The following is a 57,671-nucleotide window of genomic DNA, read 5'->3' on the forward strand; positions in this document are numbered from 1 at the left end:
GACAGCAGCAGCTGATAGCCGCGTTCCCGGAGCTTGCCCTCTGCGCCGCGGACGATATGCGGAAAAATATAGCCCGAAATATAAGTCGTCAGCATCCCTACGGCCCGAATCGACTTCTCTTCGGGAGATGACGGATGCGCTACGAATGTTCCTTTGCCCTGAATGCGGTACAGTACACCTTCCGTCTCCAATTCTCCCAGCGCCTGCCTGACCGTCTGACGGCTCATCTGGAACAATTGGGTGATTTCATGCTCGGACGGCATTTGCTCATCGGGACGAAGCTTCCCCGTCTGCACCCATTGAAGCAATTCCTTTTTCAACTGCACATATTTCGGCAATCGCTTAGTCATCTTACACCCCGTACTCCTCTAGTCTTTCATTTATTATAGCAGTTTCGGTTGGCGCGGCAACCGGGTAAGCGGGGAGGTGGGGGACCATCCCCCGTCTAGGCCCTCACGGTGCGCATGGAGGAACAAAATGTAAAAGTGCAGTTTAAGGAGGCACAAAAGCTCCAAAATCGCGTTCAAAATGTAAAAGTGCATTTGGAATCACGGATTTCGCTCTTTTGAGGCTTTTTAGGCCAATCAAACGGCACATTTGCATTTTGATGCAAAAAATCGACTAAAAAGTGGATATCAACATGCAGTTTTACATTTTGATTTTTCGCAGCCAATTGTAACCTTCGCGTGGGAGTGAATGTAGCAAAAAAATCCGATGTGTGCGCAGAGATAAGGCCCTCCGAGAGCCTTAAATCTTGAAAAAAGCACTTGAGCGAGCGCCATAAGACCCTGCCAGGGTCTTAAAGTTGTCTAGCAGGCATAAAAATGCCCGCTTGGTGTGCTCGTGGGAGGGATAAGACCCTCCGAGGGTTTTAACTCTTGAAAAAGCGCTGGTGCGAGCGCCATAAGACCCTGCCAGGGTCTTAAAGTCTTCTGCGATGCCGAAAAATGCCTGCTTGGTGTGCTAATTGGAGGGGATAAGACCCCGAGAGGGTCTTAACCCGTGAAAAAAGCGCAGCGGCGAGCACCATAAGACCCTGCCAGGGTCTTAAAGCCGTCTAGCATGCCGAAAAATGTCGCTGGGCATGCTTGTGGGAGGGGCTAAGACCCCGAGAGGGTCTTAGCTCATGAAAAAAGCGCTGGTGCGAGTGTGATAAGACCCCGACAGGGTCTTAAACCGTCCCCGGGCATGCTCGAAGATACTAGTCTGTAAGTTACACGTGAGAACCAGAGCCTGGAGGGGATGAGGACTTAACGCACAAAATCCAAGCTCCTACTGTCGGAGTGTCTCACCACCTTGTCCCCATATCGCCCCAGCTTGGTCTCGAAGCTTGTCCGGTTCGCTTCAAAATCGCGGGTCCACCTGTACATCATTCGCAGCATGGTGAAGTCCGGCTTGTAATGGCAGGCTTCAATGCAGAGCTTCTGCTTCACGAATCTGACGAAAATGCGAATGCGGCGCCTCCATAAGGGAGGATCGAGAAAGACGATCGTATCAGCCATCTCAAATAAACATTGATACGACTCGCGATCGGTTCCTTCGAAAATCCACGATCCATCGCCGCTCTGGTCAATCTCCTTAATAACTGCCACTTGCTCGTCCGCCGTCCGTTTATGCCGTCCCGTCGCGGTCTGATGATGAACGATGGTGTCGAGCTCATACCAGGGAATGTTCAGCGTATCGGACAAACGTCTAGCCAATGTCGTCTTGCCGCTGGCGACGATTCCGATGATTAGAATTTTCTTCATGGACTCTCCTTCGCAGGCCGCTCAACAATTTGGAATGGATAATAGATATCCAGATAGGTCGCCGCATACCCGCAGATGAATGAACTCACGCTGTGTTTACCTCTAAGCAGCGCACTGTATATATTCGTTTCCTCTACTATGAGGCTATCAAATGATAGGCTTCTGCACAATATTTTTAGTCCCTAATTTCCCTGTCTCCCTGTCTCCCGGTGTCCAAATTCCCAGCAAAACAGCAACAGTAGCTCATTTAAAAAAGCGCCTGAAAACTTTTTTAATGCTGCGACATTTTATGTCGTACTACCTCTTCTATAATGGGGACTGTAAGACAATGTAAATTGAAAACGAAAAATAAAGGAGCATCAGCCAATGGCTAAAACAAAAAGGGGACGGGCATTGTGGAATCTGCCTTCGCGGGGGCGGGGCACATGCCCGGTATGCAATATGACAAGAATCAAACTGCTGTATTCCCGTTCGAAAACGGACGGAACCGTTCTAAAAGTGTGCAAAAGATGCCAAAACGCGGTTCAAAGCAGAATCGACGCCGTTACGGGATCATAGTCCGAGCATACGCAAAATCCGTTCCCAGGAACGGATTTTTTAATGGGAAGGTTGCACAATTTTCCATTCAGATGGTGTAATAAGGAAAAGTAATATTTTTCCGGAGGGGAATGCAGATGAGCAATATGCACCGGATTCAGTGGTTCGATCAGCAAATAAGGGAAAGCCGCTATCCGAACAGCAGCCAGCTTGCGGAGAAGTTTGAAATATCGAAGCGTCAGGCGCAGCGCGATATTGAATATATGAACATTACGCTGAGGGCGCCGCTCGCTTATATCGCCAAGCACCGGGGCTATGTGTACGAGGAGCAGACCTATATTCTTCCACATCTCTATATGACGGAGGATGAAAAAAGAATACTGCGGTTTCTTATTCACCGTTACCGGCAATACGACTATGACAATGCGGATGCGGCGAATCGAGTCGCTTATTTGCTGGAACGCTTCACGGATGCCGAGGACGATTCCATCCATAACCGGCTGCCAGTATTTGAATTTAATCCAAAGCTGATGCAGACCGTTGTGCTCCTATCAGATGCGATAAAGAAAGAGTGCGCGGTCGATCTCCTGTACGAGGGCGAGCGGCTGCGCGTCTATCCGGTCAAATTCGAATCCCGTTACAACATCGATTACGTCCTCTCCCATTGCGAACATAATCAGAAGCAGCGGATGCTCCGCCTTGGCGCTATTGATCAGATCGAAATCAATGAGCAGTCCAAACGCAATAGCGGAGCCATCCTACCGGTAAAAGCCTATCCCAGCGATGAACCTTGGCGGCCGGTCCAACAGCCCTTTACGGCGAAAATACAGCTTACACAGCAGCCCGGTCCGTCCTGGGGCGGCTTTGCAGCAAAGCCGTCAACGGATTCGTCCGATCTATACGAAATCGAATTTTACGATACGGAGGCGTTCCTCCGGCATTTGATGACAAGCGCTTGGAGCGCGCTGCTTGCTCCGAAATGGCTTCGCGAGAAGCTCCGAGCGAGATGCGGCAGCGTGCTGAATCGATTAAACGAGGAGGTAGAAGGATGACGCGCGTTTATTTGGAATATATGCCGATGAAGCGGGAATCGAAAGCCTTCACGGACAGTCTTTATGCTGTGCTGACCGGGGCGGGAATGTTCAACGGCTCCAAGACGTGGCTGTCGGGCTTGAGCGGACTGGCGTTCAAATTTAGCGTTCATAAAAAGCTGCTTCCGATGTCGGTGTCGGCCTACGGGCAATTTGGAACCGAGCATCATCGCGCGATTGACAACTTGGCTATTTTCACCCAATCTGACGGCGGACGTACCAGACATGAGACGTTCCGCAGGTACCAGCTTGATGCTGTGCAAGGTGTGAAGGAAACCCTAGATAGAGGCATCGGCGTTATTTACTGGATTCCTGAGTTTGGCGTCATTCGCGGTTATGATGATGAGGATGGCATTTTTTATGTACAGGATGGCTGGAATGCCGAGGATCAGATTGTGCTGTATGACAATTTTGGGCTTAATTTCACTCCATTCTGGAGCGTTCACTGGATCGGGGACAAGGTTGAAGTGCCTGTAGAGACGATGGTGCTGGGGTCACTGCGGCTAGCGCTTGAGGATTGGGACACACCGTTCAAAACGCTGCCCGACCGGGAGATTGCTTCCGGCAAGCTTGCTTATACGTATTTGCTGGACGGGTTAAAAAGCGGAGATTTTGATGAGGGCGGAGCCAGGTACATTATCGATACCTTCTGGTACGCAAGAAGAGAAATTAGAGATTATTTGGCTGCTGCTATGGAGCTGTTCCCCGAACTAAAGAAGGCCTATGCGAAATATGCGGAGCTGACAGAGCTGGCACCTGCGGAGAACGGCAGTCGCAGCTTTGCTGTGGAAGCGGAATATTTGGCGGCGGCAGAGCCGCTTGAGCATGCAGCGATGGAACAAATTCGCAAAATATGCGCCGGCAATGACACGCCAGAGCAGCACATTTTACCGAGATGGGGCGCTCATGCTCCAAGATAAAGGGGGAGAGAGTTTATGTCAGATCGGCTTTTGAGCCCTATTCATATGAAAGTAGAATCACAATCATATATCGATGCTTTCCACGCGGTGCTGCAGCATCAAGGGTGGTTTACGCGGAGCAGAGCGATGCTATCGGGCATGACGGCCTTCGGCTTCCGGCAGTCGGTTCACCGGCAGTTAAAGCCCGAATCATCGACCGCTTACAATTGGATGGCGGAAAATTTTCTCGCGGCAGACTTGATCGGTGTAACTTCATCGCAATATGCCGGGTTTACGTTTTTGCCGACCTTCCCGCTCTACCGTGAATATGTAATCGGACAAATCAAAGCTTCCATTGACCGCGGTACTCCGGCTATCTTTTGGCGAGACAGATTTGTCGTTGCCTGCGGCTATAACGATGAGACGAAGCGTCTTTATTACAAAGACGGTATCCATGATGATGTACAGGAGCTTCCATACGCTGATTATGGTTCTCCCCCTTACTATCATTTGCAAGTGCTGGAGGAAGGAATGAAGCTCGATCCGGCAGCGGTGTATAAGGAGTCCTTTCTTCAGGCCGTCTACAAATGGGAGGAGCATGAATTGATGCTGCCTCGTGAGGAATACGCTTGCGGCGGTGAAATCTACCAAGCGATCATTGATGCGCTGGCAAGCGGTGATTACGATGCTGACGGAGCTGTAATGACGCTGGAATGGCTGGCTGCGACGAAGCGGGATTTAGCCGATTATATGGCTGAAGTACAGCAGGAGTGGGCAGAAGCGGGAAAGGCGGCGGCACATTACCGGACGCTTGCTGGTCTTATGGAGCGTGTGTCCGCAAGTGAATCCACGGCGCTGCAAATAAGACTGCTTCAGAATGCTTATCAAGCAGAGTCGTTAGCGATTCGCGAGTTAAGCCTGCTTGTAAGAGAAGCGGCCGGCAATCGATTCGATTATGTCGGTTTAAGATAAAACGAGTTCAGCCACCCAGCAGGTCAATGAAACCGGAAGGCTGAACTCGTTTTTAGTTCTGGGGCATCGCTTCCCGCAGTACCTCAATTACCTTCGAGAGATGGTCATCGACCAACTGCTCGGCCAATTGCTTATCGCCGCTGGCAATCGCCGCGCAGATTTGCCGGTGCTCTTGAAGAAGACGCGAAGCGGTCGCCTTTTCCTTGTAAAACCACAGCTCGCGCGTTTGCCGGATGGAGCCTGCAAATCGTTCCGACAGCGACTCCATCATATGGATTAGCAAGGAGTTGCCCGAAGCGGCCACGATTGCCATATGGAACTGGGTATCGGCGCTTTCACTGCCGGAGATATCCTGTTGTTCCAGGCTGCGCTCCATCTCATGAAGAAGCGCCTCAAGCCGCTCCAAGTGCTGTGCGCTGCGGCGGTCGGCAGCTAGCGATACCGCGCCGATCTCCAGCACTTTGCGGACTTCGAGCAATTCGATAAGGGAGTCGGCGTTCTGAAATAAACCGTCTGCGCTATCCACAGGAAGGGTTGTTTTGACGAAGGTGCCGCCGCCATGGCGCACATCCAGCCAGCCTGTCGCTTTGAGCGCGCTGACCGCTTCCCGGATGGTGGAGCGGCCGACGCCATACAATTCCGCAAGCTCGACGACCGACGGGAGACGTTGACCCGGCTGCCACGCACCTCCGCGAATTTGTGTAAGAAGATGCTCCGCCACAAGCTCATGGCCTTTTGCGGTAGTAATTTTCAATGGAAAGCCTCCCGGGTGAAAATGTAATTCGGTATCTATACAATAGCCAAAGTATAGCATATAATGATTTCAAAAGTCATCAGATGACCTGACTACTATTCGACTACTATCGGAGCGAGGGATTACATATGATGGATGCGGCTTTAACGAAACGGTTGCGGCAAATTGTAGGGGAGAACAATTATCGAGATGATCAGGAGGCGCGGGTGGCCCATTCCTATGACGGCACGCCTATGCTGCAATCGCTGCCCGACGGCGTGATTTATCCGAGCAGCACGGAGCAAGTTTCAGAAATTATGAAAGCGCTCGCGGCTTACCGGGTACCGGTCGTTTCCCGAGGCTCAGGCTCCAACCTGTGCGGCGGAACCGTCCCAGTGGCCGGAGGCGTTGTGATGGTCATGCACCGGATGAACCGGATTTTGGAGATTGATATGGAAAATTTGACGGCTACGGTGCAGCCGGGAATCATTACGGGAGAGTTTATTGCTCATGTCGAATCGCTTGGCCTTTTCTATCCGCCTGATCCCAGCAGTATGAAAATATCGACGATCGGCGGCAATATAGCGGAATGCTCCGGCGGGCTGCGCGGCTTGAAGTATGGTACGACGAAGGACTACGTTATCGGGCTGGAAGCGGTGCTTGCCAGCGGTGACATTATCCGCACAGGCGGCAAGCTGATGAAGGACGTCGCAGGCTATGATTTGACGAAGCTGCTCGTTGGTTCTGAAGGCACGCTTGCGATCATTACCGAGGCGACCTTGAAGCTTGTTCCGCCTCCGGCGGTCAAGAAGACGATGCTGGCGATGTATAAGGATCTTTATGGTGCGGCTAGAACGGTCTCGCGCATTATTGAACAGAAGATCATTCCGGCTACACTGGAATTTATGGACAATCCGACGATCCGCGTCGTTGACGATTTCGCCAAGCTGGGACTTCCGCGGGATATGGAAGCCATTCTGCTAATTGAGCAGGATGGCGATTCCGAGACGGTGGAGCGGGACATTGCGAAGATCCGGGAAATATGCGAGCTGGAGCAAGCCGACCGGATTGATGTAGCCGAAAATCGGGAGCAGGCGGAGAAGCTGCTTACGGCAAGAAGAAGCGCATTTACTGCGCTGGCACGTCTTCGCCCGACGACGATGCTGGAGGATGCCACCGTCCCCCGTTCTCGCATTGCCGATATGGTGCTGCGAATTAATGAGATCGCCCGTAAATATGACGTTGCCATTGCGACCTTCGGTCATGCGGGGGACGGGAATCTGCATCCGACGGCGACAACGGACGCCAGAGACAAGGAAGAGGTTCACCGGGTCGAGCAGGCGTTTGAGGAAATATTCCAAGCAGCTATTGAACTCGGAGGGACGATTACAGGCGAGCACGGCGTTGGCCTTGTGAAGGCTCCTTTTCTGGAATGGAAGGTTGGGGCGGCGGGGCTTGAAGTGATGAAGGGAATCAAAAATGCGTTCGATCCTCATCATCTGCTGAACCCGGGCAAAATTTTCGCAAAAGAATCAAGGAAAAGAGTGGTGATCGAACGTGGCTGATTCTCATGCAAATGCAATGGCGACGTTAACGCCAATGGGCAAGCCTAATATCGAGCATGCCAATCCGCTCGCCAGAACGATGCTGGCTAAGCTGGATTACGACCAGTTGACCAACTGCATGCGCTGCGGCTTTTGCTTACCCGCTTGTCCGACTTTCCGGGAAACCGGCTTGGAGCCGGAGTCCCCGCGCGGACGGATTGCGCTTATGAAAGCCGTTGCGGACGGGCTGATGGACCCGGATCAGGTTTTTCAGGATCAGATGAATCATTGTCTGGGCTGCAGAGCGTGCGAGCCTGCTTGTCCGGCCGATGTCAAATACGGTCAGTTGATCGAGCAAGCGCGGGATGCGATAGAGGATCATGCGGAGCATCCGGCAGCCGTCAAAGGTCTTCGTAAGCTGGCATTCAAGGGCGTATTCCCTCATCAGAGCCGGATGAAATGGGTAGGAAGATCGCTTGCCGCCTATCAGAAATCCGGGCTGCAAACCATCGTAAGAGGAAGCGGCCTGATGAAGCTGTTTCCTGCACATATGCGGGAGATGGAACGGATTTTGCCCGATGCATCCGGCAAGGGCGTCGTGGAACGAGTGGGTACACTGTACCCGGCTAAAGGCGAGAAGATCGCTACGGTCGCATTGTTCCGCGGCTGTATTATGGATGTAATGTTCGCTGAGACAAACGTGAACACGGTGAAACTGTTGGCTGAAGCAGGCTTTGAAGTCGTTATTCCAAGCGAGCAGGGCTGCTGCGGAGCACTTCATGCACACAGCGGCGAGATGGAGCAGGCGCGAGCGCTGGCGCGGGCCAATCTGGACGCGTTTAAAGCAGCGGACGTTTCCTATATCGTCTCCAATGCCGGAGGCTGCGGCGCTTTACTGGTGGAGTACGATCACCTTCTGAGCGAAGATCCGGAATACCGCGAGCTTGCTGCATGGTTCGCCTCCCGTGTGATTGACGTAAGCCGTCTGCTCGTGGAACAGGGGCGTCTTCCGTCGTTCGAACAGACTGTTCCCGAGCCGAATGCATCAACAGGACCAATCCGCATCACCTACCAGGATTCCTGCCATCTTCGCAATGTAATGAAGAGCGGCGACTCGCCAAGGAAGCTGATGCGGCAGGTAGCGAATGTGTCTTTCATTGAAATGAAGGAAGCCGACCGCTGCTGCGGCTCAGCCGGTATTTACAACTTGACGCATCCTGAGATGGCGGGACAGATTTTGGAGCATAAAATGGAGCATGCCAACGATACCGGCGCGCGCTATTTGCTGACCAGCAATCCCGGCTGCCTGCTGCAAATGAAAGCAGGTGTTGAGAAACACGGTGCAGGGGAGCGGATGGAAGTGAAGCATGTCGTCGACTTCCTGTACGAGCGGATCGCAGAGCGACAAGAATAGATTTGCCTGAATTATTGAGGTGAGGTGCTTCTGCCCGACGTTTAAGCAGCACAGTTTTTGAACAAAACTAGTGCAAAGGCGGGAATAATAGGCCGCTCGTTTGAACGGAACGGAGAGGAAGCAAAGAAATGGAGCCGAGAACGGAAAAAGAAAAGATGAGGAGCGGCGAGCTCTATCACGCCACTGATTCGCAGCTTGTGCTGGATCGGCAAAATGCCCGCAGACTGCTGAGGCTCTACAATCAATCGCTGGAGTCCGAGAATGACCGTCGAACAGCGCTGCTCAAAGAGCTGTTTGGCTCAACCGGGGCTAGGTTGTACGTACAGCCGACCTTTCGCTGTGATTACGGCTACAATATTCATGTTGGCGACGGCTTTTACGCCAATTTTGATTGTGTGATTATCGACGTATGCGAGGTTCGGATCGGCAATAATTGCTTGATCTCGCCGGGCGTGCATATTTATACCGCAACGCTGCCGTTGGACCCTGTTGTACGGGCTTCTGGAGCGGAGCTGGGCAGGCCGGTTACAATCGGGAATGATGTGTGGATTGGCGGGAGAGCCATTATTAATCCCGGTGTTACGATTGGCAACAATGCCGTTATCGCCTCCGGCGCGGTTGTGACCAAGGATGTGCCTGACAATGTCATTGTTGGGGGAAATCCTGCAAAAATTATGAATACTTAATTGACAGGCATTATGCAATAAAGAAAAAGCCGTTCCGGCAACGGGTCTTGGAATCTGACCTGCCGGAACGGCTTCTTTTATTAGGCTTACAGGTATACGGCTTTGCCTGTTTTCGCCGATTCGTAGATCGCTTCAAGAATTTGGGAGACGACGAAAGCTTGTTGCGGTGTAACGACTGGCTCTGTATCTTCTTCAATTGCTTTGATCCACAATTTCATTTCCAGATCAGCCGGGTTCTCCGAGCTGCCCTCGTAGAAGGCAACGCCGCCAGCGCTCAGATCGACGTCAGTTGTGAAGAGACGGCTATGCTTCTCGCCGTTGATGCGCAGGCCGTTTTTCATGTCCGCGCCGCCTTCGGTACCGGACAGGGAACATTTCGCCTCGTCCACTTCAAGCGTATTCAGCGCCCAGCTGGATTCCAGCGAGATTGTTGCTCCGTCTTCCATTACGATCATGCCGAAAGCGGAGTCTTCTACCGTGAATTTCGCAGGATCCCAAGGGCCCCAAGCATTAGCGGCATTCTCACGCTGCGAAAGCTTGTGATAGGCAGTGCCCAGTACAACTTTCGGCTTGTAGTTGTCCATCATCCACAACGTCAGGTCAAGCGCATGCGTACCGATATCGATCAGCGGGCCTCCGCCTTGTTTTTCTTCGTCGAGGAATACACCCCAAGTCGGTACGGCGCGGCGGCGGATCGCATGTGCTTTCGCGAAATAAATGTCGCCCAGCTCGCCGGATTCGCACAGAGCTTTCAGATGCAGGCTGTCAGAGCGGAAACGGTTGTTGTAGCCAACGGTCAGCTTTTTGCCCGTACGTTCTGCAGCTTCTACCATCCGTTTCGCATCATGGGCTGTTTTGGCCATCGGCTTCTCGCTCATGACATGCTTGCCTGCTTCAAGAGCGGCGATGGAGATGTCAGCATGCGAGTCGTTTGGCGTACATACATGCACGACTTCAATGGAAGCATCTTTCAGCAGCTCGGTGTAATCGGTATAGACGCGAGCGCCTTCTGCACCGTATTTAGCAGCAGCTTCTGTTGCACGCTCTTCTACGATGTCGCAGAATGCGACGATTTCAACGTTGTTCAATTTGCTCAGGCTTGGCAGATGTTTGCCGTTGGCGATGCCGCCGCAACCGATAATAGCAAGCTTGTGAACTTTAGACATAGTCAAAGACCTCCTAGTAGTTATAGTGATGTGGACTTATTTCACAGACAGCGGCTGCTGTTCATGCTGCTTCCGGTATTCCGTCGGGGTAAGCCCGAACTTCTTGCGGAACACGGCATGAAGATAGTTGCCGCCGGTGAAGCCGGTTCCCTTGGCGATTTGTTCAACGGACTGATTCGTCTCGAGCAGCGCCCTGCAAACCGCTTCCAGCCTTATATCTTCAAGTATCCGGCTGAAGGTTTGCCCGTCGTGCAGCTCCTTGAACAACCGCTGGATATGGCGGGTGCTCAAGTTAAGCCGGTCCGCTACATCCTCAAGCGTAATCGCACCGTCATAGTTGGCGTGAATATGCTCCATCGCCAGCCGGAAGCGGTACGCCTTCATATCCCGCATCGGAAAATGCTTATGCTCCTTCGAGGCATCATAGGCCCGTACGGAGCGCAGCAAAATCTGAATGACCGACTGCTTGATCGTCGTATAGCTTCCGGTAAAATTATCGCTGCAGGCTTGATACGCCTGCAAAAAGTAAGGCATCGCCTGATGGATGTCTTTGGCCGGATAAAGGGGCAGCGCTTTCAGCTTGGCGATGCAATCACGAGCCTCTGCCGCTTCCCAATCATCGTAGGAGGAGGGATCGTCGATGCCTCCCTCGGTACGGTCGATAATATCGACATGGAGGCAGAGCTCTTCCATCGCTTCGGCAGCGTCCGCTTCCTGATAGTGCATAATATCGGGGCCAGTCAGGTAGAACATGCCGGATTTCAACGGGTATTCCTGGTCGACAAGAATAACCTTTCCTTTGCCCTGCGGGATGTAATGCAGCTCGAATTCCGCATGCTTATGAAAGCTGATGACCCGTCCGGGCTGGAAGGTCGTCAGATGAAAGCGAAGCACATGGATGTCGTAGGGACCCCATTTGATCCGCAAATCCAGACGCTCCAGCGCATCCGGCCTCTCCCGCATATCCTCATAAGGAAAGCTTGCCATGTCTATCCCTCCTGTCCGTTAAGCTATCCATCATGTGCGCTGCCGGTTATATTAACCTTCCAGCTCGTCGAGCCGAACGTTGCGTTGTTCCTTGGCTGCCAGATTCGCAGCTTCCATCAGCTTCGTCAGATCAACGGCCAGAGCGATGTTCTCATCCGCCGTCGTGCCTTCTTGAATATGGCGGACCCACTGGTCAAAGGCGCTTTCCCGGCGGGCAGGAAGCGGGATCTCCGTCCATTGCTGGGCAGCATCTCCAGTTGCAACAGAAGAACGAAGCAGCAGCTTGTCTTGCGGAGTTCCGTAAAGCAGCGAGCCTTTGGTACCGTGCACTTCAAGCGTGAATGGCGAATGGTCGTTGACGAAGCCCGCCTCGACGATGCCAACCGCTCCGGAAGCCGTTTTCAGCAGCACAGCAGCGTTATCCTCAACATCTTTGCCGGTTACATAGCTGAATTGAGCCGATACTTGCTCAGGAAGCTCATTCAGAAACAGTCTGGCCAAATACATCGGGTGGCAACCGAGGTCGATAAGCGCTCCGCCTCCGCATTGCTCCAAATTATAGAAATGCTCAGGCAGCCAGTTGGCCGTTGCGCCGTTATGCGAAAGACGGGCGCGAACGAGCGTAACTTGTCCAAGCAGCCCTTGCGTCAGCACATCGCGGATCGCGAGCGTGTAGCTGTCATTCAAGCGCGGAAGCGACACGGTCAGCTTCACTTGATTAGCCTTTACTTCCTCTAAGACAGCGTTTACTTCTTTAAGCGTAGGTGCGACTACTTTTTCAGTGAAAATATGTTTACCGGCTTTTGCCGCGGCTTTCATTACCTCTTCATGCATCGAGGTTGGCGCGTCTACGATGACTGCGTCAATATCGTCGCGTCCGAGCATTTCATTCAGGTCTGCATAGAAGGGAACGTCCAGTTTGGCAGCAGCCTCTTCTCCGCGGGCAGGGATCTCATCCCACACGGCAACGATTTCAGTGTCCGGGTGCTCTTGGGCTTGTTTCGTATAATCCCAGGCATGGACATGCCAATAGCTTATTTTTCCAATGCGAAGCATAACTTGCTCACTCCTCGTAGGTTCGATTGTTAAATGGTTATGATCACTATAAAAATATGACAACATGTTTAATCTAACATATTTAAATCTTTATTTTTAGTGCGAATTCATGACTTTGATACTATGATATTACGACATTGAGTGAAAAGAAAGGAGCGTAATGGACATAATAGCTTTGCGTGGTGTGAGATCCAGCCACCTGCAAATAAAGCCGCAACGCGTGCTGGGGCTAAGTTGTGTTGTTGAAAATTGCACAGCATCGGTCAATGTGAATGATAAGGCTGATCTCATTCGGCTTGACGAAGCGGTATGGAGGCCGTATACTGTTGTTAAACGTAATAATTACGATTAACGAAATGGCGTTATATATCTGGCCTGACTGGTCGGATTTTTTTACGATACATAATCGTAATGATTACGCTTTGTTGATCGGTGAAGAACAATAATAAGAAGATTGAGGTGGCATTGTGATGACAACGAAGAAAATTCCGGTAACGGTATTAAGCGGCTATTTGGGAGCCGGTAAAACGACGATTTTAAACCATGTGCTTCATAATCGGGACGGCCTGAAGGTGGCGGTCATCGTCAATGATTTGAGCGAGGTTAACATTGATGCTGAGCTTGTGAGAAACGGCGGCGGATTGTCGCGTACCGATGAGAAGCTGGTGGAGATGTCGAACGGCTGCATCTGCTGCACGCTGAGGGAGGATTTGCTGCGCGAGGTGGAACGGCTGGCGAAGGAAGGCCGCTTCGATTACATCCTGATCGAGTCGACGGGAATCGGCGAGCCGGTGCCAGTTGCTCAAACCTTCACTTATATCGATCAGGAGCAGGGCATCGATCTTACGCAATGGTGCAGGCTTGATAGCATGGTGACTGTCGTAGATGCTTATCGCTTCTGGCATGATTATTCTTCCGGCGAAACGCTGCTCGACCGGAATCAGGCAGTGGGTGAGGATGATGTGCGCGAGGTTGTTGATTTGCTGATTGACCAGATTGAATTTTGCGATGTGCTTCTGCTGAACAAATGCGACATGGTGGGCGAGGAAGAGCTGGAGGAGCTTGAGGGCGTATTGCGTACCCTCCAGCCTCGCGCCAAATTGATCCGGACGGTAAAAGGTCAGGTAGCGCCATCAGAGATATTGAATACCGGTTTGTTCGATTTTGAGGCAGCCAGCCGTTCGGCAGGCTGGATTAAAGAGCTGGAATCGCCTGTGCATACACCGGAGACGGAAGAGTACGGTATTTCCTCCTTCGTCTATCAGCGGGTGAAACCGTTCCATCCGGGGCGCTTAATGAAATGGATGGAGCAATGGCCGGAGGATGTTGTCCGGGCGAAAGGGATCGTATGGCTCGCATCCCGCAGCCGTCATGCGCAAAGCTTGAGCCAGGCCGGACCGTCCATTCAATTCGGGCCTGCGGGTTTGTGGGCCGATGCACTGCCAGAAGAAGAAAAACTTCAACTGCTGGCGGATGAGAAGGAGCTTGCGCAGCAATGGCATCCAGAATACGGCGATCGGATGAACAAGGTCGTGCTGATAGGGATCGGATTGAACCGGCCGGAGCTTGAAGCTTCACTCGACGACTGCCTGCTGAGCGAGGATGAAATGGGCAGCGACTGGAGCAAGCTGTCCGATCCGTTCCCGACAGTACCTGACGAAGCCTATGCGATCCAATAAGGAGGTGACCCAGCCATGAGAGTAACTGTCACGCTTGCGTGCACCGAAACCGGCGACCGCAACTACACAACGACGAAAAACAAACGCACAACGCCGGAACGTCTGGAGCTCCGCAAATACAGCCCGCGCCTCAAGCGCGTCACGCTGCACCGCGAAACCCGGTAATGCGGAGGCGGCGTGATGCGCCGCCTTGCTTGGGAGTGGCGGGGGAGGGTTCTCTCTCCGCTTCTAAGTAACTTTAAACAGCGGTTGTTCTCGCTCTGCTTCAAGTAACTTAAAAGAGCGGTAGTTCTCGCTCCGCTCCCAAGTAGCATCAAATAGCAATATTTCTCCCAACTCCAAGTAACTTTAAACAGCGATAGTCCCGGCTCCGCTCCAAGTAACATTAAATAGCAACAGTTCTGGCTCCACTCCAAGTAACTTAAAACAGCGATAGTTCCAGCTCGGCTCCAAGTAACCAGTTAACGAAGCAGCTTCGCAAAATAGCGAAGCTGTTTTCGCTGTAGGGGGCGGTTTGCTGGGCGTGTGCGGCTACAGCGAACCTAATTTCGCTAATGGCGAACTTAGGTTCACGGAAAGCGAAGTCTAGTTCGCTGTAGAAAAACAGGGAAGCTGTACATGGCAGAACAGCGAAATTCGCTTCGCTATATAGCGAAGCCGGTTCGTTAAATGGTGTTTTCAGCTCGGCGTCAAAGAGATAACGAAGCAGCTTCGCAAAATAGCGAAGCTGTGTTCGCTGTAGGCTGCATTTTGCTGGGCGTGTGCGGCTACAGCGAACCTAACTTCGCTAACGGCGAACTTAGGTTCACGGAAAGCGAAGTTAAGTTCGCTGCGGCAAAACAGGTAAGCTATGCATAGCAGAATAGCGAAATTAGCTTCGCTATATAGCGAAGCCGGTTCGTTAAATGGTGTTTTCAGCTCGGCGTCAAAGAGTTAACGAAGCAGCTTCGTTAAAGTGTTTCTAGGGTTTGGCGGACTATGACCTCATTACTAACGGTGTCCCAGGTCCGCGGGCGGGTGTCATTTTCAGCTATGAAAATGACGTTGCCTTCCCGGTCAAAGGCGTATGCGATCGGTATTGAAACGGTACTGTCTCGATAAAACCCATCTGCATGGCTGACACCAATCATATATGTACAATAAGTTCGGGCCATCTCCTGAGCTAACCCCGTCCATTCATCGAATTGCTCCTTGCTGAACATGCCGACACCAATACAATGGACGATTAAATCGGGGGACGGGAACTCTTCGCTTTTAACCCCTTGTAAAACGAGCTCATCGCACAACATGATACCCACCGTAAGGCCCGCTTGGCTGATAAAAGCTGTATCGCTATACTTGACCCGATTCAGTGCAATCTCGCCCGACCGTCCTATGATAATAGCTTGATCTTTGGGACGCTCCTGAAGCTTCCGGTATCCTCCAATTAATATCACCCCATGCTGCTCAGCCAGCTTCCGCGCTTCCTCTACGTTTTCATTCAAGTAGCCTTCTGGAAAGACAACGGCATCAATGCCGGGATAGTCATGCAACGCCTCTCGTAATTGTGACAGTGCATCTTCAAGCCTAGGCTGGAGCAGCAAAATTTTCATACGACAGTCAGCCTCCCCCAAAAATAGATTCATGGAATTTCAATTCCATACTCTATTATCCTAATCTTGCAAATCGAATCTGCGCAACCGCCTATTTGGCTCCGAAAAGAGGGCAGCCCGAAATTCTCAACCCCATCTTTCACCATCGAGCGCCCATCAAGCGAAACAATACCATACGATAAAAAAACCGCCAGCCTCTTCCACAGAAAGAGAGGCTGGCGGCTGAGGGGGCTATGACAGCGTAGTCGAATTGTTTTTGTCCTTCCGGGGCCATAGCGTAAAGCTGAAGCTGTAAAGAAAATCAACAGCTGTAATGATTGACCACACCTTCACGGTCCCCATTAACGCAGCTGTCCGTTCCGCATCGCCGATGAAAAATATCATAGCGAGCAGCAGCACACAGCCGATGACATAGGTGATAAAATAACGAAACCAGGTGATACGCTCATGCCGTGCATGCGCCTGACCGTATTTCGGCTTCTCTTTACGTTCCTGCTTCGGGCCTCCTGCAAAGCGGTAAGCGAATTGACCGTCGGCCCACTGGATCATCCGATGTCCGAACACGATGGAGACGGCGATATAAATTGCCGCCAGGCCATGGATGAAGGAAGCGGTCTGACCGTTTCGCAGGTCAATAACGGTTGCGAACAACAGGATCAAATCGACAATTGGCGTACACAGCAGAAGAAAGGCTCCGGTTCTCTTCATCCGGAAAATATAGCGGAACATCAGGCCGGCGGCAACAAACAGCCAGAATCCGATCTCGCATCCGATAATAAACGCAGCAATTATGGCGTTCCACTCCTTTTATAAAATACAACTGTATTAAAATAAAGTTGATGTTATTTTAGCATGGTTGTATGGAGAAAAACAACTCTGATACACTAGAGCTATGCCCAAAATAGTAGATCATGACAGGCGCCGGGAGCAATTGGCGGAAGCGGCTTGGCGAGTGATTCGCCGGGAAGGGATGGAAGGAGTGTCGGTGCGCAGTGTTGCGGAGGAAGCGGGGATGTCTCTCGGTTCGCTGCGGCATTATTTTGTCACACAGTCCGAGCTGCTTGCCTTTTCCATGCAGTTGGTATCCGAACGCGTAATGCGAAGATTGAAGGAACTCAAGTTAAACGGGAATCCCCGTCAAAATATCGAGCTGATCGTCGCTCAGCTTGTACCGCTGGATGAGGAGCGGCTGGCAGAGTCGGAGGTATGGCTCGCTTTTATGGGACGCGCTGTTGGCGATCCCTCTATTCGCGCCTTCAGTCTCCAGGTACATGATCAGCTGTATAACGGATTTCTGTCAATCGTCAGCGGTATGGTTGTACAGGGATTAGCTGCAGCCAATTTGGATGTTGAGCTGGAGGCGAAACGGCTTCATGCGCTCGTTGATGGATTAGTCGTTCACGGGGTTACGCGTCCAGAGCGGCTGAACGCAGCGGAGATCAACCGTGTCCTGTTGTATCATTTGGATCAAATGATGGACAGATGAAGCGGAACAGCAAGCATAAGCAGAAACAGAAACAGAAACAGTAAACGAGAGAAGGAGGAAATGGATATGTTTCGTGCCTATATATTGGAGCAGCTGGAGGACGGACAGACGTCTTTTTCGCTGAAGCAGCTTGAGCAGGAGGCACTGCCGGAGGGAGAGGTTCTAGTCCGCGTAGCATACTCCAGCGTGAATTATAAGGATGGCATGATCGCCATTTCCAACCAAATGGTCAAAAGCTATCCGCATATTCCCGGCATCGATTTGGCCGGGACGGTGGAGCAATCGAGCGATCCCCGCTTCCGTGAAGGGGATGCTGTTATTGTCACCAGCTATGGGCTGGGCGTCTCGCATCATGGCGGTTTCAGTGAGCTGGCACGAGTTCCGGGCGACTGGGTCGTTCCGCTTCCCGAAGGGCTAACGCTGAAAGAGGCGATGATCCTCGAACAGCGGGCTTCACGGCAGCGCTGTCTGTGCAGCGGCTGGAGGATAACGGGCTTCATCCCGGCAAAGGGCCGGTTCTGGTGGCCGGGGCGACCGGCGGTGTCGGCAGTGTCGCAGTCGATTTGCTTGCCGGGCGAGGCTATGAAGTGACGGCGAGCACCGGCAAGGCGGAGGAGCATGCGTATTTGCGGGAGCTTGGCGCTGCGAATGTCATCGGCCGCGAGGAGCTGTCAGACGCAGGGCATAAACCGCTGCGCAAGGGGCTGTGGGCGGGAGCCGTTGATCCCGTTGGCGGACAAACGCTTCAATATATTTTAAGTACGATGCAGTATGGCGGTTCGGTAGCGACAAGCGGCTTGACCGGCGGCTATGAGGTGGCGACTACGGTCTATCCGTTTATTTTGCGCGGCGTGAACTGGCTTGGCATTGACTCGGTCGAATGTCCGATGGAGCTCCGCCGCCTTGTATGGGACAGGCTTGCAACTGACCTGAAGCCGCGGCATATGGACGGAAGCTTGGTTAATGAGATTCAGTTGGAGCAGCTGCCTGATGTGCTTCAAAATATTTTGCAAGGCAAGGTGCGCGGCCGGACGATTGTCGCCATGTAGCTGCTGCCCATGGTAAAAGGGCATTAGCCGATGCCCAATGTGAATAAGACCCCTTGAGGGTCTTATTTGCGTTCTGCTATGCAAGTTACCCGCCAAGCAGGCCTGTTCTGACTAGAGTTCGCCCTGACTACTGTCATCCTCTCCGGTTAATCCGCCGATATCGCAGAATACGCCGGTACATCGTTTTATCGGGTAGCCGGGTGAATGGGATGGCCTCCGGGCGTACATTAACTTCCAGTACCCAAGGATGGAGTTTGCTGTCGAGTGCAATATCGAAGCCGAGCTCAGTCAAGAAAGGAAAGTTTCGCCGCAGCTCCAGCGCAGCAGACAAACAAAACCGGTGCAGCGTTGCTCTTGTCCGGGCACGGGAAGCGCTCCCGGCATAAGCGGCAAGCACGGAATCGACAGGATGAATCGATGCGCCTTGTGCGCCGTTCGTAACGGCCCGGCCTTGTTTGGCAACTCTTGCAAGCATGCCGGTAATTTGCCAGCTTCGGCTGCGATCAAGCTGGGCGACGACGCGCAGGTCAAAAATACGTCCGCGATGCCTCAGCATCGCGATGCCGCGCTGCATCAGATACGGTCTTCTGCCCGTCCGCTTACGGACGACTCGCAGCAGCTTCTCTAGCGTAAGTCCCCGCTTAATTGCGGTGCCATGATGCAGCAAGTAGCGGGAGCCAATCCGTTCAATGCGCATGATGCCGTCGCCATGCGAGCCGCGTAAGGGCTTGACATAGACGAGGCGATATTGCGCAAGCATGGCCGTCAATGCTTTGCCGCTATATAGACGGGTAGGGGGAATGAAGCGCCGAAGCGATTTTTTTCGCCGGAGAAGGATTGTTTTCCGCCATTTGCTGGATGAGGCCCGGTATTGCTTTTTCGTCAATATGCCGGTCATGGACGTTTTCTTCCTCCTATTCATGTACAGAAATTGGTGGACCTAATAGCATATGCTTGCCCATTAAACTGCGAATGGACTTAAGCGGACAGGATCCGGGGGACCCTTGCAGCCATGCCGGCATAAGATGAACAACGACGTTTTTTGGAGGAATGGACATGCGCATATCGGTGGAAAATGAGACGGTTCGCGCCAAGCTGGAGGAAGTGCGAAGGATCTACCCTTGGTACGGCAAGCTGATGGATACTTCCGGGTCAGGGGAGCCGAAAATTCCGCTTCTGACAGCGGAGCGCTTGAGCGATTATTACGATAGAGCGGACGGTGCAAGCAATCCGGAGTGGAACGTATACCGGACATCCGGCACCAGCGGCGGGCGGCGCAAGGCAATCTATTATGATGCAATTGACGAGACGCACTATGTGATGCAGAAGGTCGCGTTGTTCGGCAAGCTGCTGGCTGGCGTCGACGGCATAGAGCGTGTACTTAGTGACATGGGAACGGGGCATGCGGAAGCAACGGCGAAGCCTATTTTTGAACAGCTGGGCTATGAATGCGAATCGATTCCGTTCGGCCTGCCTGCGGCGGCACATCTGATCCGCATTGAGCAGTATCAGCCGGATGTGTTGTATACGATGCCGTCGCTGCTGGATGGTCTTTTTCGTGCTGCACCTGTTTCTTTTGCTTGGGGGCTGAAAAAAATTATTCTTGTTGGAGAACCTGCCCCGCCCGAATGGAGAAAAAGGGCCGCTGAGCGGATCGGCATCGCTGCTGAGGATATCGTCGACACCTACGGCAGCATCGAGATTGGAACGATCGCTTATTACGATGCTGCAAGCGGACGTTATGTGCTGCTGGAGGGGCTGCTGGCGGAAGGGGTTCAACCGCAAGAGATCGGCTTGCCGGATATTGCGTTGCCAGAGGGCGAGCAGGTGCTGGCGCTCACTTCCTTGCATCGGCGGCGTTTTCCCGCTCTTCGTTATGTAACCTACGATGTTGTACGTGATCTGCGTACGGAGGAAAACGAGAACGGCGAGACGCTCACTACCTTTGCGGCTATCGTCAAGCGGATCGGACCGGAATTGAAGCATGGCGAGAAGATTAGCGTCTATGATGTGGAAAATGCCGTGTTTAAGCATATCGGGCAGGCTGAGGTCAGAGTGCAGGTTAGCGGAAACCGTCTTCAGGTCCAGATTGCTACCGTGGATGAAGTGGATGCGGTCACTGCCGCTGCTGTCCGCGCTGAGCTGCAAGGAGCAATACCGGAAATCGGGGCGATGATCCGCGGCGGCATGCTGCAGGAAATGCAGGTTGATTTTATTTTCTCTGGCTTGGGGACAGCCCGGAGCGGAGTATTAACCGCAGAGCAGCGCTTACCGGTGACCGCTCAAGCTTCTGTTCCCATGAAGCGGAAAAAGCTCTACCTCTCTGACGAGAGCGAGAACGGCAGCGGCAAGGGTAAACGAATTGATAGAAGCGGATTGCAATGAGCCGGTATGAAAATATTTTATCGTCGGTTGGCGGAACGCCGATCGTACAGCTGCAAAAGCTGTTCGCGCATGCGCCGTTCAGCGTATATGCCAAGCTGGAGCTTTTCAATCCGGGAGGGAGCGTGAAGGACCGCTCTGCCAAAGAAATGCTGATGGCAGCCCTGGAGCGGGGGCTATTTGGTCCGGGTTCTACGATAGTAGAATCCAGCTCGGGCAATTTGGCGATCGGACTGGCGCAAATTTGCAATCTGATCGGCTGCCGGTTCATCTGCGTTGTTGATCCGCGAACGACAGAGACGAATTTGCGTATTTTGCAAGCCTATGGAGCGCGAATCGATATGGTTGCCAGACCCGATGCCGCTACGGGCGAATTTGTACCGGCAAGGCTGGCCCGCGTTCGTCGCTGGGTGAAGCGGCTTCCGGACGCCTATTGGCCTAATCAATATGCCAATCCGAACAACGCGCTGGCGCATCAGCACACGACGATGGCGGAGTTGGCGGCGGATTTGCCGGAGCTGGATTATTTGTTTTGCGGCGTGAGTACTTGCGGCACGCTTCGCGGCTGCCTGGATTACATTCGCCTGCATGGTCTGCGGACGAAAGTGATTGCCGTCGACGCTGATGGCAGCCTGATTTTTAATCGTAACGGAACTGGCGCTGCCCGGCTGCTGCCGGGACTTGGAGCCGGAAGGCGGCCGGAGCTTTGCCCGGATGAGGGGGTACACGCGGTCGTTACAGTTAGCGAGACAGAATGTATTGAAACTTGCCGCGCGCTTGTACGCAAGGAATCGATTCTGGCGGGCGCCTCCTCCGGCGGTGTTCTGGCAGCTGTAGAGCGATACAGGGAACGAATTGAGTCGGGCGCTGTGTGCGCCGTTATTTTGCCGGATCGGGGGGAGCGGTACTTGGATACGGTTTATGACGACGAATGGGTGGAGAACAGGTACGGCCCTGAATTCGCGGAGCAGGTCCGGTCCAGAAAGCGGGTGCGTTCTTGCGATATTTAAACGAAGCGGACATTCTGCAGATCGGCATCGACTGGACAAAGCTTGCCGCCGTCATAACGGAAGCGGCCGACGCTTATGCGAAAGGCGAATGCGCGCAGCCGCTGAAGCCTTATTTGAAATTCGGCGATGCAAGCAACCGCATCATTGCGATGCCGGCTTACGTTGCAAAGCCGCAGCGGGCCGCAGGGCTGAAATGGATCGCAAGCTACCCCGGCAACATTGCGGCAGGCTTGCCGCGTGCGCATAGCGTCACGGTGCTGAATGATCCGGATACAGGTGTGCCGGTGGCTATGATTCGAGGCGGGCTGATTAGCGCGATTCGAACAGCAGCGGTCAGCAGTGCGCTGTTGCTGGCATTGTTAGGCGCGCGAAATCGCCTTGCCAGTGGAGGGCCGGTAGACGCGGCGATAATCGGCATGGGGCCAATCGGCCGGACGCATGCGCAAATGCTGAATGCACTGTTTGGCGAAGGCGAAATTGTCCGGCTGCGACTGTATGATCGCAGAGACGTAGACATGAAAGCTTGGAGTGAAAGCTCGCTTAGTAGAATACCAGTGGAGCGTGTATCCACTTGGCAGGAGGCATATCGGCAATCGGAGTTAATCCTCACCTGTACCGCTTCGCCGGAGCGATATATTGACGAGGCTCCTTCAAAGCCCAGCAGCATACTGTTGCATGTATCGCTTCGCGATTACTTATCTCCGGCACTGGCCGGAGCGGGTTCGGTTATCGTTGACGATTGGCAGGAGGTATGCCGGGCGGATACCGATATTGAGCGGCTTCATCTGGAGCAAGGCTTACAGGCGAATGATACCGTTGCGCTAGCACAGGCGCTGTCTCACCCGGATGCCATTGTATCAAGTGCTGGTGACCGCCCGGTACTGTTTGCCCCGATGGGGCTGGCGGTCTTCGATGTCGCAGTTGCCGCCTACTACGCCGCCGCCGCCGAGCAGCTTGGCATCGGCAAGCTGCTGGATTGAAGCGGTGGGGGATACTGTGAAGTGTTAGTGCAGAAGACTGAATCCCGAATTGACGGTGCGTTAGCGCACGTACTGGAAAGTAACTAAGGCTCTTTGCTTCGCGGCACAGAAGCAGGAACCATGGTCAACGGATGCACCAACACAACCCCAAAAAGTAACCTCTAGCTAACGGATGAGCAAATACAACCAAATTAGTAACCTCCAGCTAACTGATGCAAAAGCACAAATTCAAACAGTAACCTCCAGCTAACGGATGCCAAAGCACGAACCAAAAAGTAACTTCCGCCTAACGGGATGCAAGAGCATAACCCTAAAAAGTAACATTTCTCAAGCTTCTGAGAGCGGGTCACACTCGCTCGCCTCCGCGAGCCTATATAGTAAGCCGAGCAATTGCGTACACCGCAGCGAACCTGCTTCGCAAAATAGAGAAGCCAGATTCGTTAACCAGGCTGTCTCCGCTGTCTGGAGTACATTTAACGAAGCATATTTCGCTGTTCGTGAACCTAGGTTCACGGTTAACGAAGCTAGATTCGCTCCAGCAAAAGGCTGAGCATATTGCTGTACCTGTAGCGAACGTAACTTCGTAAAAAAGCGAATTGGTTTCGCTAATTGGACTGTCTTCGTCAAGTGAACTAAGATCGGCGAAGCAGCTACGTTCGAGCTGGAATTTGAGCGAACGAGTATGGCCACAGCGAACCTGCTTCGCAAAAAAGCGAAGCCAGATTCGCTAACCGGGCTACCTTCGCCGTGTGAACTAAGATTAGCGAAGCAAATTTCGTTGTTCGCGAACCTAGGTTCACGGATAACGAAGCTAAATTCGCTCCAGCAAAAAGTGGAGCGCAATGATGTACCTATAGCGAACTTAGCTTCGCAAAAAAGCGAATCAGCTTCGCTAATTGGACTATCCTCATCGAGTGAAACGAAGCCGAATGAAAACAGAACCCCCTCCATCTACAACAAGACGGAGGGGGTTCTGTAAATCCTTTATTTCAGCAAATGATCATCCTGCTGCACTTGAATAGGGGCTGGCTGAGGAGCAGGGTCGTCGGCGATGCCTTTCGTCGAGTTGCGGAATTCGCGCAGTGTATCTCCGAACGCTCTGCCGAGCTGTGGAAGCTTGGCCGGCCCAAAAACGATCAAGGCGATGGCGAAAATAATAATCAACCCGGAAATGCCAATATTGTTGAACATAGTTTATCCCTCCTTTGTAGGTTGAACAAGTCTGATGCTGATTGAGGCTGTCTAATCTATCCCCGACGTCATGTCGGATTGGGGTTAGGGTTAGAATTTGAATTGGGACTGCTGCTCGTCAGATTCGCAAGCTTTCTTTTCTTCGCCAGGGAGTAGCGCCAGGAGACGAATACGCTCACTTCAAACAAGAGAAGCAGCGGAACCGTCACGGACAGATGCGAGACAAAATCCGGCGGCGAGATGCAGGCGCCCACGACGGCTAGCGCAACGTAGGCGTATTTTCGCACGAACTTGACGCGGCCCGGCGTCAGTACACCAATCAGCGTCAAAAACAGCATGACGAGCGGCATCTCGAAGGCGATACCCATCGGGAACAGAAAGCTGAGCAGAAAAGACACGAAATGCTGCAGCCCGTATACTTCGTTCGCACCGATTGTATGATTCAGCTTGATCATGAAGCGGATCATCATCGGCAGTGCCACCGTGTAGCCGAACAAGACGCCTAGGGCGAATAAGATCGCGGAAGCGGGAACGAACCACAGGGCGCCTTTTGCTTCACGCTCGGTCAAACCGGGGCGGGCAAATGCCCAGATGTGATAGAGCAGAAACGGCAGGGTAGCCGCAAAGCCGAACAGCATCGCACATTTCATGTAGACGAGCAATCCGTCAGATAGCGCAAATACGCTCCACTGCACATTTAAAGAACCAAGGTTCGATTGGATGAAGCGCAGCAGGTGCGGCGACAGATAGATGCCGAGGCCCAGTGCGCCCAGAAACCATCCGGCTACATAAATTAGCCGTTTGCGAAGCTCGGTCAGATGAAGGACGACATCCTGCTGCATATCCATCTAAGCCAGTGGCCCTCCTTTTTCCAAAAACTTAAGGATGCCTTCTACAGCACGATACGCAAGCGCGCCGATGGTGGCTGTCGGATTGTAGCCGCTGTTATGGGCGAATGCCGAAGCGCCAACGATAAAGACGTTGTCTGCATCCCACATTTGCAGGTAGTTGTTGACCGTGGAGGTGGACGGGTCTTTACCCATTACAGCGCCACCTGTGTTGTGGGTTGACTGATACGGCACGATGCTGTACTTCGATATTTGGTTGCCAGTCTCAACGAAGCTTGGTTTCATCGCCTCGGCGATCGCTTTCGTCTTCTCTGCGATGTAAGAGACAAGCTTCTTGTCCTGATCCTCGAAATCATAGGTCAGCCGGATAAGCGGATCGCCGTAAATATCCTTGTAGACCGGATCGAGATCAAGATAATGGTGCCGGAACGGCATGTTGGCGCCCTGAATGCCGACGCTTAACGTCCGATTCGCGTAATGGATTGACTTTTGCTTGAAATCTTTGCCCCAGGACGGCGTCCCCTTTGGTGTCGGGTTAGTGGCGATCGGCCGGTTGCCCGTTTGAGTCAGCCGTATATTGCCGCCATGGAGAAAATCGAGCGAGCTATGGTCAAAGTTGTCGCCATTGAATTCGTCAATGGAATTTCCGAGTGCTCCGGCTCCCATAAACGTATTGAATTCTTTTTCTTCAAAGAAAGCAGTGGACGAGCCGCCGACGATTTGATAGGCGTAGTTGCGTCCCACGACGCCGGTTCCCGACTTCGGATCGTAAGGCTTGCCCAGCTTGGACATCAGCAGTAAGCGCACATTCGAGAACACATAGCTTGCCAAAATAACAAGGTCTGCCGGCTGCTCGAATTCCTCGCCGGTTGGCGTATTCACATAGACTACGCCCGTCGCCTTTCCATCCTTGTGGAGAACCCGGGTAACATTGGCGTGGGTGCGAACCTCCAGCTTGCCGGTTTTTTCAGCAACAGGAAGTACGGTCACGACGGGATCGGCTTTGGAGCCATATTCACAGCCAAAACGCTCGCAGAAGGCGCAATACTGGCAAGCGCCGCGGGAGATGCCGTCGGGATTGGTATAGTTCTCCGATAAATTTGCTGAAGCAATGATATATGGCTTGTAGCCGAGCGATTTGGTCGCATCTTCAAACAGCTTCATTGCCGGCGTTTTTTTCATCGGCGGGGTTGGGAACGGCTTGGACATTTTACCGATAAATTCAACCGTTTCTTGCTCGCCAGAAATGCCTGCCATCGCTTCGAATTTGGTGAAGTAAGGATCAAGCTCGTCGTAGGTGATGCCCCAGTCCTGGATGATCATGCCTTCCGGGATCTTTTTCTTGCCGTAACGCTCGACGGTTTTGGAATAGATCTCGAAGTCGTAAGGGAGAAAGCGGTGATACTGGCCGTTCCAATGGACGCCTGCCCCGCCTATGCCGTCGCCTAGAAGGAATGACCCGTAGGTGCGCATAGGCAAAGAGCGTACTTTCTCGTTAGAGCGGAACGTCACGGTTTCCTTGGACAAATCCTGCATCAGATCGTAACGCTGCGAATAGCGCAGTTCGTCGTGAACGTGGAAGTAATCTTCGGTTTTTCTGGATTTGCCGCGCTCGAGTGCGACAACCTGATGTCCGGCCTTCGTCAGCTCGGCGGCAATGACGCCGCCCATCCAGCCTAAGCCGACGATGACGATCGGCACCTTGGGCAATTTTGTAGCCATTTTTGCTCCTCCTCCTATCCTATATTCAGATGATCATGCAAGCTTTGCGGGTCGATCTTCTGGAATTCGTCTTTGTCGATCACATCGTAGTAGCTCATTTGATTGCCCGGATAGCTGCGCATTTTCCAGCCGTCCATGTTGCGGTTGCCGCTGTAAAGAGGATCGGCGTATACGCCTTCGATTGTCAGCTGGCGAAGCAGACTGAAGAAGGTTCCTGCCGGTATGCCTTTGAGCGAAGCGTCGTTTTTCTCGAAAGCGGTCAGTACAGTATCCTGTTCTTCGGGGCTTAGCTCGGTAAATTTTTTCTGATACGTTTTTGCACTGTACTCCTGCATGGACGCCAGCCCCATCGTGAACAGCTCATGCCGTTTGAAGCCAAGCTGGTACCCTTGCTCCGCATCCGCTTGATAGAAAGGGCCTTGCATATAGTCGCGAGCGTTGATTCCATAAGCTCCGGCAAGCTGATGATCGACGAAAAAAGCGACGCCGAGCGCTTTTGCACCCGGTCCGATATCGTCCTCAGGGAAAATGCGTTCAACCGCTGCTTCTGTAATTTGAAATTGCTCCTGCGTCAAAAACATCAGCGCTTCGTTGAAGTTTTTCGTAGTCTTTTCTGGTGTGCCCGGTTTGACACCGCCGGTCTCCGGCTTCTCTTTGCCTTTCATCGAATTGCCGATGACGCCGCCGATCAGGCCGCCCACAACCGCACCGCCGATCGCGGTACCGGTATATTTCATGAAATTACGCCGTGACGTGTCCTGCGGCTGTTCCTTGGAGCCCTTGTTGTTAATGTTATTGTTGTCAGCCATAGTTCTCGATGCCTCCTCATTTCGCTGGCTATTCATGACTTTTGCTTAACGGAAGTTTTTCCTATTTTCCGAAAATCATCCACAAAGGCTGAGAAAAATATGAAGGATAGACTTCTCCCGTCCAATGATGGAAAATAAGGGGGTAACTTAATCGCAGACAATGAGGCATAGAGGAGGATAATCGGATGTTGAACTTGAATTTATCGGGCTCCATCGCGCTTATTACGGGAGCAACTGGCGACTTGGGCCGTGTAATGGTACGAACGCTGGCTGAATGCGGAGCGGACATCGTCATTCATTATTTGAGCAATGAGGGCAAGGCTTTGGAGCTGAAGCGGGAGGTAGAGGCGCTTGGCCGCCGGGCAATTGCGGTTCAGGGGAATGTCACCAAGCAGGAGGATATCGAGCGGATTAAGGCGGAGGCTTCCGAGCAGTTGGGAACGGTTAATATCATTGTTGCAAACGCTGTCATCCAATATCAGTGGACGAGCATTCTCGAGCAGCCAGCAGCCGATTATGAAAGCCAGTTCGAATCCTGCGTCATGCAAAGCGTATATTTGGCGAAGGCATTCGTGCCTGCGATGATTGAGCAAGGAAAGGGCGGCCGTTTTATCGGTATTAACACCGAATGCGCCATGCAAAACTTCTCGAACCAATCCGCCTATACGGCAGGCAAACGGGGGATGGACGGTATTTACCGCGTTCTGGCGAAGGAAGTTGGCGCCCATCAAATTACCGTTAACCAGGTGGCGCCGGGGTGGACCATCAGCGACCGCGACCGGGAAGCCAATTCCGAACGCAATGAGCAATATGAAAGCAGCGTGCCGCTGAAGCGCCGCGGAAGCGACCAGGAAATCGCCAACACCGTTGCGTTTCTTGCGTCTGACCTGTCGAGCTTCATCACGGGCGCATACATTCCGGTCAACGGCGGGAACGTGATGCCGGCGATTTAAGGGCTTCCCAGTGCGATAGACTGTAAGCAGTATTGCGTCACTATCGATCCATTTGTCCTTTGATGTTTTTCTAAACCGGGAGGGATGTTATGGGAGAGTTATGGCATAGACATCTAGGTGTCTATGGGATTTGTATTCGTAATAACTCAATCTTATTGGTCCATAAGCAAGGTGGTCCATATGAGAATCGGTATGACCTGCCAGGCGGGACGGTTGAACCCAATGAGTCTTTACTAGATGCGCTTCATCGAGAATTTGAAGAAGAGACCGGTATAAGTATAAAAGTTGTACAAAATCTCGGTACTAGAGATTATGTTATTCCTTATAGGCTGGAGAAACGCGGTACGACACATATTCATCATATAGCAGTCTATTATGAAGTTGAGTATTTAAGCGGAGAATTAACCTATTGCACTGATATGCAAAATAATGATTCCAGCGGCTCTGAGTGGATAGATGTCCATAGCTTATCATCTGAAAATAGTTCCCCACTAGTCATCCATGCTGTAGCATGGATGAAAGACATGAACCAGCAAAGCTTTGAAGTTGCTAGACTAAATAATTGGACGGCAAAATAGCACTAAAAAAGACAGCGGAATTGTCGCTGTCTTTTTTGCTATATAGATACCAGCGGTTACTTACGAGATGATGGTAATGCACTAACGGGAGGCATAGCGAACCTGATTCGCAAAAGAGCGAATCAAAGTTCGCTATAGAAGTCCCTTTTAGTGGTGACATGAGCTACAGCGAAGAAAACTTCGCTATCCGTGAACGCAGCTTCTCCAAAAGCGAAATTCTCTTCGCTAATTCTGAAGACTAGCTCTAATGCTGCAGTTTCTCCGTACAATTTGCGAACCACCCTTCGTTAAATAGCGAAGCTGCTTCGCTGCTAAGTTGTAGTATGGCGTTCTGTAAGAGGCTGAGAAGCCGCAAAGGAGTTTCTTGCCGGTATATGGATTGGAAGCATGAACCCAAACTCACGGCGACCCCGGCGTGAACTGCATGCCATTAGGGAGAGCGGAGCGATTCGAGTTCAGGATGACATTTTGCAGATTCTATCCATTATTCATCGTGCAGGCGATGGGAAATGGAATCAAGAACGGCAGCATGAACCGAAATGCGCAGCGATCCTGACGTGGGTTGTATGCCACCAAGGTGAGCGTAGCGGTTCGAGTTCAGGATGACATTTTGCAGGTTCTATCCATATCTATCGTGCAGGCGATGGGAGAATGGAATCAAGAACGGCAGCATGAACCGAAATGCGCAGCGATCCTGACGTGGGTTGTATGCCACCAAGGTGAGCGGAGCGATTCGAGTTCAGGATGACATTTTGCAGATTCTATCCATTTTTCATCGTGCAGGCGATAGAGAATGGAATCAAGAACGGCAGCATGAACCGAATCGCGCAGCGACCCCGTGGCCCCGTGCCACACATAGGCTTCTGAACGCATCAAAAAAGGCTGCCGAGAGGGTATCTCAGCAGCCTTGCCTGTCTGCACAAAAGCTAAATTACAGCTGAACGACATACAGTCGTCCCGACTGCTCCCAAATGCCGCCTGGCTCGAGGGAGACCAAGCCGGTTTGTTCGGCCGGAAGATCGACATTCGGCGCGTTGACGAGGTTCAACTGCGGCTCCGGGCAAAAGAATTTGCCTGACGGATGCTGGTTCCATACCATCCACTGTTTGTAGCCTGTTCCCACATCATAGACAAGCTTTACGTTCTCGCGGCTGTCCGTCAGCTCCATCCGGTTGCTGCCGTTACGCGACTGCGCTGTGTAGTGATTGTCCATAGGCGCCCAGAACGGGTGAACGCCGGTCGTTTTGAGCGCTTCCTCTTCGGCTGTCATCGGCTGGAACTTGCCCGTTGGCAGCATGCGGTCGCTAAGCTCCCAGCGCTCGCCGACCGTGATCGTAATTTTGCAATCATCGGCAGTGCTGTTTGGCGCGAATGGCGCATTGATCGCCGTATGGAAGCCGATCATGTTAGGCATCGCTTCTTGGCCTTCATTATGTACCGACACGTGCTGCAGCAGCCCGTCAGCGTTAATCGAGTAGCGAAGCTTGATGGAGAACTGATGAGGCAGGTATTGGAAAATCGAATGGCTTTCGTCGACAGACAGCTTTAATACAACATAGCTTTCCGTTTTCGTAACGCCAAAGTCCTCAACGTTCCACACAGCCGTGTGTGCAAAGCCATGCAACGAGTTTCCGGTCCGAGGCTCATTAACCGGGAACTGGTATGTCCGTCCGTTCCATTCAAAGCGGCCGCCATCGTAGCGGTTCGGAGGGAACAGCAGCGGAATGCCGTGGATGCCGGGATTCGCTTTGAAGCCTTCCATTTCATCGGCTGCCGGCTCATGCAGAAAACGATAGTTTTTATCCGTATCGCGGAATGCGATTAGATTGGCTCCTACTTCGGGAAGTACAGCCGCTTGGTAGCTGTTCCACTCCAGCCATACTGCTTTTTCGCCATTAAAATCTTGCTCATATGCTTGTCCTTGTGCGCTCATTATGGACCTCCTAGTTATGAATGCGATATATCTCTGCCTAGAATAACAGGATCACCCGCAACAAACAACCGCCGCAATTCCGTTAGGGACGGAATGCGGCGGCTGCTTGGGTAATCATTATGGCGTAATGCGCAGTTCACTTTCGATCGCCCGCTGCATGAACAGCTTCTGAATAACATATTGCTTTCTGCGCGGTACTGGCAGCTGCTTGCATTCGGAGTGCTCGCCTCCAAAATAAACAATTCCGCCCGCGATCGATTTGATCTTGCCAATGTTGATGTAGATATTGGAGCTTACCTGGAAGAAGCTGCGCTCCTGTGTAAGCTTCTGAATCTGTTCGGCAGTCATTCTTTTCTTTATATTGTAGTTTCTGCCGTGAAAGCTAACCAACTCAAGCGAGCCGATCTTAAAGAAGAGCACATCCGATTCCAAATCGAAATCCTCATACACATTCCGTCCGCTCAGCGTCGAATTCATCATTCCGCATTCCCCCTTTTGAAATGTGAACCACTGAAATGTTAGCGCTTACATTATATCATGCCATCCGAACTTTGAAAAGCATTTTTTGGGCTGTAGGGATAATTCCCCTTGAATTGGGAATCAGGCAGGCTTATGCTAAAGGCATCGCTTTGCAAACTATTCGAAACGGAGTTGTTTGAACATGACGAGAAAGCCATTTGAGGGCCTTGTATATATCGGTTCCTACGGAACTGCGGAGGAAGCTACGGTCCGTGTGGCCCGGTTTGACGGGGCAGCGGGAACGCTGACTATAGAGCAGGAGCTGTCGTCCGCTGAAAACGCATCCTTTCTTGCTCTTCACCCATCAGGCGAGCGGCTTTATGCCGTGAGTGAAACAGCTGAAACAGACGGAGCTGCGGGAGGCTCGGTTATAGCCTATGCCGTTGATCCAGCGACCGGCAAGCTTACGCTTGTTAATCGCGAGCTGACGCATGGCGCTCATCCTTGCTATGTCAGCACGGATGCTGCAGGACAGTCCTTATACATAGCCAATTACACCGGGGGAAATGCTGCGCGTCTCCCCATTCAGAAGGATGGATCGCTGGCTCCCAATACAGCTTTGGTGCGTGAACAAGCGGAGCTGGGTCCAAACGCGGCTCGCCAAGAGGCTCCTCATGCGCATGCTATTGTTTCAAACGGCGATTTTGTCTATGTAACCGATCTAGGCACCGATTCAATTCATATTTACAAAGAAGAGAATGGCGGGCTGTCCTATCTATCCGCAGGCAAAACTCCTGCAGGAGCGGGTCCGCGCCATATCGAGTTTCATGCTGAGCTTCCTTATGCATACGTAATCAATGAACTAGATTCGACAGTGACGGTTTTTGAGGTTGATGGGTCGAACGGTCATTTAACCGCGATCCAGACCATTTCGGCGCTGCCGTCCGATTTTACGGGGAAAAGCGACGCAGCGGACATTCACTTGTCGCCATCGGGCCGCTTCCTGTACACTTCCAACCGCGGTCATGACAGCATCGCTGTATTTGCAGTAGACCAGCAAACCGGCTTGCTGACGGGTGTCCAGTATGAGCCTTGCGGCGGCCAAACGCCGCGTAATTTTGCAATCACGCCTGACGGCAGCCAACTGCTGGTTGCGCATCAGACGACAGGATCTATTTCTTTATTTGCTATTGACGAAGAGTCCGGAAAAATCACTTTACACGGCAAGCTGCTTGATGTGCAGTCGCCTGTCTGCATCCGTTTCGGAAAGTAAACGGCAGAATCATTTTGAGAAATATAAAGGAAGTGTCGGGGAGTGTCCGCTCAGTCATCATCAACATCGGCATCTGCTGCCGTTAAGCAAAGCACTGTTTTTTCTATTCTTGTTGCGATAAGCTCCGTTCATTTATTGAATGATTCGATGCAATCGGTCGTATCCGCGCTTTTTCCGATCGTAGAAAATTCGCTCGGCCTGAAGCTCGGGCAGATCGGCTGGATCGCTTTTACGCTGAACATGACTTCATCCGTGCTTCAGCCTGTCGTGGGCATTATATCGGATAAAAAGCCTGCTCCCTGGATGCTTCCAGCAGGGATGGCATGCAGTATGGCCGGGATGGTGGGGCTGGCGTATGCTCCGAATTTCTGGCTGCTGCTGCTCGCCGTCGTATTCGTTGGCTTAGGTTCCGCAGTCTTTCATCCGGAAGGTTCCCGCGTCGTGTATTTTGCGGCTGGAGGAAGAAGAGGGCTGGCCCAGTCGATCTATCAGGTAGGCGGGAATTTCGGTCAGGCATTGGCTCCGCTTATGACGATTTATATTTTCGTACCGTTAGGCCAGCGGGGAGCGGTGTTTGGCACCTTCCTGGCTATTGCGGCGATAATCATTTTGCTGAAAGTTGTTCCATGGTATTCTGTTCAGTTGGCCGATAAGGGCAAGCCCGCGCCAAAAGCCAAGGGCGGAGGTACGGCTGCCAGCCTGCAGCCACCTCTGTACAGCAATAAAACGATCGGTTTTGCGCTCGGACTTCTGCTCATTCTCGTATTTGCAAGATCATGGTATGCGGCCGGGATCGGCAGCTTCTATCAGTTTTTCCTGCAAAGTGAATATGGTCTGTCGATCAGGCAGGCGCAGGTACCGTTGTTTCTATTTATGGCCGCAGGCGTTGCGGGCACGTTTTTTGGAGGCATCTTGGCGGACCGGTTTGGCCGCAAGCAAATGATGCTTTTCTCCATTGCCGGCTCGGCGCCGTTTGCACTGCTGCTGCCGCATTTACCGATCGAGTGGGTGTATCCGGTTATTTTCGTGCTTGGCTTTATACTGCAATCCGGCTTTGCCGTCAGCGTCGTTTATGCTCAGGAGCTTATGCCGGGTAAAGTGGGGATGGCTTCCGGGCTTGTGACGGGTCTTGCTTTTGGAATGGGCGGTCTAGGTGCTATTGCTTTCGGAACAGCGGCAGATCATTATGGTCTGGCGGACGTTATGGTCGCATGCAGCGTACTGCCATTGTTCGGACTGCTGTCGATTATGCTGCCGAAAGATCGGCGGTAATGGAATAGAAGAGCATTGAGAAGGGGGACGAGGAGTGGCAGGGCGATTGGAAAAGAAGGCAGCCACTAAAGAAAACATAGTTACTGGCGTAGTTATAATTGTATTGCTGTTGGCCTTCTGGCTTCTGTATAAACTGGTGATCTACAAGTGGTTTGAGCGTAGTCACTTAACATTGGAATGGTATGCGATTGGCATTGTCCTGCTTCCTTGGCTGATCTTCACTCTTGGTCTTATTGTATTTAATTATAGAAAAGCAGCAATACGCGCTACTAAACTAGAGCTTGCCATAATTCTCCTATGGCTTACGATCATCCCATTTCCTTCTGCAGCGCTGCTCTTCGAAAATGACAAAGATACGCGGTATACTTACAATCGCTGGGTCAGCGAAGTGGAGCACCGCGAGATGATGCTTCCCGATCTGCTTAAACAGCGGGATTTAATCGGCATCAATCGCATGAAGGTCGTTGACCTTTTAGGCGCGCCGCATGAGCCTTACGATTATCAAGAAGGCGAACAGTTTATTTATTACATGGGAGTTGTACGAGAGACCGAGGACTCGGTGTTTCGGAAGCAGCTTGTGATCCAGTTTGACGAAAAAAATAAATCACGCAATTATGAAGTGAATGTCGTGGAACGGCCTAAACCCTCTCCTCCAGCCTAGCTGGAGAAAGAGGGTTTTTGTTATGTTGAAATTAAATAAACAAAAGTGTATATTGTTTATATAATAAATAGACGATATTTTGAGGTGTTTGTTTTATGGAGATGACTGAGCTGTTCTGGACCTTCAGTTTGGAGGAAATTAAGAAAGGGTATGCCTATATCGGGGAAAAGGGGCATAGCCGCTGTCTGATCTGCGGCGAGCAATTCGAGGAGGGGCAGGTATTCCGGCTGCCTGGGGAGGACAAATGGTACGATGCCCGTAGGTATGCTGCGTATCACGTTGAATCCGTGCATGGCTCCATGCTCGGTTACTTGCTTGGTCTGGATAAAAAAACGAATGGGTTAACTGATCTGCAGAAAGATCTGATTCGTGATTTTGCAGCGGGTTTGTCTGATGCGGAAATCGTCAAAAAAGCAGGGAGCGGCAGCGCTTCGACGATCCGCAACCATCGGTTTGTAATGAAGGAGAAAGCAAAGCAGGCGAAGCTGTTGCTGGCTGTCATTGAGTTAATGGAGGCTGGCGTGCCGTTGGAAACGCCAAAGTTTGTACCCGTTCACCGTAATGCGACGCAAGTCGATGAACGTTATGCGATAACGGAAGCGGAGCATCAGTCGGTGCTGAAGCAATATTTTCCGCAGGGGCTGGACGGTCCGCTTACTCATATTCCGCGCAAGGAGAAGAAAAAGATTTCAATTCTACGGCATATCGCTTCTTATTTTGAACCTGGGCAGAGATATACGGAGAAGCAAGTCAACGAGCAGCTGAAGAAATTCTGGGTAGACGATTATGTGACGCTGCGCCGCTATTTAATTCAGTATGGGTTTATGGACCGCGAGGAGGATTGCAGCGAATATTGGTTGAAGGTCTAGCAGCAGGAACGGGCGATGTGATTTCTATCGGAAAGCTGATAGATTTGTAATTGACAATAAATGAAAAAATAAGGTAATATGTAAATAATTTAGTAGCGAAGCACGCTAAAAGCCTAATCGGTTTTTTTGCGTGCTTTTTTTGTTATCCGATAATAAATGATTAACGATAAACAATGATGAAAGAGGGACTTTTCTATGAAAAAAGTATGGATTGGTTTGTTGAGTTTAGTTGTGCTTGCCGGGCTGTTGACGACGACTAGTTTCACCCGGGATGCCCGGGTGGAGGCTGCTGCCCCAAGCTTCAAAGACGTAACGGGCCACTGGGCACAATCCTCGATTAATACTGCTGCACAAGCCGGCATCCTTAACGGTTATCCGGATGGTACGTTTAAACCTGAGGGGACGATTACGAGGTCTGAGATGCTGAAAGTGATGGCTTTGACGGCACATATTGAAGTCGGCCCGGCAGCGGCTGGAAAGCCGTGGTACACGCCTTTTCAAGCAGCTTTGACTGATGCCAAGGTGTATGCGGCTGGAGATTTTTCTGGTGATATAAACAAGCCAGCTACCCGTCTGGAACTGGCGAAGCTCTCTATGCGTGTAGCAAAAGCAGACTATCGAGGTAAAAAGCTTTCGAATGACGAGCTGTTGTTCAGAGCAGTTAATGCAGGATTACTGTCACGTACTGGCGCAAAGGCAGAAACAATCGAGCCTAACGGCACGACAACGCGCGCGCAGGCTGCTGTGCTAGTTACTAGGCTATTAAAGCTTGAAAAGGGAGAGAAGCTCGCGGTTGACCAAGGCGCATCAAGCGCTGCGGAGATTGCTTGGCATCAGCATAATATGATTACGATGTTCGATCAGGATGATTTGGTGAAGTTTCCTTATTCGATTGATATAAATTCGAAATATAGAGTTTCGATTGAACAACTGACGATTCTTGATCCGTTGGATAAGAAGGGTTTTTTTTCAGAGTATCTTGAAGGTGCGGATTACTACGGTGATGCGAATCCGGAAACGGGGTATGTGTTTGCATATAAATTAAAAGGAGAAAGCCTTTTAAATTCTACAGGGGAAAGTCAAGTAATTAAAAGTAGTTTTTATATGTATACAGAAGCAAGTAAGGGCATTGTACAAGTAAGTGAAAAATTTTCATATCCTGATGGTCAATTAATTGACAGAAACGGAATTTATGAAAATAGAAAAGTGCTCGATCTATCTAAAAAAGGAAACGTAGGGTATAACTACTATCTGCCTTTTGTAAGTAAACAATATATAAAAGAGCAGATCAAACAATACGGCGGCATTTCAATTCATTTAGAAAAATTTGGAGGATCATTTGGAGATAAGAAATATCAAATATATCTGACGGATGTGAAGGATATATGGTTCAAAAAATAAAATTCAAAACTTTAGTTTCTGTTGTCGTGTTATTATCATTCATTATTAATTTATATCCGAATACAGCAAAGGCAGCGGTAGTCGAAACGATTACTAGGAGTGAGAAACTATCTTTTAGCCAAGCATTGAATCAAGATGCATCTCTAGTAAATATAAATAAAGAACTGAATATTCCAGATGGTTACAAACCAAAATCCTATCAATTATGGATGATGGTAGCAAGCATTTCCTCAGATCAGAAGAAGCATTTAAATCTTACTCAGCGTGGTACAACATTCAATTTATCAGGAAATACTCTGAATATCAGCAACATACCTGGATCTAAAGTAATTTTAACTAACGATAATGGACATCAATCAGATATGTACTATGTAGTTAACCGGAGAACAAATGGTACAGAATGGGTGGTTGGACGAAGCAGTAATGGTGGAGGAACCTATTTTGTCACACCTCAAAGAGCAGATAATTGCTGGAACGGAAGCGAAACAATTTGTCCTGGAGAATTGCCGACTAAAGATAATACAGGGAAAGCAATCGATAATAAAGTAAGAAGCCTTAAAATAGTATCTGGTGTTAATACAACAGGTTACGCTATCGAAGAAAGTAATGAATTTCAAGGTCCAACTAGCTACACTTTTGATTACGCTGATAAAAGGATGAGTGTTTATAAAAGTGTAGTTATTCCAAACTCCATTGATATTACTGATGCGAAACCTATTGGAAAACACCAGGTTTTGAGTTTTGGAAAAGGAAAGTCTGGATTTGGTAAGGTCGAGGTAGCAGTTCCGCTAACAAGAGACAATAGAATATTTGAAGAAGAATCTTGTAATGGTTGCACTGGAAAGGCAATAGCAATTAAATATATCATGAAAACAGATACTAAGTGGAAAGCCGAATCCTACTACTACGAAGGCGAAGTCCGCGTCACCTACGAAAAACTCCCGCCCAAGGACAAGCCTCTCGTGGACTGCTCTTGTACTTCAGATCCGTCCACTGTCCGATTTGCAGACAAGGACATTGCTGCAACGTCAACACTAACGGCCGCAGTTGCTCAAAAGGGTAGTCTCCGAGTGAAAGAGTGGAAGCTCTACGGTCGGCTCGCGGATTGTACACAACTGCAGACGCAAACGCTGGGCGCTTTGGACAAAGTGACCTATAAGTTCTCTTTCAACATCCCAAAGGCAAAAATGATAGACGGTGATACTTATACCGAAACCTACGTCATGCGCGCAATTATTTATTTTACCGACGGGAGCAGCGTCGAGGATGTCATCGAGTGTTCAACGGTAATTACTCGACCGGGTGCGACACCGCAGCCTAGTCCGGGAAGCACACCAGAGCCGACACTTAAACCAAGGCCTGTCATGAAAATCAATGCGGATTGGAGCCCAGGTTCCATCTTCACTGGCGAAACTTCAACGCTGGATGCAATGGGAGAAAACTTCAATGACTGGACTTGGACGTTCAGCGACAATTTAGATCCAAAAATTATAGATAAAAGAGGCCTCCAATATCCTCAATTGAAATTTGATGAGCCAGGCGCGTATACAGCCGTGATCAAAGCAACTAATGAATATGGGGATGAGAAATCAGCAACTGCTATTTTATACGTTAACGATCCGAAGCCTGTCGCTGTTATCTCTGGCGTTACTCGTTGGATTCAAGGACGCCCGCTGCCAGCGCCGCATCATTTGAATAATTCCTATACACCGCTGTCGTCTAAAGGTGTTACCATCGATCACAGCAAGTCAGAAAAGAAGTACAAGAAAAACGACGATGCTTATTATACGGTTGCTCCATATCCTGCTGTTGCACCCATGGAGCTTGGCAATTATACACTTGCCGGGAAGGTATATGATTCGGAGGGCCGAGAAAGCGAATGGGCAACCTATCCGCTGGAGATTGTGGCGGATGAGCCGCCAACTGTCGAAATTTTTGCTTCGGAAACAGGTATTCGAAAGTCCGATCTGCTGTTAATTATTAACGCGCAAAGTCCGGATGGGGACATTATCACGCGTTTATCGGTTGAAGAACGGTATGATCAGAACAATGACGGCAATTTTGAAGATGAGGCATGGAAAGTCATTTATAACGGTGTGTACAAAGAATCCGTTAATGTGCGGTACAACACATTGGGCCATAGGCAATATCGTGCCACCGTTACCGAAGATTATGGACTTACCGGCACATCGAATATTGCCCATACCGAAATCATCAATCTGGCGCCGGAGGCCGATTTTACGGCAAATGGCATTACGCAGCAGCCGGATCAAGGGGAAGAGAGCACAGTGCCGGTTCTCCATTATTCGCCTCAATCTATTCTGCGCTCTTGGACGTTGAAGAGGCCGTATGTCGGCGGGGCAGAGAATAAGGCTGGCTGGAAGGTTGATGGCAACAGCCTGAAAACTCGAAATGCGGTATGGGCTAGCTTTGATAAACCCTACAATCTTGCCGCCAACTTAAAGAAACAGCCTTTTTGGGAAATCCCAGCGAAACCAGTAGGGATGTATGGATGGACAGTTCCCGGCACAGCATCACAAGTTTATCCGGGCTATCGCATGATTTTGCATTATACAGGCTCGTACAATTCATACAATCAGGACGAGTCTGATGGTTACCTTGTCGAGGTAGACGCGCGAACAGGCAAACAACTAGCTGAGCATCGTATACCTGGCAGATATTCCACCAACCTGCTAGATTACGATAACAGCGGCGAGAAATTTTATTCGTATTTCGATAACAATCTTTATTTGCTTAATCTCGATGGACAAGTTTTAGACGTCTACCCGCAATTTATGGTACATGGACAAGATAAAAGCGTTTCTGGCGGCTGGGGCGGGCCGGGCCTGCAATTCAAATTCTCCAAAGATAAAAAAACGCTTTATATGGCCTATGGCGTTACAACAAAAGAAAGTAATGTCTACAGTCAAAGACGTTCGATTTATGTCATAAAATATTCGCTGACACAGAAAACGCTATTATGGTCAACTATCATTTATCAAGATGATCGAGAATTGACGTTGACCAATGTAAGGGGTATTGCCGAAAATGATAATGGTGATGTGTTTGTCACCTACCAATATGCCCCTGTTATGTTTTCCAAACAAGCGTATATGAATGGCTTTGCCGCTTTAAATGCGAATGGCATCATTAAAAATAGTTATCAAGGCCCGATTGGAGGAATATCTCCGCCTGCAGTTTCGGATGATGGTCAATACGTCTATATGTCAGGTGTAAATGCCCACAACCAATTTAGTGATATGTATCTTTATTATTTCGGATTATTCGTCTACAACAATGTAACCAATCAATTTTATTTATCACAGACCGATAGCCATACGGCGAGCGGTCCTTATGTATCTCCTACCATTTATCAAAATCCTGTTGTACGGCGAGACGGCACGGTATATAGCCCAGCATACGGTACGTTTACGAAAACAGGCGTGCGTATAGCAGGAATAGATTTCTTAAATTATAACGTAGGTAACGATCCGACTGATCCGCCGGAGGCACTGCCGAATGAATTCGAAATAAATAAATCATCTTATGGTGCTAACGCTTACCTGCAAGCTTTTGAACAACCAAACGGCAAACTGGTTCGAATGGAAAACTGGATAAGATGGCAGAAGGGTAATAATTCCGGTAAATACTATACGCCATTTTTTGCCCTAGCTAATGGAACGGATGTAACTTCTTATTTGGGCGAGAAGACGAATCAATATTACTACAACCATGATTATTTTGATGGAGTGACCTATTTTTATCAGGCTACAACTTTTAACCGCGCTAGCAGAGTAGCGCCTGACGGATCTATTTATTTAAGTGCAACGATGACGAAATTTCAACCGGGTAGTATAGGGCAAATTGCAACATCGGTTATCGTTCCATTTACAGGTGAATCATCCGGCGAGCTGCCGCGGCTAGTGGATGACAACACTGTCGAGATTGATAGTGAAACTTGGGGCGGCTTGCTCTATGATCCAAACGATACCATGCGGAATCAAGTACTTGAATTCGACGTCGCCGTGGGTGGTCTAAATAACGACAAATCAATCGGTGCCGCCATCCAGATCCAGGACGAAAAGAATATGTACAGCATGGAGTGGAGTCCAAGCAAGCTTAGTTTGTTCAAAGTCATCAGCGGAATCAAGACCGAGCTGGGCAGCACGACGATGGTACGTGCATCGAATGTACCCTATAAATTCAAGCTGGAGGCGATCGCCGGAACGATCCGCTTATCCGTCAATGGCGTTGCAAAGCTCGAGGCTGCAGACAGCAAGTTTGTGCGCGGATCAGCCGGCATTATGTCACTAGGCCAACAGCAAGCGGCATTCAGCAATGTAAAGCGTACCAACTACGGAACGACCGTTCCGGAGGAAACGTTCGAAGCTGTACTCGTTGGCGAGCAGATCGACTATAAGAAGCTGTTCAACGATCCAGAAGCTGATGTGAAAAATGCGGAGGAATGGACGTACAAGCATGATCCGAATTATTTTGCCAATCCGCTCGGATTAAGCCAATACGATGGGAGAACGCTGCCGCAAACCTTGAACAGTCTGGACAAGCCAGGGTTGTTCGAGATTACGTACCGTGCGCAGGATAAGCAGCCTTCTCCCTTTGGTTCCTATCAATTATTTTCGGCTCCCGTTACAAAAAGCTTGTATGTGCATCGCAGACCAATTGCTCAGCCGAATGTAAAATTCACTGGCATCGTTTATCCCGAAGGGGAAGCACTGGATTATCTGACGAACGATACGTCTTATGATCCAGATGTTCCAGATCGGCTTGCTGACCGGATTTTCCGGACAAGATGGGCGGATCAAGCAACATGGACGACGGGGGAAAGGCTGCTGTATAACCGGCCAGGTGTTGAGCTCATCGTCCAAGAACAGGTCAAAGACTTGCATGGCGCATGGAGCTATTGGGGCGAGACTCGTGTGTACAAAGACGCGCTGCCGCCTGTCAATCAGACCAAACCGCGTATGACCATTACGGTGCCGAACGGGACGTCGGCTGCGCCAACTGTTCTCATCACCGATCCGACTGTGAAATGGATATACAAGGATGACCAGAATGACCCGCAAGAGCTGTACCGCTTGATCTTTACTTATGTCGATAACGGCAAGCAAGCGTTCTACACGCAAGGCATTGGAGATGATGTGACCTACGAGGTACCGACAGGAACGATAGATGAAGGGCGCGTTGTTAAAATACACGGCTACGTGTATTCCAACGGTGTCTGGTCGGATGCGAGCAATTCGGTCTATTTCATTCTAGACTTGCCGCCTGTTACGCAACTCTTAAGCTTTAACGGACCGAAAGCTTCTGAACCGGTCTATACGAATAACAACCGGCCGGAGCTGCGCGTACGTGTTACCGATCCGGAGAATCATCCGATTGCGAGCATAGACTATGAGGTTTTCTACAACTCTACGGGTACACAAGTCATCGATACCAATGCTTTGACAGCGGCTACTAGCTATAGACCGCCTGCCGGTTTGCAGGAGGGCCTGCATCATTGGCGGGCGAGAGCAAATGACGGCTATCTATGGGGGCCATATAGTACGAACGGTTATTTCTTTGTCGATACCGTGCGGCCGGATGATGTCGATGAGCAACTGGACATTAAGCCAACCTCCGTTACGGTCAAATGGAATGCGTTCCGCGATGCGCAGCCGTCGTCGGGGCATGCCGCCCGAACCTTTTATATGCAGAAGGTTAACCCGGATCGTTCGGTTACAGCCATTGATTTGAATGGCGACGGTACGCCGGAGTATAGTCTGCCATTGTCCAAGACGACGAATTCCTATCAGGTGAAAGGGCTGGTGCCGGGACAGGAGTACCGGTTAACGGTGATTGATTATGATGTGGCCGGAAACGAAGGGCAGTATGCGTACATTTATTTCAAAACCAACTCCCCGCCAACAGGTGATTTCAAGTGGTCGCCTGATCCTGTATTTGAAGGCGATACAGTTCGGTTCTACTCTATCGTGAGCGATCCGGATCGAGATGATTTGGATGTTGTATATGAATTGACCAGTCCCCAAGGGGTCAAAAAAACATTTTCCTATGTATTGGGCTATCCTTATGCGGATACAGGGCCAACTTATCGGATGCTCGATGTAGGGGAGTGGACGATCAAGCTGACGGTAAGTGATCGCTTAGCTCCGCCGGTTGTCGTTACGAAAAAGCTGACCGTCTATGAGCTGAAGCTCAAAGGCTTCGTCAAGCATACGCCGCTTTGGGAGCAATACCGCCAAGCCTTCAACGCCTCAAAGCCGCCTAATGATGCTTCAATAAGGCCGCCGCAAATGTTCTGGGCCGGCGAAAAGTTTATGCTGGAGGCGGAGACGACCGATACGCGTACGGATACGTTTGCTGAGCGGGTTGAGGTGAAAATGCTGCGTTATGCACTGGACCTGACCAGCCAGAATACGTCCAGTACACGCTGGAAGGGCGAGCTGTGGGAGGAGTCCTTCGAGAAGCTTAGGAACGGGACAATTACATTTGTATTCACCGTCTATTACAGTAATGGAATCGTGAAGACCGATCAGGTGGACATTGAAATCTCAGGAACGGTCTATGATTACTTGCAAATTCATCGGGTAAGATAGCAGAAAAGGGGAACCGGAAAGTGCGGGTTGATTCGCACTGACCGGTTCCCCTTTGCATTCTAACTGCTGCGCAGCTTTTCTAAAAAGCGGCTGATCGCATAATAGGCCGCGCCGCGTACAGCCGATTGGTCCTGCAGCTCCGCGAACAGCAATTGCAGCCGTTCCCGATGATAGGGAAGAGTGCGTTTTGCGACGGATTGCTGCACCGCTTCCTCCAGCCAAGCTTGCGCCCGGCTCATCCGGTTGCCGATAATGACGACGTCTGGGTTGAATACATTGACGATATTGGAGATGCCTGCCCCCAGATAATCTCCGATGGAGCGGAAGAGCTGCTTCACTTGTTCGTTCCCGTCTTCTGCAGCTTGCAGCAAATCTTCCAGATTGTCGAAGCCCAGCGGCTTCGCCCGTTCGAGCAGTGCATTCTCAGAGGCGTAAAGCTCCCAGCAGCCTTTATTGCCGCAGCGGCAGGGCTTACCGTCGTATTCGATGGATAGATGGCCAAGCTCACCGGAAAAACCCGATGCCCCTTTATATAGCTCTTTATTCAAGATGATGCCGGTGCCGATACCAATGCCAACGCTGACATAAATCTGATGGGCAATGCCTCGGCCTGCACCATATTTCTGCTCGCCCTGAGCACCTGCGTTCGCTTCGTTGTCGATGGTAACGGGTACTTGAAAACGCTCCTCCAGTATTTGCTGGAGCTCGACCTGCTTCCAGTCCAAATTGGGTGCAAACAGCATAGCGCCTTTATCATCGACGATGCCCGGAACGCCAACTCCGATACCGACAATACCGTAAGGGCTGACCGGGGCCAGCGCTTTCAGCTCATCAATACACTCAATTAATTGCTCCAGTGTAAAATCCAGCGCATGCTTCTTCAGGCTGCGCTGCGATTCTCCCAGTACTTGGCCCTCAAGGTCAGTCAGTACGCCGCGTATATAGTTAACGCCAAGGTCGATGCCGATCGCATGTCCTGCTTGTCCGTTAAACAGCAGCATGACGGGCTTGCGGCCGCCGCTGGATTGTCCAGGCCCGATCTCCAGCACCAGATGGCTGTCGATCAAATCTTGTACGAGACTGGAGACCGTCGCTTTATTGAGTCCGGACAGCTCCGAGATTTGCGCCCGGGATAGCGGAGCGTTCTTTCGTACGGCGTCGAGGACGATGGAAGTATTTATTTTTTTAATCAGGGTCAAATCGCCTGTCGTAGTCACTTTCAAGAGCAGATAGCCTCCGTCCGTTAATCCATTATTCGTCATTGTACCACGAAACTAGCCGCAGACAGCGTTTAAACGGCTTGAAAAAATTATAACATAAATTCTTTGTTTGTTTAATAGACAAACTAAGTATCCTCATGTTATTCTCTAGGTGAGCGTTTTCATAAAACCTATTCAACTACCTTTAAGGAGGCCATTTATTCATGACTTACTTCGCGAATATCGGCAAAATTCAATTCGAGGGCAAAGGCTCTGACAATCCGTTTGCATTCAAACACTATGATCCAAACCAAGTTGTACTGGGCAAAACGATGGAAGAGCATCTTCGCTTTGCAGTCGCTTATTGGCATACATTCAACGCTAACGGCACGGACCCGTTTGGTGCGGCTACGATGGTTCGCGGCTGGGATAAATATGATGGCCTGGACCGTTCGAAAGCACGCGTGGAAGCTAACTTCGAATTCCTTGAGAAGCTGAACGTTCCTTTCTTCGCATTCCATGATGTAGACATTGCTCCGGAAGGCGCAACGCTGCAAGAAACGAATAAAAACCTCGACGTTATCGTCGCTTTGATGAAAGACCAAATGAAGCAATCCGGCAAAAAACTGCTATGGAACACAGTTAACATGTTCTCCAACCCTCGTTTTGTACACGGTGCGGGAACAGCCGTTAATGCTGACGTATACGCTTATGCAGGCGCGCAATTGAAAAAAGGTCTGGAAGTCGGCAAAGAGCTTGGCGCCGAAAACTATGTATTCTGGGGCGGCCGCGAAGGCTATGAGACGCTTCTGAACACAGACATGGGCTTCGAGCTTGACAACCTGGCACGCCTGTACCACATGGCAGTTGCTTACGCGAAGGAAATCGGCTTTGATGCACAATTCCTGATTGAGCCTAAGCCTAAAGAGCCAACGAAGCACCAATATGACTATGATGCGGCAACGACGATTGCATTCCTCCAAAAATACGGCTTGAAAGATCACTTCAAGCTGAACCTGGAAGCCAACCACGCTACGCTGGCTGGCCACACGTTCGAGCACGAAATCCGTACAGCTGCAATCAACGGCATGCTGGGATCGCTTGACGCGAACCAAGGCGACCTGCTGCTTGGCTGGGATACCGATGAATTCCCTACCGACCTGTACTCCACAACCTTGACGATGTTTGAAGTGCTGAAAGCTGGCGGCATCGGACGCGGCGGCGTAAACTTCGACGCAAAAGTCCGTCGCGGCTCGTTCGAAGCGGATGATCTGTTCCTGGGCCATATTGCCGGCATGGACAGCTTCGCATGGGGCTTGAAAGCTGCTGCGAAACTGATTGACGAGAAAATTCTCGACAATATCGTCGACAACCGCTACCGTACATTTAAAGAAGGCATCGGCGCCGACATCGTTGCTGGCAAAGCAACGCTTGCTTCGCTGGAGCAATATGCGCTGCAAAACAATCCGATCAAGAATGAATCCGGCCGTCAAGAACGGATCAGACTGATGCTGAGCGAAGTTATTTTCAGCGTATAGTCGAGAGGAGCTCATCTTATGAGTTATGTTATTGGGATAGATCTGGGAACGAGTGCCGTTAAGGCGCTGCTCGTCGACCGGAAGGGAACGGTGGCTGCCGAAACTTCGCGCAGCTATCCGCTCTTCCATGAGCATACGGGCTGGAGCGAGCAAAAGCCGGATGACTGGGTGACTGCGACGATCGAGGCGCTTCGCGAGCTTGTAGAGACACAGGGCGTGACGGCTGAGCAAATCGAGGGCATCAGCTTTTCCGGACAAATGCACGGCCTGGTGCTGCTTAATGAAGCGGGCGATCCGATTCGCAACGCGATATTATGGAACGATACCCGTACGACAGAGCAATGCCGCGAAATCGAGCGTACGCTTGGTGACAAGCTGCTTTCTATTACGCGCAATCCGGCGCTGGAAGGCTTCACCTTGCCGAAAATTTTATGGGTTCGCCAATACGAACCTGATGCCTTCAAGGATGCGAAGCTGTTCCTGCTGCCGAAGGATTATGTGCGCTACCGGTTGACCGGTGAACTGCATATGGATTATTCCGATGCAGCGGGTACGCTTTTGCTGGATGTTGCAGGTAAACAATGGAGCCAAGATGTGCTTGATGCCTTTGACCTGTCGGCTAGCTTCTGCCCGGCACTAGTGGAGTCGCATGGACAAACGGGAACTTTGCTTGAGGCTGTGGCGTCTGAGACAGGCTTGCTGCCTTCGACCAAGGTGTTTGCCGGCGGTGCCGACAACGCTTGCGGGGCAATCGGCGCTGGCATACTGACTGAAGGTCTGACCTTGTGCAGTATCGGTACATCAGGCGTTATTCTCTCCTATGAGAACGACAGGGATAAGGATTTCCGCGGCAAAGTCCACTTCTTCAACCATGGCAAGGAAGATTCATTCTACGCTATGGGCGTCACGCTTGCAGCAGGCTACAGCTTGAGCTGGTTCAAAAAGACTTTTGCAACGGGCGAGTCGTATGACCAATTGCTTCAAGGCGTTGGCGAAGTGCAGCCAGGCGCAAAAGGCTTGCTCTTTACGCCATATCTTGTAGGCGAGCGGACGCCACATGCCGATCCTTCCATTCGCGCCAGCTTTATCGGCGTGGACGGCTCGCATGAGCGGATTCATTTTGCCCGGGCAGTGATGGAGGGAATTACGTTCTCGCTGAACGAGTCGGTCGATATGTTCCGCAGCGCGGGCAAAACGGTCGATACGATCGTATCGATCGGCGGAGGTGCGCAAAACCCGGCATGGCTGCAAATGCAGGCCGATATTTTCGACGCAACGGTTGTTGCTCTTGAGAATGAACAGGGTCCGGGTCTTGGTGCAGCAATGCTTGCGGCATACGGCTGCGGCTGGTTCGACAGCTTGGAGGCATGCGCTTCCCAGTTCGTCAAACATGCATCCTCGTATACGCCTCAGCCAGAGGCGGTTGAGACTTACAAAGGCTTATTCCGCATCTACCAGCAGGTCTACGCGCAAACGCGCAGCTTGAACGAGGCGCTGGTCGCTTACCGGAGCTAGTAATTGCAGCAATGGCTGGATTTGAATGTTTATAAAACGCGAGCTTGCACCGTTCTTCCTTTATTGGAGGAACGGTCTTTTTTTGCGCGAAAACTGCCTCGCTAATGCGAAGCTTGTTTGGTATTGCGGCAGCGGGCTGGCGCATTGCGAAGTTCGTTTGTTTTTCGGCTGTTGGCGTGTAATTACCGTGAACTTATCTTCGCTATTTAACTAAGCAGGTTCGTTCTGCGGTTGTTGAACGTGCGCATTGCGAAGCTGATTCGCTATTTTACGAAGCTATGTTCGCTGTGCGGGGGGTAATTGGAGTGCATGTCAGCTATAGCGAACCTTTCTTCGCATTTCGTGAACCTGAGTTCTCGAAATGCGAAGAAAGGTTCGCTGGAGGTTGAGCCGGTTTGGCATTCATGCGTATTTGTGAAGACAGCTTCGCTAAATAGCGAAGCAGGTTCGTTGTTTGGCTGTCGGTGGATTTATTGTGAACCCCGCTACGCTAATTAGCGAAATTGTTTCGTTAATTAGTTGTCGGCAGACGTATCGTGAACCCTTCTACGCTAAATAGCGAAGGAAGATGGTTAATCCGGCAGAGTGCAGTGCGGTACATATCATGTTAATCCCCACTAACAAGTATCCCTGTAAAGTAAATTAACGTACAGCTTTGCGCCTTATATTGGGCACCGGGTAACGTTCATCCAGCGCCAAGAAAAGAACTAGAATGATTCGCGAGTAATGCTGTGAAGCAGCCTTAGGCTGTAGATTGCTCGGCCCAAGCTAGCGTTTGAAGCTGCTCCAGATCGATTCGGGCTTAACACCCAGCTCTCCGGCAATTAATTCCGCTGTTAGACGCTGAGGCTTTTTGATTTTGCCGTTGCGGATTTTAGAGATGGTCGTCAGCGAGATCAGCGTGGATTGGGCTAGCGAAGTGGCGGAAATATTTTTGTTAAGCATGAGCATGCGAAGCTTGTAGGACGAATCTTCATCCTGAGCATGCAGATTCAGCTCTGTAATGATGATTGAGAAACTCCGAAAGGTTTTGTTGCCGTAATAGAAAGGTTTTATGAGCGCTGAAGCCAGATAAGATTTATCGCTGATGGACATTCGCAGCTCCATTTGCTCCTCAGAGCCGTTCTTGCGGGCATTTTCCATTACACGGCGCAGCGGCTTGACGCTATCCTCCGTTACAAAATCGAACATTAACTGATTGACCAGACTAGAGGTCCGCTGCTTGAGCGGCGTATAGTAGCGCTTGGCATCCATAATCCGATACTGTTCGGATACGCTCAAAGTCATTACAATCTGATTCTCTTGGGCAAAATCGTCTATCCAATTCAGCTCGGACAAATCTTTGCAGCTGACGATATAGCCGGTCAAATTATCCTCCTGCAGCTTTCGGCATGTCAGTTTTACTGGAATCGGCGCAGTAAGGCGTGCAATCAGCTCCCATTCGAAGGAAGAATCGCCTTCCTCTGCGGTTAACTGCGTCATGAGATGATGGAAGGGGAGGCCGTCCTTCAACAGACTGTCCGGATCAATATCGGTGAGCTCGTTGTTCTTATATCCGCTCAGTAAGGTGAAAGCTTCATTAACATCACGAACGTACCAACGGCTGTGTTCGAATTCTACGATCATCATGGGGTCGTCCAGCATATCAAAAATGTTGTACATCTAGATGGCACCACCTTGGCGTTTATTGGTCTAAAAAAGTATATGATATGTTTTATCACTATTTGAGTTAGTAAATCTGACATTAATTCATTACTTTAAATTATATTAGAAAATAGTGAAATGACAATACAAAATCGCATAATAGATATGACCGAAATTAGGACAAACTAGAAGCGAGCCATAGATTGGCAAATATAACGTTCAAAAAACAGGAGATGAATGCGGTGAGCTCAGCTATTTTATTTGATTTTGCCGATGCTGCAAGCGCCTCGGTAGCTTGCGATACGCTTCAGGAGCTGGGCTATGAGCCAATGCTTCATGAAGGCAATCGGGTACATATTCATGTGGATGGAGTGGATCTGACGTCTGCGCTGGAAATTGCGCAGGCCCATGGCGGGAGGCTGGTAGAGCAGGCGTCAATCCGTTCAGAAGCCATAACGAATACGGCGTATTCGCTGGATGCGATTACGATTCCGGCGCATGTTGTCAACGAGGATCTGAATATGCAGGATGAATTAGACGAGGGTTTGCACAACTGGAATGATGACGCCGACGAATACCGTGACGAGTTCAAGCCCGATGACGGCAGCTATAACCGTTTTAGCGGATAGCAGGAGGGGAGATGTGACAAGCCCCGCGCTTCGTCTGCACAAAATGCAAAAGTGCATTTTGTTTGACTCAAAACAACCAATAACGGGCTTCAAAATGCAAATATGCATTTGAAATCGATGATTCAGGTGAAATTGACGGTTTTATTGGTGATCAAAATGTATGTTTACATTTTGAAGGCTTGTTTCACCTAAAAAAGCTCCATCAAAATGCACTTTTGCATTTTGATGGAGCTTTTTGGTTTTGCTCAGTCGAAGGGGTGTGCCTTGGTGGCAGCGGGCTGAATGTGACTAGACAACTAACTAATGATTTACGCGTTAACCGCTGCTGCAGCGGCGCTCTTCCCGGCGTTGTAGCCGGTCGAGAAGGCTGCGGTAATGTTATAGCCGCCGGTATAGCCGTGGATATCGAGCACCTCGCCGCAGAAGTAGAGGCCTTCCGCCAGCTTGGACTGCATCGTTTGCGGATGAATCTCTTTCAAGTGCACGCCGCCGCCGGTGACGAACGCTTCCTCGATAGACAACGTGCCGTTGACGGCAACGGGGAAGTTTTTTATCCGCTTCGCCAGCTCCAGCCATGGCCCTTTCGGAATGTTGTCAAACGTAATGTCGCCGTTGATGCCGCATTGCTGCAAGAGCAGCTCCAGAAGCCGTTCTTGAACGTATGTGCGCAGCACATTTTTGACCGCTTTTTTCGGCTCCTGACGAGCAAGGCTAAGCGTCTCCTCATATACTTCAGACTCCGAGCGTCCAGGCATCAGATCGATCGTAACGAGTACCGTCGACTTTGCTTTGTCATCGCTGCCTGCATTTTTCTTCAATTCCTTTACGACGAACTGGCTGCAGCGCAGCGCTGCGGGGCCGGAGAGTCCAAAGTGGGTAAAAATCATATCGCCGTCATGCGAAATGAGCTTTTTGCCCTTTGCATTCCATACCGAAAGCGTCACGTCACGGAGCGACAGCCCCTGCAGGACACGGTTATGAATCCAGTGCTCTTTGGAGGTTAGCGGTACTTCAGTCGGGAACAGATCTGTTATCGTATGCCCGGCTTTCTTCGCCCACGGATATCCGTCGCCTGTAGAACCGGTATGAGGAACGGATTTGCCGCCTGTTGCGACAATAACAGACTTTGCCGCAATTTTGTCGCCGGATGCGAGCCGTATTCCTTGGACCGTCCCGTCTTCATAGAGTACTTCTTTGACCGGCATATTGATTCGGATCTCGACACCTTGATCCCGAACCTTGCGAACAAGGGCGTCGACAACGGTCTTCGCTTTATCGGATACCGGGAACATACGGCCGTTGTCTTCTTCTTTCAAAGCGATACCCATTCCTTCGAAAAAGGCGATGATATCGCGGTTGCCGAATTGATTCAGCGCGCTGAACAAAAATTTGCCGTTGCCAGGAATATGGCGAATTAACTCGTCCATATCCTTGATGTTCGTAACGTTGCAGCGTCCGCCGCCCGAAATCCCGAGCTTGCGGCCGAGCTTGTCTCCTTTATCGATGAGCAGAGTGCGCGCTCCTTCAGCGCTTGCAGCTACGGCGGCCATTAGTCCAGAGGGACCTCCGCCAATTATGATTACATCATACATTGTTCAATCAGCCTTTCTTTCTTCACTGCTGTCTATTGTAACATTGTTTGAATAAAGTTTTGTAAATAACCTTTCTGTGGTAGCGTTTGCAAAAGCAGTTTATAATAAAAAGAGAGTATCAAATGAACGGTCGAAGAACAACCGAAGGGTGTGAAAAGAATGAAGCGTCTAGAATGGGAACTCGCCGGATTAGAAGGCGTAAAGCTGTTCGTGCGGGAGTGGAAGCCGGAAAAAGAGCAGCCGCCCGCAGAACGAGGTGTTGTCTGCTTGCTCCACGGCATGGGAGAGCATGGTGACAGGTATGCGCATGTTGCCGCCAGATTAACGGCGGAAGGCTTTGCAGTGCTCGCTATGGATCAGCAAGGGCATGGACGTACGGCCGGGAGCAGAGGGTATATGCCGTCCATAGAGACCACAGTCAGTTATGTCGGCAAGCTGCTGGATGCAGCTTCGGAGCGTTATCCCGGCTTGCCCCGCTATTTGTACGGGCACAGCATGGGCGGAAATGTCATCTTGAACGCAGCTCTCCGTTTGAAGCCGGACATACAGGGCGTCATCGCTACAAGTCCATGGCTGCGTCTTGCTTTCTCTCCGCCTGCAGTACAGCTTTGGGCAGGCCGTATTATCGCCCGTGTCGCCCCGGGGCTTCCGCAATCAACCGGACTAAAGCCTGAGCAGCTCTACCGGCCGGGATATCCGCATGTCTCGCCGATTGAAGGTGACCCTTTGAATCATACACGAATTACAGTAAAGACATTTCTTGAAATTCAGGCTGCCGGAGAGTGGGCGCTAGCTCACATACAAGAGCTGAATATACCGCTGCTGCTGCTGCATGGAAGTGCGGATCAAGTAACCTCTTATGCGGCTAGCGCCGCGGCGGCGGAAAAGCTGGGAGACCGCTGTCGCTTTATTAGCTGGGACGGAGGCTTTCATGAGCTCCATAATGACATCGATGCCGAGCTTGTGATTGACTCTATTATAGAATGGTTGAAACGCTAATTGTAAAAAGATGTCGTTTATGTTTTAATCGGACTACAGAACAATAATCAATGTTATAATACCTGCCAAACGTCGAAGCTGCGGCAATCTATCCGGAATGCGATTAGAGGAGACTGATCGTCCGTGTTGAAAGAGATGCTGGTCCAATTTCTTATTTCATTATTGCCTGTATTTGCGTTTCAGCTCTGGAGCAACCGTGGAAAGGGCTGGAACGGAGTCCCCGCCTTTTTGAGCCTGTTCAGCGGCGTATCGGTCATATTGTGCATGCTGGTCAGCTTCAAGTTCAATGAGTATGAAATGAACTTCAGAATGATACCGTACCTCATCGGCAGTCTGTATGGCGGGCCTTATGCTGTGCTCGGACTGTCTGCCGTCTACACCATATTCCGGATCCCCACTTTGGGATCAACAACGGAAGTGATCTTCTTTATAGCTTTCATGGCGGCATATATTCCCATTATGCTGTTTCTTTATAAACCGTTTCAGCGGTCTCCGCGTCATAAAAAGCAGCGTATCGTCATGTTTTTGATGACGATTATTTTGCTCTATTTCATCATCACCATCGCTTATCACAGCTTTGAGCATCATATCGCCTGGTCCAACCAAGTCGTGCTCTCCATCGCATTGTCGATCATCGGTTCACTTGCTTCGATATGGATTTCTATATTCGTGATTGAGAGCTTGAAGGAGAACCAGCAGCTGCAATACGAAGTGCACAGGGTGTCAGTCAACCACCGGAGAGAGGTTGAGAAGCTGCAGCAATTCATTGATGAGACGACTTTCGGTGCTATTATTGTTAATCACCACGGCCGGATTACACATATCAACGAGACGGGCTATCGCCTGTTTCACAAGAGAGCCAACATTTCCGATCGCAAAGAAATCGTCGGCAAATATTATTCTGCTTTCCTGCATGCCGACCATCAGGCCAATGACATTCAATTGCTGCAAGAGGCATTGAAGGGGACGAAAACGAGCCTTGAACCGCTTATGGAGGATGGCCGGATGCTCGTAAAGACTGCTTTTAGCATCCGCAATCTGACAAGCGGTGCAATAACAGGCGCTGCGCTAATTGCACAAGATGTGACGGAACTGAACTTGCTGCGCAATGAAGTGGGCAGGATGGAACGGCTTAGTCTCGTAGGGCAGATGGCAGCCAGCATTACCCATGAGATCCGCAACCCTATGGCCGTCATACGCGGCTTTGTACAGCTGATGAAGGAGCGTATGCCGGGCGAGCAGCAGCATTATTTTCGCATCATTATGGAGGAGCTCGACCGGGCTAACGCCATTATTAGCGACTTTCTATCCTTGGCACAAAATCGCGCATTGGCCATGGAGATGAGCTCGCTTCACGAAATCATCAGCGAGATGGCGCCGCTTCTGGATGCCGATGCGAATATGCGGGGACAGTCGATTGAGTTGGAGCTTTGCGAATACATACCGCCGTTGATGCTGAACAACAAAGAGATCAAGCAATTGCTGCTCAATTTGGCGCGAAACGGAATGGAAGCGATGGGTGATAAAGGCGTGCTGAGGATGAAGACTGATTATGTACAGGAAGAGGAGCGGATCGAGCTCCGTATCCAAGACCATGGGGTCGGCATTCCGCAGGAGCAGATGCAGCATCTGTTTGAGCCGTTCTATACGACGAAAACCCGGGGAACCGGACTGGGTCTGCCGCTTTGTCTCAGCATAGCTGAACGCCATAACGGCAAAATCGAGGTGGAATCGAAGGAAGGCGAAGGCACGACCTTTATCGTCTCTTTTAACCGGAGCGCTTAGAGCGACATATTGGCAAGAAGGAATGTACATACTATCGTTGGCGAAACTTTACATGATCCAGGAGGGATGTCAACGATGGCTAAAGATAAGGAAAATAAAAAAGCTGCCCGGAATAAAGGCAGAGAGAACGTCGCGCCGGAATCGGCCGGTTTTGATAAAAAGCTGGACGGGCCTAATCGCCCTTCGACCTAACAGGGTCGTACCGGAGATTCGATTGCTGGCGCTGAGGAACAAGAATCGTAACAAACAACCGGGGCCGAGCTGCTCCGGTTGCTTTATTTTCGGAAATGGCGTCAGCCGTTTACACTTGTCACAAGGGGGGGTATAATAGTAACTAAATTTATGTAATTAAAGGAGTGTGTTCATATGTCGATGTCTTTTGAGAGATATATGTTAGATATGGTACAACCGATGCGTGATGATTTGACTCGTATCGGCATTCAAGAACTGCGTACGCCGGAGGAAGTAGAGGAAGCGATTCCTAACGCTAAAGGCACAACGCTTATCGTTGTGAACTCTGTCTGCGGATGCGCAGCAGGCCAATGCCGTCCTGGCGTTGCTGAAGCGCTGCAGCATGCTGTGACGCCTGATCAATTGTATACCGTATTTGCTGGTCAAGATAAAGAAGCTACGGCTAAAGCGCGCGAATATTTCGCACCGTATCCGCCGTCCTCCCCTTCCATCGCATTGATGAAAGACGGAGAGCTTGTTCACTTTATTGAGCGCCACCAAATCGAGAACCGTTCCGCAGATGATATCGCTGCTGATCTGACTGACGCATTCGACCGATTCTGCAAGTAATAATAGGAGGACCCTATGAGCTTACAACAAGAAATTATAGAACGGCTGGGCGTAAAGCCCGAGATTGATCCGCAGGCGGAAATTCGCCGCCGGGTCGATTTTCTGAAGCAATACGTCAAGCAGTCGGGAACTGCCGGCTTGCTGATCGCGATTAGCGGAGGCATCGACAGCGCGGTTGCTGCGGGACTCTGCAAGATTGCGACCGATGAATTGTCGGAGGAATCGGGCCGTGAATATATGACGCTGGGCGTGTTCCAGCCTTATAGCGAGCAGACTGATATTCATGACAGCTACGCGGTTGCTGAGGCATTCAATCTGAAGCACCGCGTGGAGACGAATATCGGCGAAGCTGTTGATGAGATTGCAATCGAAGTCGAGCATGGCTTCAAGAAATTAGGCATGCCTCGTCATTTGAGCCGCGGCGGCAAGGGCAACGTAAAGGCAAGAACCCGTATGGTCGTTCAATACGCGCTTGCGTTTGATCTTAACCTGCTCGTTGTCGGAACCGACCACGCTTCGGAGGCCATTACCGGCTTCTATACGAAGTGGGGTGACGGCGCAGTCGATATTACACCGCTCAGCACACTTAACAAACGACAGGTTCGCCAACTGGCAGCCGAGCTGGGTGTTCCGCAAAGCGTACTCGACAAAGCGCCGACAGCCGGGCTTTGGGACGGGCAAACCGATGAAGCTGAGCTCGGCATTCTGTATGACGAGAACAGCGCTTACCTCGAAGGCAAGGACATCGGTGCGGAAGCGAAGGAAAAGCTGGAGAAGCAATACTTGAAGACGGAGCATAAACGTTCTCCGATTCCAGGTATTTAAGGGAAGGAGCTGTCCTGGAAGGTCATCCAATGACCTTTCGGCGATAGCTTCTTTTTTTTATGTGCGGAGGAAAAGAGGCGCTTTTTGTCGAAAACAAGGGGAAAGGAATGAAGCCAAATACCGGAAGGAGAGACGGCAATGGCGATTTATGCGATAATGGCATTTGCGATGTGGGTTATCGGTTTTGCCGTGCTTAGACTTGTTATTCGTTCGGCTATCGATGATTCCCGCACCTCAGAAAAGCTGGATATGCTGACGGATGAGTTGAAGATGTTAAGGAGAGAGGTCAAGCAGTTGAAAGCGGGACAAGAAGTTTCCGAAGGCCGAACGCCTGAAATCAAACATATTATTAATCATAAAGTATAAGGTGAATCAAGGAGGAGCAGCAAATGACTGAGCAGCATACGGCATTGATAACTGGAGCGGACCGGGGAGTGGGTCTCGCGCTCGCTGCACAGCTTCTGGACAAGGGCTGGCAAGTTATAGCGGGGAAATACTTGACGCAATGGAAGGGACTTGAGGAGCTTCAATCCCGATACCCGGATCAATTACGGATCGTAGAGCTTAATGTAGGGGATGACCAATCGGTAGCCGCCGCTGTCCGGCAAGTAAGCGAATGGACAAATAAGCTGGATATGGTCATTAATAATGCAGCTATTCTGGGAGATATTCAGACGTCGATCGGCGATGAGCTGAACTTTGATGAAATGCTTCAAGCTTTCAATGTTAATTCACTTGGCGCGCTTCGGGTGACGAATGGTTTTCTGCCCCAAATTTTACGGAGCGAGGGCAAGCTGATCGTCAACATTTCCTCCGAAGCAGGGAGTGTCGCCAATTGCTGGCGGACGGGCTGGTTCGGCTATGCGATGTCCAAGTCCGCGCTTAACATGCAATCCATGCTTGTACATAGAGGCTTGAAGGACAAAGGGGGCAGAGTGCTTCTTCTGCATCCGGGTCATGTACAAAGCTATATGCAGGGCGAGCTCGACAACTCTGGAAAATATACACCGGAGCAATCGGCTGCCGCTATATTGAAGCTGGCTCAGCGCCGCCTTGGCGACGAATGGAATGGCGAAGAGCTTGCACTCATCGATCCGGAGGGACAAGTTATCCCGTGGTAGTTGGGGATTAGCAGTCCATGTTTTTGACTTCAAGGCTTTAATCTGTTAATGTCGGCTTCATATAAGAACGGAGTGGGAAAATGATCGTCGGAATCGGGCATGATGTGACCGATATGGGACGGATTGCTGCATTGCTGGAGAAGAAAATCGGCGGCCGGTTCATGGAGCGGATTTTGACGGAACGAGAGAGAGTATTATCTGCTTCTTATACAGGCAATCGGCTGATTCAGTTTGTCTCGGGCCGCTTTGCTGCCAAAGAAGCTGTCGTTAAGGCGCTCGGCTGCGGAATCGGCGAAAGGGTCGGCTTTACAGATATCGATATTTTGCGGGATGAGCTTGGCAAGCCGGTATGTGAGCTCTCAGCGGCCGCATGGTCCAGACTGGCGCTTGACCCGGGGCAGATGCGTCTCCATGTTACCATCACACATG

At 50.7% G+C, this 57,671-nt stretch carries 50 protein-coding genes and 1 pseudogene (2 of these 51 running past the window's edge); 33 read left to right on the plus strand and 18 right to left on the minus strand.

The annotated features are described in order from the left end of the window. Nucleotides 1-350, minus strand: the beginning of a protein-coding gene (locus ACFVVF_RS13925) for a GntR family transcriptional regulator (RefSeq protein WP_387810241.1). Its footprint begins 742 nt before the window's first position; the window shows 350 of its 1,092 coding nt (coding positions 1-350); its start codon is at nt 348-350; its stop codon lies off the left edge, out of view. 900 nt (nt 351-1,250) lie between these two features. Then, the gene (locus ACFVVF_RS13930) at nt 1,251-1,748 is read right to left on the minus strand and encodes a P-loop NTPase family protein (protein ID WP_387810244.1); all 498 of its coding nucleotides are present in this window, start codon (nt 1,746-1,748) and stop codon (nt 1,251-1,253) included. Between the two features lie 366 nt (nt 1,749-2,114). On the opposite strand from ACFVVF_RS13930, the gene ACFVVF_RS13935 reads away from it, so the two are divergent. The 4 genes from ACFVVF_RS13935 (at nt 2,115) to ACFVVF_RS13950 (ending at nt 5,247) form a co-directional block, all read left to right on the plus strand. After that, on the plus strand, nt 2,115-2,306 hold the full coding sequence (locus ACFVVF_RS13935; protein ID WP_387810247.1) for a hypothetical protein: 192 nt from the start codon (nt 2,115-2,117) through the stop codon (nt 2,304-2,306). A 116-nt stretch (nt 2,307-2,422) separates the two neighbouring features. After that, a complete protein-coding gene (locus ACFVVF_RS13940) occupies nt 2,423-3,337 on the plus strand; it encodes a helix-turn-helix transcriptional regulator (protein ID WP_387810250.1) in 915 nt (304 codons plus the stop codon). After that, nucleotides 3,334-4,296: a cysteine peptidase family C39 domain-containing protein gene (locus tag ACFVVF_RS13945; protein ID WP_387810253.1), complete on the plus strand. Its 963-nt coding sequence runs from the start codon at nt 3,334-3,336 to the stop codon at nt 4,294-4,296. The genes ACFVVF_RS13940 and ACFVVF_RS13945 overlap by 4 nt, the downstream gene beginning before the upstream one ends. Before the next feature lie 15 nt (nt 4,297-4,311). Continuing rightward, nucleotides 4,312-5,247, plus strand: coding sequence for a hypothetical protein (locus ACFVVF_RS13950; RefSeq protein WP_387810256.1), 936 nt, complete (start codon nt 4,312-4,314; stop codon nt 5,245-5,247). Nucleotides 5,248-5,299: 52 nt separating this feature from the next. Here ACFVVF_RS13950 and ACFVVF_RS13955 read toward each other — a convergent pair whose 3' ends face one another. After that, complete coding sequence (locus ACFVVF_RS13955) at nt 5,300-6,001, minus strand: FadR/GntR family transcriptional regulator (protein WP_387810259.1); 702 nt, start codon at nt 5,999-6,001, stop codon at nt 5,300-5,302. Between the two features lie 128 nt (nt 6,002-6,129). Here ACFVVF_RS13955 and ACFVVF_RS13960 point away from each other — a divergent pair, with 128 nt between their 5' ends. From ACFVVF_RS13960 to ACFVVF_RS13970, 3 genes are all read left to right on the plus strand, one after another. After that, entirely contained in the window at nt 6,130-7,545 is a 1,416-nt protein-coding gene (locus tag ACFVVF_RS13960) for an FAD-binding oxidoreductase (protein WP_387810262.1), read from the plus strand. A 16-nt stretch (nt 7,546-7,561) separates the two neighbouring features. Beyond that, the gene (locus tag ACFVVF_RS13965) at nt 7,562-8,938 is read left to right on the plus strand and encodes a (Fe-S)-binding protein (protein ID WP_387811469.1); all 1,377 of its coding nucleotides are present in this window, start codon (nt 7,562-7,564) and stop codon (nt 8,936-8,938) included. A 128-nt stretch (nt 8,939-9,066) separates the two neighbouring features. Next, nucleotides 9,067-9,624 (plus strand): maltose acetyltransferase domain-containing protein, encoded by a 558-nt coding sequence (locus tag ACFVVF_RS13970; RefSeq protein ID WP_387810265.1) that lies wholly within the window; start codon nt 9,067-9,069, stop codon nt 9,622-9,624. An 86-nt stretch (nt 9,625-9,710) separates the two neighbouring features. Here ACFVVF_RS13970 and ACFVVF_RS13975 read toward each other — a convergent pair whose 3' ends face one another. The 3 genes from ACFVVF_RS13975 to ACFVVF_RS13985 are packed head-to-tail and all read right to left on the minus strand — an operon-like array spanning nt 9,711 to nt 12,833. Continuing rightward, the gene (locus ACFVVF_RS13975) at nt 9,711-10,790 is read right to left on the minus strand and encodes a Gfo/Idh/MocA family protein (RefSeq protein ID WP_387810268.1); all 1,080 of its coding nucleotides are present in this window, start codon (nt 10,788-10,790) and stop codon (nt 9,711-9,713) included. Between the two features lie 36 nt (nt 10,791-10,826). Then, nucleotides 10,827-11,777, minus strand: a complete 951-nt coding sequence (locus tag ACFVVF_RS13980; RefSeq protein WP_387810271.1) for a helix-turn-helix domain-containing protein — start codon at nt 11,775-11,777, stop codon at nt 10,827-10,829. Between the two features lie 51 nt (nt 11,778-11,828). Beyond that, on the minus strand, nt 11,829-12,833 hold the full coding sequence (locus ACFVVF_RS13985) for a Gfo/Idh/MocA family protein (RefSeq protein WP_387810274.1): 1,005 nt from the start codon (nt 12,831-12,833) through the stop codon (nt 11,829-11,831). Between the two features lie 470 nt (nt 12,834-13,303). On the opposite strand from ACFVVF_RS13985, the gene ACFVVF_RS13990 reads away from it, so the two are divergent. Together ACFVVF_RS13990 and rpmG are read left to right on the plus strand one after the other, a co-directional pair. Continuing rightward, nucleotides 13,304-14,512 carry a GTP-binding protein gene (locus ACFVVF_RS13990; protein WP_387810277.1) on the plus strand — a complete coding sequence of 403 codons (1,209 nt, stop codon included), beginning with the start codon at nt 13,304-13,306 and terminating at the stop codon, nt 14,510-14,512. A gap of 15 nt (nt 14,513-14,527) precedes the next feature. Continuing rightward, entirely contained in the window at nt 14,528-14,677 is a 150-nt protein-coding gene (gene rpmG / locus ACFVVF_RS13995) for a 50S ribosomal protein L33 (protein WP_042166002.1), read from the plus strand. A gap of 785 nt (nt 14,678-15,462) precedes the next feature. Here rpmG and ACFVVF_RS14000 read toward each other — a convergent pair. Continuing rightward, a complete protein-coding gene (locus ACFVVF_RS14000) occupies nt 15,463-16,104 on the minus strand; it encodes a carbon-nitrogen hydrolase family protein (protein ID WP_387810281.1) in 642 nt (213 codons plus the stop codon). 231 nt (nt 16,105-16,335) lie between these two features. Next, on the minus strand, nt 16,336-16,896 hold the full coding sequence (locus ACFVVF_RS14005; protein ID WP_387811472.1) for a hypothetical protein: 561 nt from the start codon (nt 16,894-16,896) through the stop codon (nt 16,336-16,338). Between the two features lie 100 nt (nt 16,897-16,996). Between ACFVVF_RS14005 and ACFVVF_RS14010 the strand changes: the two genes are divergently transcribed. Then, entirely contained in the window at nt 16,997-17,590 is a 594-nt protein-coding gene (locus tag ACFVVF_RS14010; protein WP_387810284.1) for a TetR/AcrR family transcriptional regulator, read from the plus strand. 60 nt (nt 17,591-17,650) lie between these two features. Beyond that, a pseudogene (locus ACFVVF_RS14015) lies at nt 17,651-18,639 on the plus strand (acrylyl-CoA reductase family protein). A 133-nt stretch (nt 18,640-18,772) separates the two neighbouring features. Here ACFVVF_RS14015 and ACFVVF_RS14020 read toward each other — a convergent pair. Then, entirely contained in the window at nt 18,773-19,537 is a 765-nt protein-coding gene (locus tag ACFVVF_RS14020; RefSeq protein ID WP_387810287.1) for a YheC/YheD family protein, read from the minus strand. Nucleotides 19,538-19,695: 158 nt separating this feature from the next. On the opposite strand from ACFVVF_RS14020, the gene ACFVVF_RS14025 reads away from it, so the two are divergent. Genes ACFVVF_RS14025 through ACFVVF_RS14035 form a run of 3 tightly spaced genes read left to right on the plus strand, consistent with a single transcriptional unit; the run spans nt 19,696 to nt 23,011 of the window. Continuing rightward, on the plus strand, nt 19,696-21,024 hold the full coding sequence (locus ACFVVF_RS14025; protein WP_387810290.1) for a phenylacetate--CoA ligase family protein: 1,329 nt from the start codon (nt 19,696-19,698) through the stop codon (nt 21,022-21,024). Further along, complete coding sequence (gene sbnA / locus ACFVVF_RS14030) at nt 21,021-22,031, plus strand: 2,3-diaminopropionate biosynthesis protein SbnA (RefSeq protein ID WP_387810293.1); 1,011 nt, start codon at nt 21,021-21,023, stop codon at nt 22,029-22,031. Before ACFVVF_RS14025 ends, sbnA begins: the two co-directional genes overlap by 4 nt. Next, the gene (locus ACFVVF_RS14035) at nt 22,019-23,011 is read left to right on the plus strand and encodes a 2,3-diaminopropionate biosynthesis protein SbnB (protein WP_387810296.1); all 993 of its coding nucleotides are present in this window, start codon (nt 22,019-22,021) and stop codon (nt 23,009-23,011) included. Before sbnA ends, ACFVVF_RS14035 begins: the two co-directional genes overlap by 13 nt. Before the next feature lie 984 nt (nt 23,012-23,995). Here ACFVVF_RS14035 and ACFVVF_RS14040 read toward each other — a convergent pair. From ACFVVF_RS14040 to ACFVVF_RS14055, 4 genes are all read right to left on the minus strand, one after another. Beyond that, nucleotides 23,996-24,202, minus strand: coding sequence for a twin-arginine translocase TatA/TatE family subunit (locus tag ACFVVF_RS14040; RefSeq protein ID WP_042165979.1), 207 nt, complete (start codon nt 24,200-24,202; stop codon nt 23,996-23,998). Nucleotides 24,203-24,270: 68 nt separating this feature from the next. Further along, entirely contained in the window at nt 24,271-25,050 is a 780-nt protein-coding gene (gene tatC, locus ACFVVF_RS14045) for a twin-arginine translocase subunit TatC (RefSeq protein WP_387810299.1), read from the minus strand. Beyond that, the gene (locus tag ACFVVF_RS14050) at nt 25,051-26,772 is read right to left on the minus strand and encodes a GMC family oxidoreductase (RefSeq protein ID WP_387810302.1); all 1,722 of its coding nucleotides are present in this window, start codon (nt 26,770-26,772) and stop codon (nt 25,051-25,053) included. A 14-nt stretch (nt 26,773-26,786) separates the two neighbouring features. Next, nucleotides 26,787-27,581, minus strand: a complete 795-nt coding sequence (locus ACFVVF_RS14055) for a gluconate 2-dehydrogenase subunit 3 family protein (protein ID WP_387810305.1) — start codon at nt 27,579-27,581, stop codon at nt 26,787-26,789. A 188-nt stretch (nt 27,582-27,769) separates the two neighbouring features. Between ACFVVF_RS14055 and ACFVVF_RS14060 the strand changes: the two genes are divergently transcribed. Both ACFVVF_RS14060 and ACFVVF_RS14065 read left to right on the plus strand, forming a co-directional pair. Next, a complete protein-coding gene (locus tag ACFVVF_RS14060) occupies nt 27,770-28,534 on the plus strand; it encodes an SDR family NAD(P)-dependent oxidoreductase (RefSeq protein ID WP_387811475.1) in 765 nt (254 codons plus the stop codon). Between the two features lie 89 nt (nt 28,535-28,623). Further along, nucleotides 28,624-29,112, plus strand: a complete 489-nt coding sequence (locus ACFVVF_RS14065) for an NUDIX hydrolase (protein ID WP_387810308.1) — start codon at nt 28,624-28,626, stop codon at nt 29,110-29,112. Nucleotides 29,113-30,043: 931 nt separating this feature from the next. Here the strand turns inward: ACFVVF_RS14065 and ACFVVF_RS14070 are convergent. Both ACFVVF_RS14070 and ACFVVF_RS14075 read right to left on the minus strand, forming a co-directional pair. Continuing rightward, nucleotides 30,044-31,045, minus strand: a complete 1,002-nt coding sequence (locus ACFVVF_RS14070; RefSeq protein WP_387810311.1) for an aldose 1-epimerase — start codon at nt 31,043-31,045, stop codon at nt 30,044-30,046. A 117-nt stretch (nt 31,046-31,162) separates the two neighbouring features. After that, nucleotides 31,163-31,525 carry a LytTR family transcriptional regulator DNA-binding domain-containing protein gene (locus tag ACFVVF_RS14075; RefSeq protein ID WP_042165970.1) on the minus strand — a complete coding sequence of 121 codons (363 nt, stop codon included), beginning with the start codon at nt 31,523-31,525 and terminating at the stop codon, nt 31,163-31,165. A gap of 181 nt (nt 31,526-31,706) precedes the next feature. Here ACFVVF_RS14075 and ACFVVF_RS14080 point away from each other — a divergent pair, with 181 nt between their 5' ends. The 6 genes from ACFVVF_RS14080 (at nt 31,707) to ACFVVF_RS14105 (ending at nt 43,594) form a co-directional block, all read left to right on the plus strand. Further along, nucleotides 31,707-32,777 carry a lactonase family protein gene (locus ACFVVF_RS14080; RefSeq protein ID WP_387810315.1) on the plus strand — a complete coding sequence of 357 codons (1,071 nt, stop codon included), beginning with the start codon at nt 31,707-31,709 and terminating at the stop codon, nt 32,775-32,777. A 42-nt stretch (nt 32,778-32,819) separates the two neighbouring features. Beyond that, a complete protein-coding gene (locus ACFVVF_RS14085) occupies nt 32,820-34,049 on the plus strand; it encodes an MFS transporter (protein ID WP_387810318.1) in 1,230 nt (409 codons plus the stop codon). Nucleotides 34,050-34,083: 34 nt separating this feature from the next. Beyond that, entirely contained in the window at nt 34,084-34,710 is a 627-nt protein-coding gene (locus ACFVVF_RS14090; RefSeq protein ID WP_387810321.1) for an acetate uptake transporter family protein, read from the plus strand. Nucleotides 34,711-34,805: 95 nt separating this feature from the next. Next, a complete protein-coding gene (locus ACFVVF_RS14095) occupies nt 34,806-35,579 on the plus strand; it encodes a DUF2087 domain-containing protein (RefSeq protein ID WP_387810324.1) in 774 nt (257 codons plus the stop codon). A gap of 195 nt (nt 35,580-35,774) precedes the next feature. After that, nucleotides 35,775-36,980 carry an S-layer homology domain-containing protein gene (locus tag ACFVVF_RS14100; protein WP_387810327.1) on the plus strand — a complete coding sequence of 402 codons (1,206 nt, stop codon included), beginning with the start codon at nt 35,775-35,777 and terminating at the stop codon, nt 36,978-36,980. 866 nt (nt 36,981-37,846) lie between these two features. Then, nucleotides 37,847-43,594 (plus strand): fibronectin type III domain-containing protein, encoded by a 5,748-nt coding sequence (locus ACFVVF_RS14105; RefSeq protein WP_387810330.1) that lies wholly within the window; start codon nt 37,847-37,849, stop codon nt 43,592-43,594. A gap of 59 nt (nt 43,595-43,653) precedes the next feature. Here the strand turns inward: ACFVVF_RS14105 and ACFVVF_RS14110 are convergent, their stop codons facing one another. After that, the gene (locus ACFVVF_RS14110) at nt 43,654-44,817 is read right to left on the minus strand and encodes an ROK family protein (protein ID WP_387810333.1); all 1,164 of its coding nucleotides are present in this window, start codon (nt 44,815-44,817) and stop codon (nt 43,654-43,656) included. A gap of 200 nt (nt 44,818-45,017) precedes the next feature. Between ACFVVF_RS14110 and xylA the strand changes: the two genes are divergently transcribed. Beyond that, nucleotides 45,018-46,331 carry a xylose isomerase gene (xylA, locus tag ACFVVF_RS14115; protein WP_387810336.1) on the plus strand — a complete coding sequence of 438 codons (1,314 nt, stop codon included), beginning with the start codon at nt 45,018-45,020 and terminating at the stop codon, nt 46,329-46,331. A gap of 18 nt (nt 46,332-46,349) precedes the next feature. Continuing rightward, complete coding sequence (xylB, locus tag ACFVVF_RS14120) at nt 46,350-47,846, plus strand: xylulokinase (protein WP_387810339.1); 1,497 nt, start codon at nt 46,350-46,352, stop codon at nt 47,844-47,846. A 768-nt stretch (nt 47,847-48,614) separates the two neighbouring features. Here xylB and ACFVVF_RS14125 read toward each other — a convergent pair. Then, nucleotides 48,615-49,508, minus strand: coding sequence for a PAS domain-containing protein (locus tag ACFVVF_RS14125; RefSeq protein WP_387810342.1), 894 nt, complete (start codon nt 49,506-49,508; stop codon nt 48,615-48,617). Nucleotides 49,509-49,723: 215 nt separating this feature from the next. On the opposite strand from ACFVVF_RS14125, the gene ACFVVF_RS14130 reads away from it, so the two are divergent. Then, nucleotides 49,724-50,119: a hypothetical protein gene (locus tag ACFVVF_RS14130; RefSeq protein WP_387811478.1), complete on the plus strand. Its 396-nt coding sequence runs from the start codon at nt 49,724-49,726 to the stop codon at nt 50,117-50,119. A 308-nt stretch (nt 50,120-50,427) separates the two neighbouring features. Here the strand turns inward: ACFVVF_RS14130 and ACFVVF_RS14135 are convergent, their stop codons facing one another. Continuing rightward, on the minus strand, nt 50,428-51,711 hold the full coding sequence (locus ACFVVF_RS14135; protein WP_387810345.1) for a BaiN/RdsA family NAD(P)/FAD-dependent oxidoreductase: 1,284 nt from the start codon (nt 51,709-51,711) through the stop codon (nt 50,428-50,430). A gap of 159 nt (nt 51,712-51,870) precedes the next feature. Between ACFVVF_RS14135 and ACFVVF_RS14140 the strand changes: the two genes are divergently transcribed. From ACFVVF_RS14140 to acpS, 8 genes are all read left to right on the plus strand, one after another. Beyond that, the gene (locus ACFVVF_RS14140; protein WP_387810348.1) at nt 51,871-52,710 is read left to right on the plus strand and encodes an alpha/beta hydrolase; all 840 of its coding nucleotides are present in this window, start codon (nt 51,871-51,873) and stop codon (nt 52,708-52,710) included. A gap of 123 nt (nt 52,711-52,833) precedes the next feature. Further along, nucleotides 52,834-54,495, plus strand: coding sequence for an ATP-binding protein (locus ACFVVF_RS14145; RefSeq protein ID WP_387810351.1), 1,662 nt, complete (start codon nt 52,834-52,836; stop codon nt 54,493-54,495). A 75-nt stretch (nt 54,496-54,570) separates the two neighbouring features. After that, the gene (locus ACFVVF_RS14150) at nt 54,571-54,687 is read left to right on the plus strand and encodes a spore protein (RefSeq protein WP_387810354.1); all 117 of its coding nucleotides are present in this window, start codon (nt 54,571-54,573) and stop codon (nt 54,685-54,687) included. A gap of 174 nt (nt 54,688-54,861) precedes the next feature. Continuing rightward, nucleotides 54,862-55,296 carry a BrxA/BrxB family bacilliredoxin gene (locus ACFVVF_RS14155; protein WP_387810357.1) on the plus strand — a complete coding sequence of 145 codons (435 nt, stop codon included), beginning with the start codon at nt 54,862-54,864 and terminating at the stop codon, nt 55,294-55,296. 15 nt (nt 55,297-55,311) lie between these two features. Then, entirely contained in the window at nt 55,312-56,121 is an 810-nt protein-coding gene (gene nadE / locus ACFVVF_RS14160; RefSeq protein WP_387810360.1) for an ammonia-dependent NAD(+) synthetase, read from the plus strand. Nucleotides 56,122-56,259: 138 nt separating this feature from the next. Further along, nucleotides 56,260-56,487: a thioredoxin domain-containing protein gene (locus ACFVVF_RS14165; RefSeq protein ID WP_387810363.1), complete on the plus strand. Its 228-nt coding sequence runs from the start codon at nt 56,260-56,262 to the stop codon at nt 56,485-56,487. 23 nt (nt 56,488-56,510) lie between these two features. After that, nucleotides 56,511-57,242 carry an SDR family NAD(P)-dependent oxidoreductase gene (locus ACFVVF_RS14170; RefSeq protein WP_387810366.1) on the plus strand — a complete coding sequence of 244 codons (732 nt, stop codon included), beginning with the start codon at nt 56,511-56,513 and terminating at the stop codon, nt 57,240-57,242. A gap of 80 nt (nt 57,243-57,322) precedes the next feature. Beyond that, nucleotides 57,323-57,671, plus strand: partial view of a holo-ACP synthase gene (acpS, locus tag ACFVVF_RS14175; protein WP_387810369.1) — the 5' portion only. It continues 50 nt past the right edge of the window; the window shows 349 of its 399 coding nt (coding positions 1-349); it begins with the start codon at nt 57,323-57,325; its stop codon lies off the right edge, out of view.

It is taken from the genome of Paenibacillus sp. NPDC058174 (genome assembly GCF_042883865.1).
In the GTDB taxonomy this organism is placed as follows: Bacteria; Bacillota; Bacilli; order Paenibacillales; family Paenibacillaceae; genus Pristimantibacillus.

Excerpts from the sequence above, each read along its gene's own strand:
- ACFVVF_RS13930 (WP_387810244.1), bottom strand. The coding sequence starts at position 1,748 with ATGAAGAAAATTCTAATCATCGGAATCGTCGCCAGCGGCAAGACGACA.
- ACFVVF_RS13935 (WP_387810247.1), top strand. The coding sequence starts at position 2,115 with ATGGCTAAAACAAAAAGGGGACGGGCATTGTGGAATCTGCCTTCGCGG.
- ACFVVF_RS13940 (WP_387810250.1), top strand. The coding sequence starts at position 2,423 with ATGAGCAATATGCACCGGATTCAGTGGTTCGATCAGCAAATAAGGGAA.
- ACFVVF_RS13945 (WP_387810253.1), top strand. The coding sequence starts at position 3,334 with ATGACGCGCGTTTATTTGGAATATATGCCGATGAAGCGGGAATCGAAA.
- ACFVVF_RS13950 (WP_387810256.1), top strand. The coding sequence starts at position 4,312 with ATGTCAGATCGGCTTTTGAGCCCTATTCATATGAAAGTAGAATCACAA.
- ACFVVF_RS13960 (WP_387810262.1), top strand. The coding sequence starts at position 6,130 with ATGATGGATGCGGCTTTAACGAAACGGTTGCGGCAAATTGTAGGGGAG.
- ACFVVF_RS13965 (WP_387811469.1), top strand. The coding sequence starts at position 7,562 with ATGGCGACGTTAACGCCAATGGGCAAGCCTAATATCGAGCATGCCAAT.
- ACFVVF_RS13970 (WP_387810265.1), top strand. The coding sequence starts at position 9,067 with ATGGAGCCGAGAACGGAAAAAGAAAAGATGAGGAGCGGCGAGCTCTAT.
- ACFVVF_RS13975 (WP_387810268.1), bottom strand. The coding sequence starts at position 10,790 with ATGTCTAAAGTTCACAAGCTTGCTATTATCGGTTGCGGCGGCATCGCC.
- ACFVVF_RS13980 (WP_387810271.1), bottom strand. The coding sequence starts at position 11,777 with ATGGCAAGCTTTCCTTATGAGGATATGCGGGAGAGGCCGGATGCGCTG.
- ACFVVF_RS13985 (WP_387810274.1), bottom strand. The coding sequence starts at position 12,833 with ATGCTTCGCATTGGAAAAATAAGCTATTGGCATGTCCATGCCTGGGAT.
- ACFVVF_RS13990 (WP_387810277.1), top strand. The coding sequence starts at position 13,304 with ATGACAACGAAGAAAATTCCGGTAACGGTATTAAGCGGCTATTTGGGA.
- rpmG (WP_042166002.1), top strand. The coding sequence starts at position 14,528 with ATGAGAGTAACTGTCACGCTTGCGTGCACCGAAACCGGCGACCGCAAC.
- ACFVVF_RS14000 (WP_387810281.1), bottom strand. The coding sequence starts at position 16,104 with ATGAAAATTTTGCTGCTCCAGCCTAGGCTTGAAGATGCACTGTCACAA.
- ACFVVF_RS14010 (WP_387810284.1), top strand. The coding sequence starts at position 16,997 with ATGCCCAAAATAGTAGATCATGACAGGCGCCGGGAGCAATTGGCGGAA.
- ACFVVF_RS14020 (WP_387810287.1), bottom strand. The coding sequence starts at position 19,537 with ATGACCGGCATATTGACGAAAAAGCAATACCGGGCCTCATCCAGCAAA.
- ACFVVF_RS14025 (WP_387810290.1), top strand. The coding sequence starts at position 19,696 with ATGCGCATATCGGTGGAAAATGAGACGGTTCGCGCCAAGCTGGAGGAA.
- sbnA (WP_387810293.1), top strand. The coding sequence starts at position 21,021 with ATGAGCCGGTATGAAAATATTTTATCGTCGGTTGGCGGAACGCCGATC.
- ACFVVF_RS14040 (WP_042165979.1), bottom strand. The coding sequence starts at position 24,202 with ATGTTCAACAATATTGGCATTTCCGGGTTGATTATTATTTTCGCCATC.
- tatC (WP_387810299.1), bottom strand. The coding sequence starts at position 25,050 with ATGGATATGCAGCAGGATGTCGTCCTTCATCTGACCGAGCTTCGCAAA.
- ACFVVF_RS14050 (WP_387810302.1), bottom strand. The coding sequence starts at position 26,772 with ATGGCTACAAAATTGCCCAAGGTGCCGATCGTCATCGTCGGCTTAGGC.
- ACFVVF_RS14055 (WP_387810305.1), bottom strand. The coding sequence starts at position 27,581 with ATGGCTGACAACAATAACATTAACAACAAGGGCTCCAAGGAACAGCCG.
- ACFVVF_RS14065 (WP_387810308.1), top strand. The coding sequence starts at position 28,624 with ATGGGAGAGTTATGGCATAGACATCTAGGTGTCTATGGGATTTGTATT.
- ACFVVF_RS14070 (WP_387810311.1), bottom strand. The coding sequence starts at position 31,045 with ATGAGCGCACAAGGACAAGCATATGAGCAAGATTTTAATGGCGAAAAA.
- ACFVVF_RS14075 (WP_042165970.1), bottom strand. The coding sequence starts at position 31,525 with ATGATGAATTCGACGCTGAGCGGACGGAATGTGTATGAGGATTTCGAT.
- ACFVVF_RS14080 (WP_387810315.1), top strand. The coding sequence starts at position 31,707 with ATGACGAGAAAGCCATTTGAGGGCCTTGTATATATCGGTTCCTACGGA.
- ACFVVF_RS14095 (WP_387810324.1), top strand. The coding sequence starts at position 34,806 with ATGGAGATGACTGAGCTGTTCTGGACCTTCAGTTTGGAGGAAATTAAG.
- ACFVVF_RS14100 (WP_387810327.1), top strand. The coding sequence starts at position 35,775 with ATGAAAAAAGTATGGATTGGTTTGTTGAGTTTAGTTGTGCTTGCCGGG.
- ACFVVF_RS14105 (WP_387810330.1), top strand. The coding sequence starts at position 37,847 with ATGAAAACAGATACTAAGTGGAAAGCCGAATCCTACTACTACGAAGGC.
- xylA (WP_387810336.1), top strand. The coding sequence starts at position 45,018 with ATGACTTACTTCGCGAATATCGGCAAAATTCAATTCGAGGGCAAAGGC.
- xylB (WP_387810339.1), top strand. The coding sequence starts at position 46,350 with ATGAGTTATGTTATTGGGATAGATCTGGGAACGAGTGCCGTTAAGGCG.
- ACFVVF_RS14125 (WP_387810342.1), bottom strand. The coding sequence starts at position 49,508 with ATGTACAACATTTTTGATATGCTGGACGACCCCATGATGATCGTAGAA.
- ACFVVF_RS14130 (WP_387811478.1), top strand. The coding sequence starts at position 49,724 with ATGAATGCGGTGAGCTCAGCTATTTTATTTGATTTTGCCGATGCTGCA.
- ACFVVF_RS14135 (WP_387810345.1), bottom strand. The coding sequence starts at position 51,711 with ATGTATGATGTAATCATAATTGGCGGAGGTCCCTCTGGACTAATGGCC.
- ACFVVF_RS14140 (WP_387810348.1), top strand. The coding sequence starts at position 51,871 with ATGAAGCGTCTAGAATGGGAACTCGCCGGATTAGAAGGCGTAAAGCTG.
- ACFVVF_RS14150 (WP_387810354.1), top strand. The coding sequence starts at position 54,571 with ATGGCTAAAGATAAGGAAAATAAAAAAGCTGCCCGGAATAAAGGCAGA.
- ACFVVF_RS14155 (WP_387810357.1), top strand. The coding sequence starts at position 54,862 with ATGTCGATGTCTTTTGAGAGATATATGTTAGATATGGTACAACCGATG.
- nadE (WP_387810360.1), top strand. The coding sequence starts at position 55,312 with ATGAGCTTACAACAAGAAATTATAGAACGGCTGGGCGTAAAGCCCGAG.
- ACFVVF_RS14165 (WP_387810363.1), top strand. The coding sequence starts at position 56,260 with ATGGCGATTTATGCGATAATGGCATTTGCGATGTGGGTTATCGGTTTT.
- ACFVVF_RS14170 (WP_387810366.1), top strand. The coding sequence starts at position 56,511 with ATGACTGAGCAGCATACGGCATTGATAACTGGAGCGGACCGGGGAGTG.